The following is a 57,671-nucleotide window of genomic DNA, read 5'->3' on the forward strand; positions in this document are numbered from 1 at the left end:
TTCTCCAGCAACTAAATTGAATGTCTTGAATTGAGGTAATGCTAAGAAATTTTTGACAGTTAACACGAAGACACCTACTTTCATTATCTAAGAATGACTAGTTTAACTATACGGTACTTAGTTAAAGTATACAACTTTAAGCGATGATATTCAGATGATTTGCCTGTTTTTGAAAAGGCTTACTTAGTGTAAATTTAATCATGTAAAGAAGAGTTATTCAAGGAGGTGGAAAAGATGCGAACGTATAAAAGTCTTTCTATTGCTCAATACTTTCTATCAGAGCTTCAAAAAAAGCAATGGACCGGAACGATCCATAGTACATTTGCACGGACAATAAATATTATTGATGATTCTGGTACATTATATACGATTGCCACATCTGAATTGGATGATGCACCAAATACGATACGTGTCGCTGATTTTTTTTACGACCAGCTACAAATACCTTTGAATACACCTGTTTTTGTACAGCATGACCAGTTGATCATTGAGGATGTTGCTGCGATAGAGATAGACGAGGTAGAGAAGTGGAAATACCCAGAAATTTTCTTTCCTTCAAAAAAGGCTTACCAAGAGCTAGAGCGCCGTATTCAAAAGGTCGATCAGTGGTTAGGGCAAATCGATAGTAAGGGCGGCTATTTATTGAATCATACCCAAACTACAGCTTATGAAAAAATGATGCATACGATGCTTTGGAAAGAAACAGGTCATCTGCTTAACTATTTAAAAGAGAAACAGCTGTTTCAAGCAATGACGCAATTAAACCGAGTAATTGGGTTAGGACCAGGACTGACACCTTCAGGCGATGACTTTTTAGTTGGACTGGCACTTATTTTTACCACAACCGATTATCCGTATCATTCATTGAAACAATGGCTGATCAATTGTCGTCAAGAGTTGAAAAAGCGAACGAATGTCATTAGTTTTTCTACACTTGATTGGGCAATCAAAGGTGAGGCGCGCGAGCGCTTGGGTGTTTTCTTAAATGAATTATTTTATGGTGAGGATGAAACGTTGCTCAAAGAAAAAATGCTGCAAGTTTTAGCTATCGGCTCGACTTCTGGTGGAGATATCCTTTCAGGAATGTTGGCTGGAGTGGAGTTTACGTTGGAAAAACAGAGAGAGACGGGGGGATATTTTGCTGAGAATCACAACGAAAGAATTTGAGTTGATGATGAATAGTGCCAGGTTTTTGTGAGAAAGTATTGAATATTTGTGATGTCCAGCTGTACAAATCAATCCTTAGGAAAATAGATAAATCGTCAATGAGACAAAAAACGTCTCAAAGTCAATTTCCTAATTTTCTACAGGATTAAACGATTTGTTCCGCATCTATTGTTATCTAGCTACACAGGCTAGCCTTTCGGGAAAAAGATAAAAATAGAGTGAGGCAGAAAGCACCTCAATCGATTTTTCCTATTTTCCAGTCAAGGTTGAACGAGCCTGTTCCGCTTTTAATGTTATCCAGCTGCACAGGTCAGCCTTTCGGGAAAAAGATAAAAATGAATTGTGGCAAAAAGCACCACATTTCATTTTTCCTATTTTCTAGTCAAGGCTAAACGACCTGTTCTGCTTTTAAATTAAGGAGGAATTTTTATGTCAATCAGTATCAAGATTCAACCGAATACCTATATTGATTCTGTTTCGTTGATGGCTTTGTCTACTAGAGCGAATCAATTGACGGGTGTAGATCAGGCAATCATTGCAATGGCTACAGAGATGAATAAAGAAGTGATGAAAAATGTTGGTTTGTTTACAACGGAGATTGAACAGGCACAGACGAGTGATTTGGTGATTGCTGTTGAAGCAGATAATTCAATGGATTCAGAAGAGCTGTTCAAAGAAATCGAACAGTTGATGACAGAGAAAAAGGAAAAAGGTACTAGTCGATCTGCTGAGCAGTATACAACGATTGAGACAGCAAAAAAGGCGATACCTGAAGCTAATTTAGCCGTGATTTCAGTCAATGGTCAGTATGCAGCTAGAGAAGCTAGAAAAGCATTGGCGAATGATCTACACGTTATGATGTTTAGTGATAACGTAAGTGTGCAAGAAGAAATTCAATTGAAAGATTTAGCTCATGAAAAAGGCTTGCTGATGATGGGACCTGATTGTGGGACAGCGATCATCAATAATGTAGGACTCTGCTTTGCGAATAAAGTGCGTAAGGGCAGTATTGGTATCGTTGGGGCGTCCGGCACTGGAAGTCAGGAAATCAGCGTCCGCATCCACGAGTTTGGCGAAGGTGTTTCACAATTGATCGGAACCGGTGGACGAGATTTAAGTGAGGTAGTCGGTGGGCGAATGATGCTGGATGCGATCGATGCGTTAGAGGCAGATCCAGATACAAAGGTGATCGTATTGATTTCTAAGCCGCCTGCAAAAATAGTCGAAGAAAAAATTTTGGCACGAGTTAGACAATCAACAAAGCCAGTGGTCATTTGGTTTATTGGCAGTGAGCCACGTCCGAATGAAGAAGGGATTTATTTTGAGAAAATGTCTAAAGCTGCAGCATTAAGAGCGGTCACTCTTGCTGGGATCGATGAAAATAGTCTAGATGTTCATCCATTGAATTTCCCATTGATCGATGAGGTTCGGGCAAAATTAAATCCAGAGCAACGCTACATTCGCGGTTTATTTACTGGCGGAACCCTTTGTGATGAAGCCATGTTTACCGCAAAAGAACGATTTTCAGATGTTTACAGCAATATCGCAACGGATGATGAGCACCTGCTTCATTTTGGTGAACCTAGTCAGGCCCATACATTTATCGATTTTGGCGCAGATGAGTTTACAAACGGCAAGCCGCATCCAATGATCGATCCATCCAACCGAATCGCTCGTTTTGTCGAAGAAGCGGCCGATCCAGCAGTTGGGGTTATCTTGATGGACTTTGTTCTAGGATATGGCTCACATGCTGATCCAGTCGGTGTAATGGTGCCTTATATGAAAGAAGCAAAAGAAAAAGCAGCAGCAGAAGGCCGTCATTTAGAAATCATTGGTTATGTGCTGGGAACAGATTTAGATAAACAGGATATCAATGAACAAGTCGAAAAATTGACAGCAATTGGTGCAACATATGCCAGCAGCAGTCAAAATGCCGGATTGTTGGCAAGAGAATTTGTCGTGAAAGGGGCAGAATGACCATGAGTAAAATTACTGAGCTATTTCAAGAAGAGCCTGTGATCATTGATTTAGGGATCGAAGCATTTCAAGAGGAGTTGACTGAGCAGCACGTAGAGGCTAACTATCTAAATTGGGCACCTCCTGGTCAAGGAAAAGCCACTATCTTGGCGGCGCTAGAAAAAATCGAAACACCTGAAAATCTCGAAAAAATCAAAAGAGCCAATGAAGAAGCTGTGAATCGAATCATTTCTTCACAAATTTCATTGATAGGGTATGATCAAGCGATCAATGTTGTACCAGGAATGACGAAAAATACGATTTTACATGCTGGACCGCCCATTACTTGGGAAAAAATGAATGGTCCGATGAAAGGTGCGGTCAAAGGTGCGCTAGTCTTTGAAGGTTTAGCAAAAGATTTAGACGATGCCGAATGTGTGGCAGCTTCTGGTGAAATCATTTTTTCTCCTTGTCATGAGCACCAATGTGTAGGCTCGATGGCTGGCGTGACTTCTGCTTCTATGTACATGCATATTGTTGAAAATAAAACGTACGGAAATTTAGCGTTCACTAATTTAAGTGAACAAATGTCTAAAATTTTACGGATGGGTGCCAATGATGAAAGTGTGATCGAACGTCTGATTTGGATGAGAGATACATTTGGTCCGATCTTAAGAGATGCGATGAAGTTATGTAAGGAAGGAATCGATTTGAAATTGATGCTGGCACAAGCATTGCATATGGGCGATGAATGCCATAATCGTAATAATGCTGGAACAACATTGTTGATTCAAGCATTGACGCCTTATATTATTCAAACAGATCATACGATCGAAGAAATGAAGGAAGTGTTCGATTTTGTTGCCAGCAGTGATTATTTCTCAGGACCAACGTGGATGGCAATGTGTAAAGCTGCCTTGGATTCTGCTGTCGGTATTCCTTACAGCACAGTAGTAACGACGATGGCTCGAAATGGAACAGAATTTGGGATTCATATTAGTGGAATCGAAGGGAATCCATGGTTTGTAGGCCCTTCTCAAAAAGTGATCGGTCCGATGTTTGCCGGCTATAAACCAGAGGATGCTGGGTTGGATATTGGCGATAGTGCTATTACAGAAACTTATGGTATCGGCGGCTTTGCGATGGCGGCAGCTCCAGCGATCGTAGCCTTAGTTGGTGGAACGATCGAAGATGCATTACGTTTTTCTGTTGAGATGCAGGGAATCACAACCGCTGAAAATCCTAACATTACGATTCCAACACTTGATTTTATGGGCGTTCCTTCCGGCATCGACAGCCTAAAAGTGATCCAAACCAACACATTGCCGATCATCAATACAGCAATTGCTCATAAAGAAGCAGGAATCGGAATGATCGGTGCGGGTATCACACATCCGCCAATGGAAGCATTTGAAAAAGCGATCATCGCGTTTAGCGAACAACTATAAAACCGAAAGGAGTGAGCAAAATGGATGTAGTAAAAACAGACCGTTCTTTACTTGAAGCGATCTCCGCTGCTGAAATTGAACGTGTGCATGAATTGCTTCAAGCAGGAGCAGATGTCTCTATGACGGATGAAGCAGGACGATCACCTTTGATGATGGCTGTTCAGCAAAATAATCTAGCGCTAGTAAAGGAATTACTTCGTTTCCATGCGGATGTGAATCAAAAAGATCATACCAGCCTTTCGCCGTTCATTTGTGCAGCAGCGAATGGGTTTGATGACATTGTTTATGAATTGCTTCAAGCAGGAGCAGATTTACCATCAGTGAATCGTTTTGGCGGGACAGCCTTGCTTCCTTCTAGTGAAAAAGGTTATCTGAAAACCGTTCAGCTCTGTCTAGCAGCAGGAGTACCAGTCGATCATGTCAATCGATTGAGTTGGTCAGCGTTATTAGAAGCGACGATTTTAGGAGATGGTGGACGTTTATATCGCGATGTTATTCGAGAGTTAGTTCAGCATCAGGCAGATGTGAGCCAAACAGATGATTCAGGAAAAAATGCCCTTGACTACGCAAGGGAGTCAGGAAACGAGCAACTAATTGCGATTCTCGAAAAAAAAGAAGTCGAAGCACCGTTTTTCCAAAGAGTTCGCAGTCTTTTAAGAGAAGATGCCGTTATACAAGTTTTAGATTTACTTGAAAAACAAAATCAGACGAACTTAGATGTTCTCTACTATTTAGGGTACACTCATCAACGGTCAAAAGATTACCAGAAAGCGACCGAATATTATAAAAAAGGCTGGCAGCAAGAGGCGGAATTTGCTTTTTATCTAGCCAATACATTCCGTATGATGGGAGAAACAGAACAAGCATTAAAAGTATACGATCAAGCAATCAAAACGGATCAAGGATTCTTTTATCGCTACCACAAATCAAATTTTTTAAGAGAATTAGGACGTCATGAAGCAGCGGTCGAATTGATGGATGATTTATTAAAAGACTATCCAGATCGAGTGGATTTTTATTTTCACAAAGCAAACAGCTTGCGCAGTCTAAATCGCCATCAAGAAGCGATCGAAGCGATGGACAAAGCCATTCAGTTAAACCCAGATAACCCATTATTTTCAGAGCACAAAGCACAGTCACTTCAATTTCTAAAAAACTAAAGAAACGTATTGGAGGAAAAGACAATGGAATCAGTAGAGAAACAAACGATCGACACTGCACCTACCTATTCTGCAGAATTACTGCCAAAAACAGGAGCCGACAAAAACTGGGGCATTTTTAATTATGTCACATTATGGATGGGTGCCGTTCACAATATACTTTCTTATATGACAGTCGCGGGATTTTTCCTACTTGGATTAAATACGAAGCAAGTCTTAGCTGCCGTAATGTTATCTGCTGTGATCGTTTCCGTATTTTATGTGTTGAATGGTGTTGCCTCTGCTAAATATGGATTGCCGTTTCCTATGCTGCTGCGTTCTGTATTTGGCGTAAAAGGTGCGATCATCCCATCCTTATGTAGAGGCTTGATTGCGGGTGTTGTCTTCTTTGGCACGCAAAGTGTGGTAAGTGCCCAATCGCTGGATGTCTTGTTCAGTCGAATCATTCCTAATTATATGAATATTGGTGGCGGGATGACGATTTTAGGGATGCCGGCGCCAACGATGCTGAGCTATCTGATCATTTGGTGTGTAACTGTTGCTTTATTTTTAGGAGGAACAAAAGTTTTGGATAAATTTGGCAATTGGTCTTCACCAATCGTCTATGTCTTTATTGTTGGAGCAGCGATTTGGACGATTCAAATTGCCGGTGGTTTTGGTCCGATCTTAGCTTACACACCAGCTAACGCGACGAATAGTCCGATCGTATTTATTGCCTGTGTGAGTGCTTTAGTGTCAAATTGGGCTGGTCCGATCGTAAATATCGGTGACTTTACTCAAAAAGCAAAAACGCCAAAAGCGATGATCATCGGTTTACCATTAGGCTTTATCTTGTCTTATATATTATTTGCGATCACATGTGTGGGTCTGATCGCAGGAACGCAAATCGCATTTGGTGAACCGATTTTCAATATCGTAAATGCTTTTGATAAAATCAATAATACGTTTGCTGTTTTCGTTTTGATTCTAGCACTGAATATGGGCGCGTTAGCATTCGTTGTATTCGGGAATTTATTTCCAGCGGGGCTGCAGATGTCATCATTGTTTCCAAAAGTTTTGGATGTCAAAAAGGCTGGTGTATTGACTGCGATTATTGGTACAATGATCTTACCTTGGAAGTTGGTAGAAAATGCATCGACGTTATTCTATTTCTATAGTTTCATCGGCTCTATGTTTGGTCCAATTGCAGGAATCATGCTCGCCAGCTTTTATATTGAGCATAAACAAGTGATCGATCTAGAGAATATCTATGTAGAAGACGGCGATATGGGTGAGTTCAAATCAGGATATAATAAGAAAGCGATGATGACTTTAGGGATCAGTTTTGTCATAACGATGTCCGGCGCTTTTTTGCAATCGGTTCCATTTTTAAAGACAATCAATGACTTTGCTTTCTTCTCAGGATTGATCTTTTCATTTGTCGTCTATAGTGTGTTAAGTAAAGTCATGAAACAAACGAATTAGTATTGGAGGAGAAAATGATGGATTTTATGAAGCTGGCAGCAGAAGCTACTGTTTCAGGGATGGAAAAGAAATATGGTGGGCCGTTTGGTGCTACATTAGTTCGAAATGGAGAAGTGATCGTGTCAGTCAGTAATACGATGATGAAAGATACAGACCCATCTGCACACGCTGAAATGATTGCTGTGCGGGAAGCTTGTAAAAAGCTGGATACGATGGATTTATCTGATTGTGAAATCTACGCAACCTGTGAACCTTGCCCTATGTGTGTAGGTGCGATCATGTGGGCGGGAATCAAAACAGTCTACTATTCAAATACAAGAGAAGATGCTGCAAAACATGGTTTTTCAGATATGCATTTACGACATTATTTAGATGGATCAGATCAAACACCGCTTTCAATGATCCATACAGGCAGCTGTCCTGAATGTGATGAATTGTGGCAAACTTTTGATCAAATTTCTAAAAAATCAGAATAAATATGGTCATTTGAAAGAGCTGGTTGCTAAGAGACGATCGGCTCTTTTGTGTTGAATGAGAAAATAGGCAGATTTTTTCTATATTTAAAATGTAATCCTGTTATTAATGAAAAAAATACCCCTCTTTTTGTGTTAAACTATTGGTGACTAATAAAAAGGAGAAAATTATGGGGATCAATAGATGTAGTGAAAAATGTGCAGAGAGACGTTCCAGCAGATGTACTCCGAGCTATGCAAAAAGATGGATTGATAACGAATGCCCAATACAGAAAATTAATAAAACAATAAGAATAGGAGTAATAATATGATTGTTGGAGATGCAGAGAGATTTGCTTTCGAGTTTAATATTCAAGAAGATGGTTATGGAGAATTCGATCTCATTATAAATGATAAGAGGATTACTAGGTTTAGCCAAAATGAAACTATATATCCATTTAAGGGAAGTATCATTGAATTAGCAGAATGGTTTGAAGAAAGTAAAAGTATGTTCTTTGATACAACTCCTCCTCCGTTTCCGCTTCCGATAAAAGGCAATACCATTGCTGAAAAAGACAGATTTTATAGAGCTGCTGACTTCATTTTTACTTTAGAAGATGAAGAATTTGATGCATTAGAAAATATAGCTGATTGGTTATTTAAACATTCTTGGCAATCTGCTAGAGGTGGTGGCTTTTTACTTCCTGCTAACTTTTATAGTGAAGATGGCAAATGGTTAGAGATTTCGTGGGATGCTATGGACACATACTCTCAGTATGGAGCTGAGTTTGTATACAAAGAAGGCGTTGCGTATATTGAAAAAGATATATTTGAAGAAATAATCGACGAATTTATAACTGAAGTAAATAAATTCAAGTAAATAAAAGGTAATTTTTTAACAAATCGCCCCTCCTGCTTGTAGAATCAGGATAAGTTATTCTGCAGACAGGAAGGTTTTTGTTAGGTCCAACAGACTCTAAAGAGATCGAGGAGATTATCAGGAAAATAAAAGCAAAGAACCAGGAGATCAAGATTGGAGAAATATTTCCAACAAACATAGTCCCTTTACTAGTACGCACATCTGATCACGATATCGATGTTGAAGCAATGGCTTAGGGTTTTCATGGATTCAAAAAGTCTCAATTATTTTAGAAAAAATACAAGCGATAGCGAAAGTTGATTCTATAAAAAAATTTACTTATACTAAATACCCAAAGTATTTTCTGATAGCAGAACTGCCTATTCTAGTAGAATAACTGCGTTGAATCTGCTACAATAGTCTAGGAGTATAGTCGAGTCTCTAGTTTAATAGAGATAGTCAATCTTAACAAAAGAAGGAGAACTATAAAATGATAGCAGTAAGTGATCTTAAAGCAGGTATGACATTCGAACAAGACGGAAAATTGATCCGTGTAATGGAAGCTAGCCACCACAAACCAGGTAAAGGAAATACCGTTATGCGTATGAAGCTAAAAGATGTTCGTACAGGAGCAACGACAGATACAACGATGCGTCCAGATGATAAAGTCAAAAAAGCCTTTATCGAAAGTAAACCTGTACAATACCTATACAGCCAAGATGACACAGCGAACTTTATGGATTTAGAAACATATGAACAATATGAAATCCCAACAACTGTGATCGAAGATGAATTAAAATATCTTCTTGAAAACATGGAAGTAAAAATCCAATTCTACGGTACAGAAGTTATCGGTGTGACATTGCCAACAACTGTTGTTCTACGTGTGCAAGAAACACAACCATCGATCAAAGGTGCAACTGTTTCAGGTTCTGGTAAACCAGCCGTAATGGAAACAGGTTTAGTAGTCAACGTTCCTGATTTTATCGAAGCTGATGAATTATTAGAAATCAACACACAAGAAGGTACGTATTTGAAACGTGCGTCTAAATAAATTTGATTTTAGTGGATCAAAAACGATCATCCTCTAATTTGATTTTTTAAGCCTGGAAATAACGTAAGGTTATGTTTCAGGTTTTTTTTTATGTTCGTGATCTTGCCGAGAAGGTGAAATGATGTAAACATGCTATAATAAAAAAGGAAGTTTATTTGTAGAAAGGGAGAAACTTATGTTCTTTTTATTAACCTTGTGTTTGGTGTTATTATTCACCAAACTAGCTGGTCATTTTTGTAATCGAATCGGCATACCTTCTGTTATCGGTGAATTGTTGGTCGGTATTTTGATTGGACCAGCTATTTTAGGATGGATCAAACCGGATGAATTTATGCATTACTTTTCTGAGATAGGTGTCATTATTTTGATGTTTATTGCAGGCTTGGAAAGTGATTTGGAGCTTTTAAAAAAATATTGGCGGCCTGCTTTAGCTGTAGCGTTGATGGGTATTATTTTCCCAGCAGCAATGGGGTTTGGTGTAGGAGAGTTGTTTCAGTTTTCCGTTCAAAATGCGATTTTTCTAGGTGTACTTTTTAGTGCGACGTCTGTTAGTATTTCAGTTCAAGTGTTGAAGGATCTGAAAAAGATCGATACAGAAGAAGGTGCGACGATCCTTGGTGCAGCGGTGGTTGATGATATTGTCGTTGTTTTGATTTTAGGTATCATGTTGAGCTTGATGAATCGTTCAACACCTGATAGTAGCTTGCCGTTATGGGAAGTCTTACTATTGAAAGTATTCTTTTTCATCGTTATTTTCGCGGCAAGTAAATGGCTAGTTCCTTGGTTGTTGAATTTAAGTGAAAAATTAGTTGCGATCGAAGCCGTATCAGCAATTTCATTAGTTGTTTGTCTAGGGTTTGCCTATTTTGCTGAAATGCTTGATATGGGTGCGATCATCGGTGCATTTTTTGCGGGAGTTGCGATTGCCCAAACAGATTATCGTAAACGGGTAGACGAAAAGCTGGAAACGATTGGGTATGCGGTATTCATTCCGATGTTTTTTGTGTCGATCGGGTTGAATATGACGTTTGCCGGCATGTCTAAACATTTCTTATTTATCGTTATTTTGACCATTGCAGCTGTACTGTCAAAATTATTAGGTGGCGCTTTGGGTGCAAGAGTAACTGGCTTTAAAGGAATTTCGACATTGATCATTGGTTCGGGGATGGTTTCTAGAGGAGAGATGGCATTGATAATAGCCCAAGTTGGTTTAACATCGAGCTTTCTTTCGGAAGAGTATTATTCATCCGTGATCATTGTGGTGATTGCCACTACGATCATCGCTCCGTTGCTGTTAAAAGCAACGATCATGAAGCAAAATAAACAAATGATCGTTTAAAAAAATGAGATGAAGGCTGTTTAGATTTGAGCAATTGGGATGAAAATCGGCTAGTGCGCTGTTCATGTCGTGTGGTTGTTGCGATATTGACGGATCTGACTTTGACAGTATCTATCAAAAATTAGAGTCCGAACCAAAACTGTTTTAGTTTTGGTTCGGACTCTTTTCGTTTTAATGGACAGAGCCCATCAACTTTTTGATCGGATTTTTGCAAAGAATCAGGATGACTCCTGCAATCACAGCGACAATTCCGACGATCCCAAAATAAGCAGACTCGGTTTGTGGTGTATAAAAGCGTGCAATTTGTGCATTGATTGCCTGTGAGGCTGCATCAGCTAAAAGCCAAATAGCAACGGTTTGTGACTCGAAGGCTTTCGGCGCTAATTTTGTCGTGATCGATAGCCCTACAGGTGAAATACACATTTCTCCTACGATCATAATAAAGAAGCTGAAGAATAACCATAAGGGACTGACACGCCCTTCTGTTCCGTATAATAGCCCGGGAAGCATCAATAGTACAAATGAAAGACCCGCGAAGACTAAGCCTAATGAGAATTTTACTACGGTCGAAGGCTGTCTTTTTCCTAAACGTGTCCACAAAGCGACGAAAATAGGAGTCAAAACAACAACGAAAATAGGATTCAATGATTGGAACCAGCTTGGAGCGATCGAAAAACCAAATAATGTATCATGTGTTCGTTCGTTAGCGAATAAAGCTAAGATAGAAGAGCCTTGTTCTTCTAGTGACCAGAAAACGATCCCCGCTAAAAATAGTGGAATGTAGCCTAAAACACGTGGTTTTTCCTCATCAGTCACATCTTTTGATGTCAGCATTTTGATAAAGTAATATGCTGGAAGCAAAATACCGATGATACTAACGATATTGATGAAAAAAGCGATCGTTAAACGACCTAAGACAAAAGCGCCGCCGAAGATCAAAACAGCTACAACTACAGCAATCAGGAAAGAACGCATGAATTTTTTACGTTCATCAGCATCCATCGGATTTGTTGGTGCTAAGCCGATGTTCGATAAAGATTTTTTTCCTTGGAAGTGATATTGCAGCAAACCGAAGAACATCCCGAAAGCTGCTACAGAGAAACCAATATGATAATTATACGTTTGACCTAATGTTCCAACGACAAATGGTGCAATCAACGCACCGATATTGATGCCCATATAAAAAATAGAAAAACCAGCATCTCGTCTTGTGTCTGTTGTTGAGTAAAGATGACCGACCATACCGGAAACATTTGGTTTTAACATCCCCGTACCGATCACGATCAAAAGGATAGATAGAAATAATGCGGCAACCCCAAAAGGTGTCGCTAATACAATGTGACCGACCATAATAAATAATCCGCCGAAGAAAACTGTTTTTCTGGCTCCTAATACACGGTCAGAAATCCATCCGCCAACGATACTTGACATAAATACAAGTGAGCCATAAATCGACATGATCGCTAAGGCCATTTCTTTTGGTAAGCCGAGCCCGCCGTTTGCGACTGTATCATAAATATAGTAGAGTAAAATTGCCCGCATGCCATAATAACTAAATCTTTCCCACATCTCTGTAAAGAAAAGTGTCGATAGTCCTTTAGGTTGTCCTAGAAAAGATTTGTCTAGCTGCTGTTCATTCATAGAAAATAACCTCAATTCTTTTTAATATTCAGAAAATTTATGTAAGTTAGATTTTCTGAAAACTATCCATCCTGCATTGTAAACCGTTACTCTTTTAATTTTCATAGATTTTCATGATTAAGCTATAAAAAAAAAGTGTTTTTATATCATTTTATTTTCATAATATAGATTAAAAGATAGCGAATAAGTTAAATTAATGCAAAAGAAAGAACGTGATCAGTTGAAAGAAATGACAAAAAAACAACAAGAGTGGGCATCTTTAAAATATTTGATTCTATCAAAGTCACAAAATGATTATAATGCGATTCGAAAATTAGTGTCTGGAAAAGAGTGGAATGAAGAAAAAGAAGCCTTGTTTCAATCGTACCTTCAGCATGCACTGACGCTGCCTGATGATAAAGGAAGTAAATTGAATGCTTATCAGCACGTTTGGGGCTATTTTAAAAAACTGGCGACAGCTGAGGAACGAAAGACATACAGTAAATTGCTGGATGATTTTTCTTTAGAGAATGATCAGCTTTGGCTATTTTTGAAAGAGTTGATTCTAACCTATGATGAACCTTATTTACGGAACTCAAAACTATTTTTCCCGTAGAAAAAAGTGAGGATGAAATGTAATGTTACATATCCATCCTCACTTTTTTACTATTCTTTTGAAATATAAGTACTGATCGGTTTTTGATAATCCAACCAATCCTGTGCATCATTATTAAAATACTGAGCCAAGAGAAACCCTATAAAAGGTCCTGTTGTCAAACCGGAGGAACCTAAACCGCTGGCAACGACGGCAGTCGGATCATCTGGCAGACAATTGAAAAATGGCGCGAAATCTGAGGTGTAAGCTCTGGTACCAACACGATAAGAAGAAGCATGCTCTTCAAAAAAAGTTGGAGAAGATAAAAAGGGTACTGATTTTTGTTTTAGCTGAATGAAAGCTTCTTTTGTTGGTGTCAAATCAAAGCCAGCGGTATTTTCATGTGTTGCACCGATCAAGATTTTTCCATTTTCAAAAGGAATCAAGTCACTCTCACCATCCAACATAGCAACAGGCCAGTTTCCGCTATCTTTATACGGCGTTTCAAAGGACAGTAATTGTCCTTTCTGTGCTCGAATATCTGCTTTATAACCTAGTGGGGCTAATAAAGCAGATAAGCCGGGACCTGCGCAAATCGCAATTGCGTCAAAAGCTTCTGGCTGATCTGTTTTGTCAATCAACCAGTGCTCTTTCTTACGATCTATTTTGACTGAGCCGGTGTGTAAGGTAATGTTTTTGCGTGCTGCATGTTGCCGCATGATAGCTAAATAATTTGCTCCGTCCAATTTGCCGCCGCCTGAAATCGAAAGAGCGGGAAGCGCCTTTAACAAAGGCAATTTGGCAGTGACTTCTGCAGCGTCCAGTAATTGAATCTCACCGATTTCGGGAGCCTCTTGTTTGCGTTCTTCTGCTAATATCCTTAAGGGCTCCAATTCTCCGTCTTTACGTAGGATCAATGTTCCAGATTGTTGATAAACCGAGAGAGGTAAAGAAAAGTCTTGAATCAATTTAGGATAAAAGGCAGCACCGTTTTTTGCTAAATGATACCATTTTTTGTTGCGCCGTTTTGATAACCAGGGAGAAATGATCCCTGCACTGGCTCTCGTTGCTTGGCCTGTTGGATCATCAAAAAGTGTTACATCATACTTTGTTAAATCAAGGTAATTGGCAAGGGTCAAACCGATGATCCCGCCGCCCACAATAGCTAATTTTTTCATAATAGAACTCCTTCATAACATGAATAGGCTATCTACTATTTTTATCTAAATACAGCTAAAATGCAAGATAAGTGAAAGAGGTTATCTCTTTTTAAACGACGCTAACAAGTTTGCCATATGAAGCAAAAGGCTTGTATAATCCGATTTTATCGCCTCACGTCCGCCGTACAGCTCTTTTTCATAGAGTTCTGTTAATCGATAGAAGCTTCCATGGCATTGAGGATAATTATTTTCTAATCGTTCAGCGAAATGAATCAAGGCTTCATTTTCTGATCGAGGTACAAGCTGTTCTGCTTTTTTTAATAACTTCAGATAGGCGCCGGTAAATTGTTTTGGATAAACAGCAAGATAGATTCTGAAAGAAAGAACAAAAAAATACTTCCTCAAAAAATAACCTGTAATAAAAAGAATGATCAAGACGAGACCGACCAAGCTCTTCTTTAGTAGAGAGGGCGAGATGCCAGCATTTTTTTTATTTTTTTCTACTGCTGTAGCAGTTGTTGCGCTGTTTTCAGTAGTCCGATTTTCTTCATTACTACTTAAAGGTGTGGCGTCCGTTTCAACACTGCTAGATTCAACAGGAAGGGTTGAATTTTCTGTGAGTGTCGTTGAACGAACATTATTGGTAAATCCGGGAGTAGGTTCAAATGGGACCCAACCGTAGCCTTCAAAATAAACCTCCGGCCATGAATGCGCATCGCTGTTTCTGATCGTATAAACAGCTTTTTTTCCTGCAGTGTTTGTCGTCAATTCACCAGCACTAAACCCTTTTGCCCAGCGACTGGGAATATCGATCGAGCGAAGTAAAATAGTCATCGCACTGGAAAAATTATCGCAATAGCCGACTTTTGATTCAAAAAGAAAGGTATCCACATAATCCTTATCTTCTGGTGTATAGGAAGCATCCACTTTAGAGTAGCGATAACCGCCATTTGTTTTTAAGTAATCTTCGATTGCTTTCACTTTTCCATATAATGTTTCTTGATCTTCTGTTAAGGAAAGAGCCAATGTTTTTATTCGTTCCGGCAGCCTAACAGGCAGTTGTGTTGTTTGTAAATCCAGAGTATCGGAGAAAGCTGCTTGCTGTAAATGCTCGACTGAAAAATCTATTTCTTCCCAAGTTAAATGAATACTCGCTGGCTGCTCTGAGAGCACAAAACGATTTTTTTGTTCGATTTGCTCTGTTTGCCCGATTTCCTCGAAAGCGATTGAACTCTTGCCGTATGGGTAAGGGAGGTAGTCTTTGGCTGTATCGAACGATAAGGTGATCGTCTCAGGCTTATTGAAAGTACCTTGATACTCAGGATTTGAAGAGATGATCAATGGTTGTCCCGAGGGAGAAGGTGTTGTTTGGGCAAGATTGTTCCAGCCTTTACCCGTGTAATTATTTTTCGTCTCTACTCGCCAATAGTGCTTTGTCGATTGTTCTGCTGTAAAAAGTATTGTTCGATCATCAGACATTGGACCACCAAGCTGAGTATCATCATCGCTAAATCCCGTTGTTGAAGCAGCGTTCAATCCATATTGTTCGATCTTCTGATAAACTCCTTGCCGATTCAAAAAAGTTCGAATACCTGTTGTTTGCGTGAAAAGAATCGTTTTAGATTTTGGAAAAATGATCGGAAACGTATAAGCGCTGATAGCGGTCAGACCCAATAACAGACTACTCAGAAGGATAAAGGTTGTTCTTTTTTTTGATCGATCTTTAAAGGACTGCTTTGTGCTATAGTATAAAACGGCAGCGCTTGTTGTGATGATGACATGAATGCCTAAGTTTAATCGATTGAAAGCAGCCAGCATCAATAAATAGCCAGTCAATAGCAAATAACTTAGTACCCAGCGCTCATAATGAATGAGTAAAATCGCTAAAAGAACCAGCAAAAATAAAATCAATACCAATGCTACGATATCAGGTAAGTAATTGAATTCTCCTGACAACATTTTCAGATAGGTTTGATCAAAGCGTTCAAAAAAATGGAGTAACCATTTGAAACCGAACAGCTCGTCCAAAGGGAAATAACGATACAAGGTAAAGAAATAGCAAATAAAATACAAGGGTATTTTTATTAATAGCCTTTTGATGATCAAAGTAATCATACAAATCACTGCAATCATGCTGATCAGAAAAGGTGTCTGTGTTTGGTTTAGATGATAGACTTTCAAAAAAGGGAGCGCAGTTGTTGTAAGCATTAAAAAGCTTAAGAGCGCAAAAAGCCACTTTTCTTTGATTCTACTTTGCAATAAAATCGCCCCCTTTATTAATTGGAATGATCTGATCTTGCCAAATCAAGTGTAAGTTGTCACCCTCAAAAGTAACTAAAAAAGTTTCGTTAGTCCGATCCCAGTTTTTTAACTGCTGGTCTAAGCGAGTAGTTGATGTAGGACTAAAAACTACCAATTTTTTATTTTTAAAAGCAGGTAAATCAGGTTCTTCTGATAACGGCTCAATGGAGCTCATGAGATAAGCTTGTGGTGCTTCAGCAGGAGTATTTGCTAGAATTACTTGCTCAAAAGCTTGTTTATTGTTGAGTATCTGGATCAACGAATAATAGAGTGAAAGAATTTCTTCGAATTGCTGATGAGCGATGCCGTAAAATAAAAAGTAAGTGTCTACATCTAATTCATGTTCATATTCTTTGATGATCAGTTCGTTGCGCTTCCCCGTTTGCTTCCAGTCGATCGAATGCAGTGGATCACCTGTCTGATAAGGACGAAAATTTCGGATCATAAACGTTTGTGTACCAAAAGTCACAGCAAAATTAGGCTGGATCATGAGCAATTGCTCAGATAACTGTTCGGCGGCCTCTTTTTGAAACAACGGCTGAACGATCAAAGGCCCCGCTATATCGATGGTGATTTGTTTTGTGAAAAGCCCAAGCCAGTCAGAGCTGATCAAAATAAAAGACAATTGCTGATCAAAGCCTCTTTGCATAGGTGTCCAGCGAAAAGATAACTCCTTTTTTTGTCCAGAATAGAGATAGAATCGTTGTCGCTCAATGCGGCCTTTTAGAACCGGAAATAATTCTAGAAAGAAGAGTGGAACTAAGACTGGACGATAGCGAAAAAGTTCGCCTGTGATCGTGTTTTGTTCAGACATTGTAAAAACAGTCGTTCCTGTAAGACGAAGCTCGATTTTCTTTAAAGATGGAAGCAATGTTAGCAAATCAAACAAGAGTAAAAAAATCAAAAAGAAAAAAAGCCACCAACCCGTCGAATTATTGAAGGTCACTACATATAAAAAAATCGCAAATGAGAAAAGCAAAATGCTGATGATCTTTGTGAATTTCGTGAATCTGTTATGCTTCATTAGGATTTCCTAACTGGCACAGGAACACGACGGACAACTTGCATCAGTAATTCCTCCAAGTAATCCGCAGAAGGTGTCTGACCGCCTTTCAGCAGTATACGATGCCCAAATGTTGCTGGTAAAATTTGTTGTAGATCGTTAGGTGTAACATAGCTCCGTCCTTCTGTTAAAGCAAATGCTTTCGCCGCACGAATAAATGCCAATGCACCTCGCGGACTAACGCCAAGTGCGATCCCATCGTGGTTTCTGGTACTATGGACAAGCTGTAATGCGTATCGTGCGATTTGAGGATCGACATAAACGTCGTCGACTATTTTTTTTAATTGAGTGATATCAGCAGTATCCATGACTTGCTGAATCTGATCTAAATCATTTCCGGTGGGGTGCATCAATAACTTTAATTCGTCTGGAAATTCAGGATACCCCACATGGAGTTTAAATAAAAAACGATCTAATTGAGCTTCTGGTAATGGATAAGTTCCTTCGTATTCCAAAGGATTTTGTGTGGCCAACACAAAAAAATGCTCATCTAGAGTATGCGTATGATTATCGATCGTTACATGATTTTCAGACATCGCTTCTAATAGAGCGGCCTGTGTTTTCGGTGTAGTTCGATTGATTTCATCAGCCAATAAGACCGTAGTAAAAATAGGACCTTTATGAAACTCAAAGGTTTGAGACACTGTATTGTAAATAGAGACGCCTAAGATATCATTAGGCAATAGATCGGGTGTGAACTGGACTCTTTTAAAGTGTCCGTGAGTAGCTTTTGCCAACGTTTTGACCATCATTGTTTTGCCGACACCAGGAACGTCTTCTAGTAAAACATGACCGCCAGCTAAAAATGCTGTAACAGTCAATTGAAGAACATCTCGTTTGCCTAAGATGACTTTTTCCATTTCGTTGATCAGTAAGGTTATTTTTTTATGAGCGGATTCAAGCATGCCGTCTTTTTCCTCCTTTATTAAAAATCCATGAGGTATTCTTTGTAGTTATAATAGATTTCTTTTATTGTATAGTTAACGTTATGTCAGTTCAAGCCACCCTAAGAATTTCTTAAGAAAGCGTTTGTATCTTTTTTTGTGAGGGAAATGAGCAGATGTGTATAAATTCGGTGTGAATAGGTTCATACTGAAAGAGAACAGAATGGACTAAAGGGAGGAGACACAAGATGAAAGAGAATGATCTGATGAAAGCAGTGGGTTTTTTTGAGGGGCTTTCGATCGAGGCTGCGGATAGCTTTGTCGATAGTGAGATACCGATCCAGTCTCTTGAACCACATGATCTTCTAGTACAGGTTAAAGCAGTTTCTGTAAACCCAGTGGATACGAAATTACGGCAAAAGAGTAAAAAGACAGAGCAGCTAACTATATTAGGCTTCGATGCTATTGGAGAGGTTGTGGATATTGGTAGTGAAGTGACAGCATTTAAAGTTGGTGATCGAGTGTTTTATGCAGGCACGACGAAACGAGCAGGCAGCAATCAGGAATACCAACGTGTAGATGAGCGAATCGCAGCATCAGCACCAGCTTCATTGAGTGATGCCGCGGCTGCGGCTTTACCTTTGACTTCATTAACAGCCTATGAATTACTCTTTGAAAAATTTGGGCTGCTCCCAAAAGAAAATGGCAATCAAGGGAAAACGATTCTAGTGATCAATGGGGCAGGCGGTGTAGGATCGATTTTGACTCAGTTGGCAAAATGGTCTGGTATGACAGTCTATGCAACAGCAAGTCAGGCGAAATTTGATTGGTTAAAAGACCACGGAGTGGATCATCCTTTAAATTATCATGAGGATCTTAAAGTAGAGTTAAACAAGCTTGGAATCGAAACGATCGATTATGCAGCTGTCCTCTTTGATGTTAAGCCCTATTTTGAACTGTTGACAGAACTAATTACTCCATTTGGGCATCTCGGAACGATTGTTGAATTCGAAGGATCGGTAGATATCAAACAATTAAAAAATAAATCGATCAGCTTCGACTGGGAATACATGTTTGCAAAAACAGATAACGATTACCAGATTGAAAGTCAGGGAAAGATTCTAGCTAAGATCGCAGAGTTGATCGATCAAGGGAAGCTGACAACGACACTTTGGCAAAACTATGATACTGGGATCAACGCAGACAATCTAAGAAAAGCAACAGCTGAAGTGGAATCGGGGCATACTCAAGGAAAAATAGTGATCAGCGGAGCATTTAATGGGAATTAAAAGAAAATAAATGTAAGAGCACATAAAAAAGGAGAGCGTTTAATGAAGAAGCTCTATATTAAACAAAAAGTATTTAGTCTAGGCGGGCATTTTTCAGTAAAAGATGAGCATCAGGAAGATCGATATATGGTCGAAGGAAGTTTCCTTTCGATCCCTAAAGTGTTTACGATCAAGGATTTGAATAATCAGGTGATTGGCACGATTACCAAAAAGGTCTTTAGTTTCTTACCTAAATTTTTTATAGCAGTCGATGGAAAGGAAGAAATGGTGATTGAAAAGCAGCTGACGCTTTTCAAAGCAAAATATCGAATAGAGTCTGAAAGTTTGGCGATTCAAGGCGATTGGTGGGGGAAGCATTTTGAAATTTCACAAAATGGAGAGGTGGTCGCAGCGGTCAATGAAAAGTGGTTTACGTGGGGCGATACCTACGAAGTTGAAATTTATGAGCAGTCTCTTGAACATACGATTATTTTAGTTGTCATCGCAATCGATTTTGTTAAACAGGAAGAAGCAGCAAGTTCCAGCTCCTCCTGAAAAAAAGAAAAACACTGAAGGGAATCGTGATAAGAATCCCTTTCAGTGTTTTTGACTAAACAAACATTATTTTTCTTGTCGTACCTTTGTTAACATAGCTAGCGTACTAACAATAACCAGTAGCGTTAAACCTAACCATAACCAGCCAGAGTTGCTTTGTTCTCCTGTTGCCGGGAATTTTTTGCCAGTTATAGTATTGTTTAGGACGTTACTTGTTTTTTTGAATGTTACTGGATTCGTTCCCTCTTCATTTGACGATTTTGTTGGTGTTTTTTTAGTTGGACTGACGGGTTCCTTTGGCTCAGAAGGAGTCGTAGGAACAACGGGCTCAAGTTTGCCATCTTTTATTGTGTAAACATAAGTAACGACCTGATCTTCTTTAGTAAATAGCCCCGTTTCATTTCCTTTGACCTCTTTAAACACGTAGCCCTCAATTGCTATTTTTTCTGTAGAAAAGCTGTCGCCTACAGTTCCCGATAAGATAAAATCATCTTTTAGTGTCTGATTATCATTATCGACATAATGAACGATGACACGCCCAGTTTTTTCAATGATCGGATCAGGTATCTTTTTATAAATGAAAGTGACGACTTGTTCTTGATCAGAGAAAACACCTGATTTCTTCCCAATCGTATCGATCAACTCATATCCAGAAATTTCTTTGCTAGGAATATCAAAGGATTCACTAACTAAACCGTTCAAAGTTTCACTCGGCAACAATTCTTTTCCAGTGTCGTCTTGATAGTTGATAGTGACAGGCTTACCGTCTTCAACTACATTGAATTGGTGAAGATATGTTCCCGCAGAAATCGCATAAAAACTGTATCCATCTGGTTTTGCATAAGAGCCTGCAGGATTATTCAAACGAGCATTATATTCAAAACTATGAATCCCAGTAAATTCTTCTGTGCTTACCTCTGAAATCGTAATGCCCAGATCTGTAATTTGCAAACGAGATGCTGGTAGTTGCTCGCCGTTCAAATCAAAGTAAGTATTACTTGCAGAGTTTGATGTAGTAAATGGCGGAACAATACCATCGAAATTCGTCATTCGATTTGGCATCATTGAAAAAGGAATAAATAGTGTTTCATTTTCTGCATTATAATCTAATGTTGAACGACCGATCGTTGTCGGTGGATCATTTCTTCCTGTATTTTGACCGAAAGCAGCTAGGTCAGAAAGTACAGGGAAATCATTGATGACCGTAAAATCAGTGATACCACAAAACTGAACGGAAAGAGATGTTAAATTTGGTAGAGCTTTTAATGGTTCAATTGTTGTGATGGCCATATTTGAATCAAGATAAATTCGTTTTAAATTCGTCATTTGGGCGATTTTCGGTAAGACATCATTATCGATACTTGTACTTCCTAAAGAAAGGTTTGTAATACCTGGGCTATTACGCAAATCCGGAAAATTTGTGCTGTTTAAGCTAGTTGTTTGAAGTGTCACATAAGTTAATGCTGTCAATTGTTCTAGCGGACTAAAATCTGTGATCGCGTTATTAGTATTGATATAGATCGTTGCTAGATTAACAGCAGTTTCTAACCCAGAAAGACTACTGATTTGAGCAGAGCTTAAGGAAAGATAAGTCAATTTTTCCATATCTGTTTGTGTCAACTCACTGTCAGCTGGCAATCCCAGAGATTTTAGGATATCTTGTTTCAAAAATGGATCAGCAATCGTTATCGTGTCAGCACTAAATGCTGCCGCTTTAGGCATAAGTTCATCTGAAGAAATAGTTGACTCTACTGTGGAAGAGCTAGTTGTTTCCTCTGTAGCAGGTGTTGGCTCAACGGGTTCTTCAGTGCTTGAAGTTTCTGTAGAATCAATCGTGGTTTCACTAGTAGATTCGATCGTTTCTTCACTTTCCTGTGTTTGCATAGTTGTCTCTTGATCAGATTCAACGGTAAAATCTTCCGCAAAAACAACAGTCGGCGTTAGGAGAATCGGGGCTAGAAGTGAAAGTAGTAAAAAGCTGTGTATTACTTTTTGCTTATGTTTTGCTGATAAATTTGTTCTTTTCATATGTATTTCCTCCATGATTCATGATAAAGTGTGTGTGAACGGCAAAAATGCCATCAAATCATTTTATCATATTTATATAATTAAATTCATTTTTTATTTTAAAATTATATTATTTTTTTGTTTTAATGTAATTCAAGGTCGTTCTGATCCTTGTTTTATAAGTTTTTTAGGACATTAAAAAAAGATAAAATTATTGATTTAAAAAAATAAAATGGTGAGGATTTTTATTTAGAGTTTGTTATTTTTTTCAATAAGTATATTAGGAAAGAGGAGAACTATGTCACTAAAACAGAAGATTATTGCGGAAAGTCAGCGCTTAGGTATCGATAAAATCGGTTTTGCTTCTGCTGAGCCATTTTATGAGTTGGAAGATTCACTAAACGAACAGCGAGCTCTTGGATTTAATTCTGGCTTTGAGCATCAAGTAATAGAAGAACGAATCTACCCTGAGAAAACGTTCGAGAATCCTAAAACGATTATTTCAATTGCCTTAGCCTATCCCACAAAAATCAGCGGAAAGGTTCCTCGTGATGAGAAACGGGGGATGTTTGCCAGAGCTTCGTGGGGCATCGATTATCATGATGTATTGAAGGATCGTTTAGCTAAATTGATCGATTTTATTCAGTCTCAAGCTGAAGATCTGGAAGAAGCAGAAAATTGGCGTTTTGCTCCTCAGGTCGATACAGGGGAATTAGTTGATGTAGCTGTTGCACAAAGAGCCGGACTTGGTTTTATTGGGCGAAATGGATTATTGATCACAGAAGAATTTGGTTCTTTTGTTTATTTAGGCGAAATCGTGACGAATATTGATTTTGAAGTCGATGAGCCGGTCCCATTTGGTTGTGGTGATTGTACGCGCTGTGTCACAGCCTGTCCAACACAAGCTCTTTTAGGAAATGGCAGCATGAACGCTAAAAAATGTTTATCCTATCAGACCCAAACGAAGGATATGATGCCTGAAGAATATCGTAAGAAGATGCACAATGTCATTTACGGCTGTGATATTTGTCAGTTGGTTTGTCCTTATAATAGAGGGAAAGATTTCCATTTTCATGAAGAGATGGAGCCGGAAGTTGACATCGTTTATCCTAAGTTAAAACCTATGTTGAGTCTATCGAACAAAGAATTCAAAGAAACCTTTGGACACCTTTCTGGATCGTGGCGTGGGAAGAAGCCGCTACAGCGTAATGCATTGATCGCCTTAGCTAATTTAGGAGATCGTAGCGCTTTACCTGAAATTTTATTATGTGCAAAAGAAGATGTTCGGCCGATTATTCGAGGGACTGCTGCTTGGGCTATCGGAAAATTAGGGATTAAAGAAGCCGAAAAATGGCTGACCGCTCTACAGGAGTTGCTTGAAAAAGAGACAGACGATAGCGTCATCAGTGAAATAAACAAGGCAATCGAATACTTGAAGCGATAAACTGAACATAAGGAAGGAGAGTAAGATGAACTACCAAGAAACATATCAAGAGACACGAGCAAAATCCATTAGCAAAAAATTAACTCGTAGAAATTTCAATGTGTTGATTTGTCGTACTTTAACTGAGGCTAAAGAACAAGCGTTAAGCTTGATCGAAGGGGATAAAACAGTCGCTTTCGGAGGATCTCAAACCTTAGGACAAGTTGGGATCATCGATGCCCTTTACGAAAGAGAACAGCCAATCATCGATCGTGATTTAGCTGAAAATCTCGAAGAACGTCATCGATTGATGAAGCAGTCCCTTTTAGCGGACTATTATCTCACAAGCGTCAATGGAATCAGTGAAGATGGTGTATTAGTAAATATCGATAATATTGGTAATCGAGTGGCAGCATTGACTTATGGGCCTGACAAGGTGATTGCTTTTGTAGGGGTCAATAAGGTCTACGGCAGTTTAGAAACGACCATTGAAATGGTGAGAAAAAGAACAGCACCACTAAATTCATTTCGCTTAGAATTACAGACGACGCCTTGTGTCAAAACAGGAAATTGTGGAGATTGCTTAAAAGAAGAATGTATTTGTAATATCATTTCGTTGACTCGTCGTTCAGCACTCGCTGATCGTATTCATATTTTTTTGATTCTAGAAGAAGCAGGATTTTAAGAAAATAAAAGACTGGAATAAAAAGGCTAGCTCCAATGCATAAGAGCTAGCCTTTTATTCCAGTTTTTTTGAGTACTAAGTTTCTTGAAATTGGCTATTATATAAAGAAGCGTAAAGTGAAGGTTGTGCAAGTAATTCCATATGTGTTCCTTTCTCCACGATGTCGCCGTCTTTCATTACTAAGATCAAATCTGCATTTTCGATTGTGGACAAGCGATGTGCGATCACAAAACTAGTTCTATTGTTCGTTACTTCGTCCATCGCTTTTTGGATATGAGCTTCAGTTCGTGTATCTACACTGGAGGTTGCCTCATCTAAAATAACTACTGGCGGGTTCGCTAAAATGATTCTGGCAATCGTCAACAGTTGTTGCTGTCCTTGTGACAAAGAGCCATTTTCACTAGAAATAATTGAGTCGTATCCATTAGGCATAGTACGGATAAAATGATCACATTGAGCAATTTTAGCAGCTTCGATGATTTCTTCTCGAGCTGCATCCATTTTTCCATAGGCAATATTATCAGCGATGGTTCCTTCAAATAGCCAAGTATTTTGCAGAACCATCCCGAACATCCCACGTAAATTACTTCTTGAAAGGTCTGTGATATCCACACCATCAAATGTAATGCGGCCGCTATTCAACTCATAAAAACGCATCAGTAAATTCACTAAAGTTGTTTTGCCTGCCCCAGTCGGACCGACGATCGCGACCATTTGTTTTGGTTTGACAGCAAAATCAACTTGGTTCATCAAGATTTTTTCTTTCGTATAACCAAATTTTACCTGTTCAAAAGTGATCTTACCAAGAGGCTGCTCGATCCTTTTTGGCACTGGATTTTCGGGAACCTCTTCTTTTTCATCTAGAATCTCAAAGATTCGATCAACTGCGGCTAAGGCTGCCTGGATCGAATTGATCACATAAGAAGCGGTTGAAATTGGTTCGGATATTTGATTGATATACTGTAAGTAGGCTTGAAGCAAACCGATAGTGATCGTTCCTTGTAAGACTAAAAATGCTCCAAAAATCCCGCTGATGATGAAGGCCAGCTGGTTGATCAAGCGAATCGCAGGATAAATCGCAAAATTCATAAATTGAGCATTTAAAAACGCCTGATAGTGCTTTTGATTTGTCTCAAAAATGACCTGTTTAGCCTGATTTTGCTGGTTGAATGTTTTGGTCACTAAATTCCCTGATAAAAATTCTTCAGTTTTATTATTTAGGTTCCCTAGCTCCGCTTGACTTTTTTCCGCTAAAACTTTGTTTTTATTGGCAATTTTTCCGGTCAAGTAAGAACTGCCCGCAATCAGTACAACGACGATCAACGTCAATTTTACATCAATATAAAACAGCATGACTCCAGCAAAAACAATGGTTGAAATTGAGGTGAAAAACTGGTTGATCCCAGTCAGCAATACTTGTGAAAGCTGATTTAAGCTGGTCGTCGTTCTGCTTAAAATGTCACCAACCTGATGCTGATCAAAAAATGACATCGGTAAAGTCTTGAATTTCTTAGCGACTTCTTTTCTCACACGCAAGGTGATCTTTTCGCTTAAAGAAGCCATCACGCGTTCTTGGATAAAGGATGTGAGACTGCTGAAGAGCGAAAAGACGATCAAGATTAAAACAGGTACCAGCAATGCTTCTTTTACTTGAGCAAAGGTGATTTGACCGATTCCGTATGTGCTGATCAATTTGAGTAAATCATCGATTGCGATCCCCATGATGAAGGGCATCGCGATCACTAAAGCATTTCCGATCAAGCTGCAGATGATCAATCCAAAAAATATCGGGCGCTCTTTACTGATCAACTGAAAGAATCGTTTAAATGTTTGTTTATTTACTTTTTCCATAGTTTCCATAAAAAGGACTCCTTTCCTTTATAGTCCCTGTGAGTGGGCGAACTCTTGATAGGTTTGATTGTTTTTCAATAATTCTGTATGTGTTCCTTGACCAACGATTTTTCCTTCATCTAAAACGATGATCGTATCTGCCTGTTGGATCGTACTTAAGCGTTGCGCTACGATCAGTAATGTTTTATCTGACATTTCTTCTTTTAAGGCTTTTCTTAAGGCAGCATCCGTTTTGTAGTCCAGTGCTGAGAAGCTGTCGTCAAAAATATAAATATCAGCAGGTTTGATCAATGCCCGAGCAATGCACAAACGCTGCCGTTGTCCGCCGGAAAAGTTCGTCCCACCTTGAGCAACAAATGAATCATAGCCATCTTTTAGGCCTGAAACGTATTCGTAAAGTTGAGCTATTTTTGACGCATGATCCATTTCCTGAACGGTTGCATCAGGATATCCCATCGCTAAATTACTCTTGATCGTTCCGCTGAATAAGAAAGCCTTTTGAGGAACATAGCTGATTCTAGAGCGCAGTTCTTCTTGAGATAATGAGCGAATATCGATCCCATCGAATAAAATTTTTCCCTGCGTCACATCACTTAGCCTCAATAATAATTTAGCTACAGTACTTTTCCCAGAGCCGGTACCACCAACGATCGCCGTTGTTTTTCCTCTAGGGATAGTGAAATGGATATCTTCTAAAACAGGTTCATCTGCTTGCTCGTAGTTGAATGTCACATGTTCCACCTTGATCAGATCTGTACCTGTGTGTTCTTTTTCTTCGATGGTTTGTGGTTGCTTTGAATCACGAATCTCTTCTTTGGTGTTCAAAATTTCTTCAATTCTTTTGACAGATGCAAAAGAACGAGGCATCATGACTAAAACCATGGCAGCGATCATCAAGTAAGCAAGTGTTAATAAAGCATATTCGACGACAGCTGAGACCGTTCCGATTTGAAGTGTTCCAACTGCGACTAAATGTCCGCCGAACCAAAGGATCGAAGAAAAAACGACGCCCATCAATAAAAAGGCGATCGGCGTGATAAAAGAAAAAATCCGGTTGACTCGAATCATGCCCTCTGCATATTCTGAAAAACGTTTATTTGTCCGTTCTTCTTCATAGTCTTGATTATTGAACGCTCGAATCATGTTGATACCTGTAAAAAATTCCCGTAAAGTAACGATCACCTGATCCATCTTTGGCTGGATCGCTAGAGAAAGCGGAGTCCCTTTTTTCATCAATAAGTAGACGATCAAAGCGAATACTAAAATCGCAACTAAGGGCACAAGCGATAAAGTTTCTGAATAAGTGAATGTCATGTACAAAGAAAAGACAGCAATGATCGGTGCAGGTAAGATCAATTGTAAAAACAATACGATCATTTGCTGGATATTATCTATATCGTTTGTCATTCTTGTCAGTAAGGAGCCAGTTCCCACTTTGTCCGCATCTTTTATTGAAAAAGCCTGAACCTTATCAAAAAATAATGTTCGAATTTCAAAGCCGAACTTTGCTGCAACTTTAGCGGAAAGGTAACTCCCTAAAATAGCAGCCAATGCACCAAAAATAGCCATGACCAGCATTTGGATACCGATCGATTTGATGGTTTGTTCACTTCCACTGGCGATACCGACATCGATCAAACGAGCGACTAATAACGGTACACCTAATGTCCCGATGATTTGCAGACACAAGAAAAATACGGTCGCAGCAATCAATTTGACATTTTTCTTCATAAAAAATTGAATGATGTTCATTGTAATTTCCTCCTTTTCATCAATCCTAAACGATTCTACACCTTCAAGTTACTTGAATGTCAATGCTTTTTAGTTATAATTAAAAGAAAGAAGGTGAAGCAATGGATAAGGAAAAATTACTGACAGTTGGACAAGTCGCTGAAATCATGAAAATACCTAAATCAAAGATCCGTTATTGGGACGATATGAACCTTTTGACCTCCTCCAGAAATACAGAAAATGGGTATCGGATGTTTGATATGGAAGACTTATTGACGATCAGTGATATTGATTTTTACCGCAGATTAGATATCCCTATTAGCAAAATGACCAACCTTTATCGTAAATCGCCTGAGGAGTTATGGTCTATCTTGGATGAGACGCAACATCGAATAGCCTCTGAATTAGCTGAATTGGAGAAAAGGTATCAAGGAATCAAACGTAGAAAAAGTCAGTTAGTTCAATTGCTTGAATTAAAGGAAGAATTATTAAATGATGGCGAACTTGATGTAAAGCGGATCATTGCATTTGATTTAAAAGATCCAAATGAATTACAAACATATATCGAAAACCCTTCAAGCTTAGTTGTTTATATCGATCCACAACATGAAGCAGACATTATTTATGGTTTTGCTGCTGATGACGGTGAATTTATGGATGAACCGAAAATTTGGCAGAGCGAATCCAAACAAACAGAGACTTATAAACAGTTTTTATTGACCATCCGTTCTGAAGAGCCGACAGTCAATAATTTTTACCCGATCAAAGAAAAATTGATCGAACAAGGGTTTCAAACGGGCAGAGTGATCGGACGGTATATCATGACTGCAGAAGATGAAGAAGGTTTTTACACGGATCATTACAAAGCTTGGGTCGAAGTGATGTAAGTAGGCTAAGGCAGAAAAGTCGATAAAGAGAAGCCAAGGTGTTATGATGTAGCCAAATAAAAAAAGGGTGAAACGAAAATGGAAAAACTACAAACGATTCAAGAAGTAACCGCATTTATCAATGAAAACCATCTCGCATTTTTATACGTTTCACAAGATAATTGTTCGGTATGTCATGCACTTAGGCCTAAACTGAGTGAGCTTTTAAAGAACTATCCTGCAATTGAATTACGTGAAGTAGAAGCGGATAAAGTAAAGGAAATATCAGCTGAATATTTAGTTTTTTCAGCACCGGCGTTGCTCTTTTTTGTAGATGGCAAAGAATACTTGCGTGATGGCAGGTTTGTTCAGTTTAAAAAACTGGAAGCTGCATTAGAAAAAGTTTATTCATTTGAAGAGAGTTTACTTTAAGCGGAACCAACAAATAGAGTATTAGCGCTCAATTGATTTCAATAAACTGAGATCAAGAGGCGCTTTTTTTTATAAAAAAGGATAAAATGGAACAGAACATAGTTGAAAGAATGGAGAAACAGGGAATGAAAAAGACAATGGTTGCTCTAATCGCATGCATTTTAGTAATAGTAGGAGCAGTCATCTATTCAAATGCAGGACAAAAAGAGCAAGAAGAGACATTATACAACAAATCTGAAGTCGAATTTTGGGTGTTGAGTGATCCTCACTATTTAGATAAGAGCTTAACAGATTCTGGTTCAGCTTTTGAAAAAATCAAACAAACAGCTGCCGGTAAAGAGCTGGATTATCAAAAAGAAAGCTGGCAGGCATTTGTAGCAACTGCCATCCAGAAAAAGCCAGATATGATCATTATTACAGGGGATCTTACCTTAAATGGTGAAAAAATCAGCGCAGAAAAATTAGTCGATTTTCTAACGCAATTAAAAGCTGCAGGAATCGATGTGTATGTGATTCCGGGAAATCATGATATCAATGATGGCTGGGCTAGAAAATTTGTTGGAGAAAAGCAAGAAAGAACAAAATCGATCACAACGGCTGATTTTAAAGAAATCTTTGCCGATTTTGGCTATCAAAATGCGACAGATCATGATAAACAGTCACTTAGTTATTCTGTTGCGGTCAATCAAAATTATGATTTTCTTTTTCTAGATTCAAATATTTATCCAGAAGACACTGAACCGCAAACAAGACCAGCAACGGGTGGTACGATCAAAGGAACAACAATGGCATGGACTAAAGAACAATTGGAAAAATCAAAAAAAGCACAGAAAAAGACATTCGTTTTCATGCATCATAATATCTATGCTCATAATGAATTGCTGTCCAACGGTTTTGTGATCAACAATGCAGACGAATTTAAACAAGTATTAGCTGACTATCAGGTTCCTGTTGTGTTTTCAGGTCATATTCACGCACAAGATATCATGACAAAGACAATCAACGATCATGAATTAACAGAAATCGCCTCAAGTTCATTTTCGATCACCCCTCAAGGATATGGTGTTGTGAAGCTAAAGGGAGATCATTTAGACTATCAAAAAGCCAGCAATGATGTAGATGCTTGGGCAAAAGAAACGAAAAATAAGATCCCAGAAGTTCAGAATTACTCAGCGTATCTTGAAACGCTTTTTATGGAAGATGGTAAAAAATTGGGCTATAGTCAATTATTGAATGCCGGATTGACCGATGATCAAGAACTTGATACGGCCGCAGAATTTATTGGGCGTATGAATGTCCGCTTTTTCTCGGGCAATGATTTTTGTACAGATGAAGAAGCAGCAAAAATCAAAGAGGAACCAGGCTACCAAATCATCGAAAAGCACAGTATATTTCTAAAAGAATATATTGATTCGATCATACAAGATAAAAATCAAGAGGATAACCATTACACGAATACTAAATGAATCTATTATGAGAAGCTGAGATAAAAGTGTCTATTTCCTAATGGACAGCTTTTTTGTCCTCGTTTATTCAGGTTTAGAGTGCAAAAAAAAGCTGATTTTTAGCTTTATTTGCACTCTTTTAAGTATAGAAAATTAAAAAAGTCATGATAGCCTTTCCTTATCATACCTCGAGATTAACTATTATCAGTTTCTCCATTTTTGTACTATCATAGTAAGATAAAGCGTAAAAAGTAAGTGAACAAGAAAGGGAGCGGGAAAAATGCAATTAGTATCAGGAGAAAAAGGGTTTGAGCTAGTACATGAAAGTGGTAACTGGTTGATGAAAAAAGATCTTGGTTTTTCACCAGTTGAAATGTTGGTCGCATCGATCGGTGGATGCGGTGCGTATGTCTACGAAAAAATTTTAACAAACTCTACCATAGATTTTACGATCAAGTCAGTAGATATTTCCTATGAACGTGCGAAAGATAAACCTGCTAAGCCATTGAGCCAAGTAACGATCCTCTTCACGATCCAAGTACCAGAAGAAGCACAAGGAAAAGCTGAACGTGCGTTAAAATTAATTGGGAAAAACTGTCCTGTGATGCAGTCTCTAGATCCAGCAATCGAAGTTATAGAGAAAGTTCAATTCATTTAATCAAATAAACTTTTTTGAGAAAGAGAAAGTAGGAAGCAAATGAAAAAGTTTTTTATTATCAGTTCGATCATCACAGGAATCTTTTTGACAGGCTGCTCAGCGACCGATCAATCAGCAAATAATGAAAAAGAGAAAACGATCGTTCGTTTTACTGAACCAGCTGAGCTTTTGACTCTTGATACGACACAAGAAGAAGATTTCACTAGCTTCAATGCACAGAATCAGGTATTGGAAGGGCTGTATCAATTAAATGATAAAGATGAAGTGATTCCAGCAGTTGCTGAAAAGCTTCCAGAAATCAGTGAAGACAAACAAACCTATACGATCAAATTAAGAAAAGATGCGAAATGGTCAAATGGCGAGACAGTAACATCACAAGATTTTTTATATGCATGGAGACGCGCAGTGACACCCGAAACGGCACCATCCTATGCCAGTTTGTTTGTTTCAACGATCAAAAATGCTGATGACATTTATCAAGGGAAAGTAAAACCCGAAGAATTAGGTGTAGAAGCGCTAGATGACTATACATTAGTTATTCATCTGATCAAGCCGATACCATACTTTACTTCATTATTGACCTTTGAAACATTTTTCCCGATCAATCAAGTCTTTGCTGAAAAACAAGGGAGTAATTATGGAACATCTAGTCAAACGACATTATATAATGGACCATTTACTTTAGAAGGCTGGGAGCAAAATTCTGATACATGGCAGTACGTCAAAAATCCAGAGTACTGGGATAAAAAGAATGTTCAAGTCGATGAAATCCAGACAACAGTAGTAAAGTCAACCAGTACAGCAGTCAATTTATATCAAACAGATGAACTGGATCGTGTAGTTTTAGATGGGGAGTTTTCAAAGCAATATAAGAATGATCCTGACTTCCAGAATCAAAATGATACAAAAATGGGCTACCTTCGTTTTAATCAAGGAAAAGACAAGCCGCTTAACAATGCTCAGTTGAGAAAAGCCATCTCATTAGCGATCGATCGTAAAACATTTGTTGAGAATGTTTTAGGAGACGGCTCGATCGCAGCAACTGGATTTGTTCCGCAAAATTTTGTCCAAAATCCTACAACAGGTGAAGATTTCCGTGAAGAAAGCGGCATACAGCAAACATTTGATAAAGAAGCGGCACGGGAGGCGCTTGATCTTGCTAAAAAAGAGTTGAACCAGTCAGAATTTACGCTAGTTTATTTAGCGAAAGATACTGATATTGAGAAAAAAACGGCAGAATATTTAGCAGGCCAGGTCGCTGAAGTTTTACCTGAAGTCAAATTTGAAATTGCGACTTTGCCAAGCAATAATTTGCAGGAGCGCTATTTATCTGGTGATTATGATATCGCCTTTGGCCAGTGGATGCCAGATTTTAAAGATGCGATCACTTTTTTAGATATGTTTACATCAACGTCCGGTCTAAATCATGTGAATTATAAGAGTTCAGAATATGATCGATTGATTGAAGCCGCGGTAGCGACCGATGCTGCAGATGAGGAAAAGAGATGGTCTGATTTGTTAGAAGCGGAGCATGTCTTATTAGGAAAAGATTACGTCGTTGCACCAATTTATCAGCAGCAAACAGCTTTGTTACAAAAGAAAACGATCAGTGGTGTTGTAAAACATAGCTTTGGATCACCCTATAGTTTTAAATATATCCGCGTCAATAAAGCAGAATAATATACTAGAAAAAATATAGGAGAAAGCATGAAACATGTTTTCTCCTATTTTTTTATTTTTCTCTTGACATATGATTGATCGTTCATGTATTATATGTATATGATATATGAACGATTATTCATATGAAAAACTAAAGTGAATTTTTTCAGAAAATAATCAATTAAGGAGGCTGGTTACAATGGAAACAACTCATACACAAAAATGCTCAGGAGAACAAGGACACACACATGATCATGGACATGATCATAGCCATGGAAAATCACCCGTCATTTTATTCTTTACAGGTTTGGCATTATTCATCGTTGCTCTTTTTATAAATGAAGGTTCTTTGATCCAAAATATTCTTTTTATCAGTGCTACATTCCTATCTGGATACCACATTATTTTGGAAGGAATCGTTGAGACGATAGAACAGTCTAAAGCAAAAAGAAAATTTGCGCCGAATGTCCACATCTTGATGACTTTAGCAGCTTTTGGTGCAATAATCATCGGAAGTTATGAAGAAGCAGCACTGTTGATTTTGATTTTTGCAGCTGCTCATTTTCTTGAAGAATATGCTGAAGGACGTAGTAAAAGAGAGATCACTAATTTATTAAAAATGAATCCAACAGAAGCTCGCTTGATCCAAGCTGATGGCAGTGTCAAAACAGTGGACGTTTCCCAATTAAAAATCGGTGACAAGCTTCAAGTCTTGAATGGCGATCAAATCCCAACAGATGGCCGTATTTTAACTGGAGCTACCTCCATCGATGAATCATCGATCAATGGAGAAAGTATCCCTAGAGAAAAATCAGTCGGAGATGAAGTGTTCGGCAGCACGATCAATGGTAATGGAACTTTTACGATGGAAGTCACAAAAGACAGCAGTGACACAGTCTTTGCTAAAATCGTTCAATTAGTGAATCAATCTCAATCAAACCTATCTAAAACAGCAACAAAGATCCAGCAGCTGGAACCGTATTATGTGACGATCGTATTGATTTTAGTGCCACTTTTTATTGCAGCAGGACCATTTATTTTCAATTGGTCATGGAATGATAGCTTTTATCGCGGTATGGTTTTTCTAATTTCTGCTTCTCCATGTGCTTTGGCAGCAAGTGCAGTACCTGCAACTTTGTCAGGAATCTCAAACTTAGCTAAAAGAGGCGTTTTATTTAAAGGCGGTTCATACCTAGCTAACCTTGCAACGATCAAATCTGTCGCATTCGATAAAACTGGAACATTGACACAAGGAAAACCTGTTGTGACTGATTTCTACTTTTTAACTGAAACAAATGAACAAGACTATATCGATATCATCATTGCCATGGAAAAAACAGCCAATCATCCTTTAGCCAATGCAATACTAGCTAGATTTACTCCTGCTGAAAAAGTAGAGTTACAAGTTGAAAATGAACTTGGAAAAGGCTTAATTACTGTCTTTGACGGAGCAACTTATCAGCTTGGAAAGCCCGAGATCTTTGTGAATACGAACAAACAAATCACGGAACACAATGAACAATATGCAAAAGAAGGAAAAACGGTTGTCTATTTTGCGAAAAATCAAGAAGTCATCGGTTTGATTGCGATGATGGATGTCCCAAATGAACATGCTAAGCCAGTCATCAGTTATTTGAAAGCACAAGGCATCCATACCACAATGATTACAGGTGATGCAGAGTTGACAGGACAAGCAGTTGGGCGCCAAATCGGGATCAACGAAGTTGTGGGAAATGTCTTACCTGAAAATAAAGCAGCGATCGTTCAAGAGCAACAAGCACGCTACGGCAGTGTTGCGATGCTTGGAGATGGTGTGAATGATGCCCCTGCTTTAGTGACAGCAGATATTGGTGTTGCAATGGGAGATGGAACGGATATTGCAATCGATGTTGCTGATGCTGTATTGATGCAAAATGACTTAACAAAATTTAGTTATGCTCATGCCACAGCTAAACGCTTAGATCGTGTCGTTTGGCAGAATATTATCTTTTCTATGTTCATCGTCATTTTGTTGATCACATTGAATATACTTGGAAAAATGGATATCACGATCGGAGTGATCGCCCATGAAGGGAGCACGTTACTAGTAATACTGAATGGGTTACGTTTATTGATCCCGACAAAAATATAAAAGTTTTAGCTAAAAATTGAAATAGAAGTGTTTATCCATTTATAAAGAGACTGAATTGTAACTTTTTAAGTTATAATTCAGTCTTATTTTTTTGATGCCCTAATAACAAAATCGAGAAAAGCAAGATATGAGATAGAAAAGAGAAAGGTAGCTACAATAGAAGGTGATGGAAATAAATTAAGGATAGGGGTACTTTTTTATGGAACGGAATTTGATCAGTGTGTTAGAAGAAAATACAGAATTGAAATTGAAGTTGCTCGCTATCATGAGAGATGAAAATACGTGGATGATCGGTGATGAGTTGGCAGAAAAATTAGAGGTGCCTACCAAACGTGTTCATACACTTATAAGTAGTCTCTTGCAAGATCTAATAGATTTTAATTCAGATGCCATCCAACTTACGACGTTGAAAGGAAGGGGGAGTTATTTACAAATAGATGATCCGGAGCAATATGTGAAGCTTCGCCAATCCATTATAGAAAATTCTATTATTTTTCAAATTATTTTAGCGATCGCCATTAATAAAGAAGTGACCTTAGGCCAATTGTCTATGAATAATTTTGTGAGCGAATCTTCTATTAGGAACCGAATCAAAGCTGCAAATGAGTTAACAAAGTCAATCGGGGTAAAAATTGTAAGTCGTAAAAATCATTACCAATTCCAAGGAGAGGAAGCACAAATAAGGGTGATGCTCAATACAATCTTTTGGCGTCTTTATAGAGGAGCAGAATGGCCTTTTAGAAATGTGAATCAAAAGCATTTGTTTAAACTATTGGCAAATCTTAGCGATGCCATTGATTTACCGATAAAATCGCTTACGCTATATCAAGTGGGCTACCTGTTTGCGATCAATTATAGCCGAGCACGTCAAGGACACGAGATAACAATAAAGAAAAACTGGCAGCCTTATCTATTTTTATGTGAACAAGTTGATCAAGTGACAAATATTTATCAGCTATTTTTAGATAATTATGGTTTATCTAAATCAGAAACTGATTTCTTTTTGCTTGAAGTACTTTCTAGAAGTAAAATCTATACGCACTCAGATAAACGAAAAATACTTAACCTGGTTAATTTAAGAAACACTCCAGCTTATACTGCTTGTGAACAATTATTGAAAAAATATGAAGAAAAATTTGGCATGTTATCAAAGACAGAAGAACAGCTTTTTTTTGAATATACGTATCCTTGTCATATATATGCTGAATTGTTTTCAAATATTGTTTATGCTAGTTCAGGTTATCGAATGTACCGACAGACTGGGTATTATTTTCCGATTCTAAAAAGCAAAATGAAAGAGATTCTATTTGAATTATATGAAAAGACAGAATTAAAATTATTTTTGAATGAACAATATCTAATGGATAAATACATTCTGATTTTCTCGTTCTTCAAGCCGGCTGTATGCTTTGAAAAAGAATTTATTATTTATGTAGAAACAGATTTATCAGAAATGATGGAACAAAAGTTGATTAACCAAATTGAAGCTAATTTCAAAACGTTTTTCAATATAAAAATCTATACAACATTGAATAAATTGAAAAAAGACCGAAAAAAGTTCGATATCATTATTTCAACAAGCGTTTCTCCAACCTTCAGAGTTTTTACAGATCAAGCGCAGTATTTTTTGGTCCATCCGATATTAACGAGAAGAGATATTCGGATGATATCGGATTACTTGCATATGTCTCTGACGGATAAAATGAATGATTAGACTTCAACTGAAAAGAGTGGCTTGATAGATAACGAATGTAATTATTTTTTAATTATGGTTTTCTTTTAAAAAAAAGAGATTAATCCTAGCTAGAAGAATAGTTTTTATCATTTTTTTATCAAAAATGTTTAAAAAAGGGGGATGATATCTCCTTTTTTTAATCCCAAATTATTTTAATGATAGTATAAGATAATGATAGTAAAAGAAAAACACTTCTCGTTCTATGGAGGAACGGGAAATGTTATTGGTAAAAATTAAAATAATATATTTTTTCGAAGATTCTCTTTTTATTTATAATAGCAATCCTGGTTTTATAATCATAAATATCTCAAAAAAGATAAAATTTTGGTAGCAAAATCATTATAACTCATTTATAAAAGGAAAACTTATCAATTTTTTTGATTATATTTAAAAAAATTGAGAAAAAATTGTTTAATTTTAGCCGTCAATATAGCCGTCAATAATTTTATGTAGAGAGGAAGATCAGCTATGGCTAGAAAGGGAGAAAATATATATAAAAGAAAGGATGGACGATGGGAGGGTCGATACATCAAAGGTCGTCGAGCAGACGGGTCAATCTATTATGGTTACGTCTATGACAATAACTACAAAGAAGTTAAAAAGAAGTTGGTCATCAAGAAAGCCAGTATCTTTTCAAGCACCAATACCACAGAACGCTTTTATGGAACGGTCAACAATTGGCTGGATTACTGGTTGGAATCAGTAGCTGCCTTCAACGTAAAGCCTAGTACCTTTGATAGCTACAAGAGTAAAATCAACTGCCACATCCGACCGTTTCTTGGAGATATCTATTTAAGCGAACTTACCTCCAGTAAAATAGAAAGCTTCATTAATAGTACAAAAGAAAAAATCTCAATCAATTCACTACACGCTGTCTTCAGAGTGTTAAAAACAGCACTGAAATATGCTGAAAAGCTTAACTTTGTACAAAGATCATTATACGAGAATATCCAGTTGCCTAAAGGTAAAAAGCCGAAGATCGTGACTATTACAAGAACTGAACATAAACGCTTAGTAAAAGAAGCAAAAAAATCACCAGAGGGATTATCTATCCTTCTTTCATTAGAAACAGGGATGAGAATCGGAGAAATTTCAGGATTAAAATGGAAAGATATCGATTTTGAGAATCAAACAATTTCAGTTCACAGGACACTGCAGCGAGTGGGAAATTTTTCAGAAGGAAAATTTAGAACGCACATTATAGAAGAAAAGCCAAAATCAGAAACATCAGAACGAATTATTCCACTTTCCACAGCGCTAGTTAAACGTCTACAAAGAGCAAAAAAACAAAGTAAAAGCGCTTATGTAATATCAAAGGGAGAAAAATTTGTTGAGCCGCGTACGATTCGTTATCAATTTAATCGTTTACTGGAATCATTAAAATTGCCAAAATGTTCTTTCCACGCATTGCGACATTCATTCGCGACTCGTTGTTTAGAAAAAGGTGTAAATATAGCAGTTATCAGTTCCTTGATGGGACATGCTTCTACAAAAATGACATTGGATATTTACACAAATTCAAATCTGAATGAAGAACGTTTAGCAGTTGAATCGATCACCTGTGTATAGTCTGGAAATTTCAAATTCGCCGTCACAATCGCCGTCACTTAACCCAACAAGCCTTGCTGTATCAACCTTTTTCTGACAATCTCTTGTTCCTCCATAGAACGAGAATGGAAAATAAAATTAAGATAAGAAAAAAATGTAACTTTAGCTTGAGTTAAATTTTACAATAAAAAAGAAAAAACCACTATTTTATTGCTTGTTTTATTGAGGTTCAGAAAACAAAAGAGTTGTCAGGAACAAACATAAAGGCACTTCTTTTAAAATTATTGATTGAAATGTCGAAAATCAAGGAGGAAAAAAATGTTTAACATAGCACTAGTCAATCATAAAAAGATTGGTGATTCGCGATACATAGAGGCTTTGAAGGAAAAACAATGTGATGTGCATTATTTAGAGTCTGATGAACTAGATCAAAGAATAAATACTATGGACGCTGTGATCATCAAGGAGTCTTCTCTAGAAGAAATTGGCGAAACATGCGAGCTGATTATTAAAATTAGAAGCTTAACAGACCGTTTTATTTGGATTCTTTCAGAAGATTCTACAAAAATCAATCGAATTGTCTATTTACAATTAGGCTCTGATGGAACGTTTGATGATCAAGTCGATCCTGATGAATTTGGTATCTACGTAGGAACAACGTTGGAGAGAAGAACAAAGAAGGTTGAGCCTGTAAAAGAAGTAGAGCCACAAAAGGACAAAATCGAAGAATTGACACCTATTGAACTTGTTCCTAACAACTTTTCTGTCAATGTGGAAAAGAAAGGTGAAGTCAGCTTGACCAAATTGGAATTTCAGGCGATGGAGATTTTAGTTAGACGCCAAGGAGATGCTGTTTCTTATGAAGAAATGTATCAGGCTATCTGGGGGGATGAAAAAGGTGATCGCAAGTATCGCATTTCTAATCTAGTCTTCCATCTTAGAAAAAAACTTGGGGACGATCCATTTAAACCTAAGTATATTCGGACAGTCCGCTCAAGAGGTTACATGTTGTCTATGTAAGGGATCCTCTCAATTAAATCAGTTTTCTCTTTTTTGATCAAATAGCTAGCGTAGCATTAGGTCAGAAAATTGAAATATATTGTGTGTTTCTTAGCACAACGATTTTTGAGGAAAGGAGGAAAATAATGAAAATAAAACACAAAGGTTTCTATGTTGGATTACTTGTACTGCTTGTTACTGTTGTAGGGTATGTGTCCTTTAAAGGTGTAAGTCCATTGCGTGCAGCATCTGACAATTATTCATTAGAGCATGGGGATATTTCCAGTGATAACGAAAAACTACTTCCTGTCAAATTAACGATCAATAATCCGAAGGACGAGGAGCTGACATTCAAGGCGACTGATTTAGATACCATTTCTTATGAGGATCTCGTAGAAGGTCAAACAGAAAACGATTTATCTGCTATTGAGTTAGTGAAGTTTTCAGAGGATTCTTTCACGATCAAAACAAAAGCATCGAAAGAACCGCTGATTGTTCAATTCTTTGTCCGAACATTTGCAGGAAATAAAGCAAAAACTGGACAAATTTCACTAGCAAATGAATCCGGTGAAGTAGCGAAACTTTCATTAGATTTACCAAGTATTCCAGAAGAAAAAGTTGTCGAGCAAAACTATGTTGCTCCGAGGGCGCTCTCATCATTGGATGTCTCAACATTTGCAGCACCAGTGAATGAAAAAGTTGTTACACTTTGGTCTGAATTTCTTTCAGCGTTAACTGATCCTACTGTTGATAAGATTACGTTAGCAGCCGACCTAACTGCGTCAAGTAGCGCTTCTATGGTGGCTCGTCCGTCATTAGAAATTGATGGACAAGGGCATGAAATCAATTTTGGAACTACAACAAGCTACTCTATCACGATGCCTCAAGCGAGTGCAGGAGGTAGTACGCTTACTGTTAAGGATTTGAAGTATACAGGGAACAATACAACTTCCATCTTTGATGCCAGTGCAGCAAATAGTAATAATTGGATGATCAACTTTGAAAATATTACGACACTAACTGGCGCGTCTAGAGCTTTACTCACAGCCGCAAATAGTGTTGTAACAATCAGAGGAACGAATGTGCTTAACATTACTCGTTCTAGCGTAATGATCACTGCTAAAGAAGTTTATATTCAAGGGACAGAAACTGAGCGAGCTTCTGTTACAGTCAATGATGGCTCCCATTTTGTTAGCTCATCTATTGCTAATGGTAAATTCTTGATCGAAAATGCTGATATTACAGTTGAGAAAGTCTCTAGCTTATTTAATGTTACTGGGGCAACTTCACAGTTTAGCATTAAAAATTCAAAAATTGTTACTACAAGTATAGGCAACCTTATTTATGGAGCTTCAATTGATATAACGGTTAATGATAGTATCTTCGATATTCCGAGTATTACTAACTTTATCTATGGAACTCTGGTCAATACCACAATCAGTAATAGTAAAGTAAATATTCCAACAAATATTTCTGGGAATTTTTATCGTAATAATGCAGCGAACTCTTCATTAGTTATCAATGAGAAGTCGGATATCAATTTGACTAGTACAACGACCAGCGACATTATCGATGCATCTGGTGTCATGAGTTTCATCGTAGATGACTCCACATTTAATGCAAATAGTGTCGGACAAGTATTTAGTAATTCAGCTGCTGGCACAGATATGATTGTCCAAAACAAAGCTCAATTTACTGCATATAGTCGTTCAAACAACGTTTTAAAAGCAACAGCACAAGTAGATATCACTGTAAAAGATGAAGGAACGAAGCTTGATGTATCTGGTAACTCAACACAGACGGCAGAAAGTGGTGGGATTATCTCCATCGATGCAGCTAACTCAACGCTTAATGTAGAAAATAAAGCATATTTCAAAATCCATTCTTTAGAGCCAGGAAGTGCAACTCCTGCAGTTATGATTCAGAGTGATGGAGGGAGCTTTAACGCTAGCGGTCAATCCATTCTGGATATGATATCAGAAGGACAAAGTAACCCATATGCTGCTACTGTTCGCTTTAGACTTCGAGGAAATATGGCATTCAACGTCTCAGGAGAGTCTCAAATCAATCTTAAGAAAACTACTGGGGGAGCTCCGGGAATTCGCATGTTTGGTGCTAATAATCGGATTTTGGTATCAGAAAATTCAGATTTTACAGTTCACAACAAGGGAACTGGGTCACCACAAGCACCAGGAGCTGATAACAGAGGACAAGGGATTATCTTTTATGAATCAAGTGCATCTGGACCGCATAGTTTTACTTTAACGGATCCTGGAAGTCGTGTGAAAATTTTAGCTGATAATGGTGCTGGAATCGATACATGGCGTCCGAATACAGTATCTGCAACTGAAGGAACCTATTTTGAAGTGATTGGAAATACTTCGAGTGGAGCAATTTTCAATACTTATGGTAGTAGAGATTTAACTTTTGTTCTTGATAAACCGATGTACTATGATTTTAAAAATAATGGTCCCGGAAAAGCACTGATGTCCCCTGGATCGTCCTCTACATTCCAGTCAATCCATTCCGACGTATCTTTATGGGTACCTAAAACTGGACAAGCAAACAATGGGAATGACGGAAATCCATTTAGATCATGGACATTGGTAGATTATAGTTTGAAAGGTTCAAATATGCTTTTCGACACATCAAGTGACCCTACGTTCAATACTGGAACAGACTCATTTGGTACCCAAGGTATCAATCGCTTCTCACGGATGTCAGGAAACAATGCGAATCCAATCGTGGATGAAATCCGCACGCCGACGAACGCAGACAAATTTATTTTTGGGCATGTAAGTATCCCAGAAGGTAAGGATGGGTTCCGTGATGCTTGGACAGATGAAGTACATGTTGAATTAGAAGTACAACTTCCTAATGAAACGACTAAGCATAAAATTTATGGAACAACCGTTCAAGATGGCGATACGGGTAAATACAGTATTCATGGTGAAGAAGCGCGAGCAGGTATCTTTAGGGCGGATATGTCTTCATTACTTCCCGCTGGCGAAACATTTATTCCAACTGGAACTAAGGTGAACGTGGTTCGGGCTTGGCGTGGTTCAAGTGATGTACCAGCTCCTGATGATACCACTGTACACATTGGTACACCTGCCGATGTCGTTCATGGAGATTTATGGTTTACAGATACAGTGACTAGTTTAGATGTTACACCGCCAACTCAAGCAGTTGTTTCATCTGCTGTCAACAATGCAGCGAAACAAATCAAAGGAACCAGCGATGAAGATGGAGCAAAGGTTTTTGTAAAAGTCAATGGTGAATGGTTGAAAGATTCAGCTGGAAATGCAGTGACAACTACTGTAGCCGGCGGTAACTGGACAATTGATTTACCAAGCTATATCGATAAAACAGCCCAAGTGGAAGTTTATCTAAAAGACACAACAGAAATTACACCATTACCATCTTTTGTACTTCCGCGTACCTATACAGTGGAGCCGGATGGCGTTGCTGGCAACTTGAATGAAGTTGCGACAACTTATGATAGTTATACAGGGTATCATGATGCTGTTAAAGGAACAACTGATGATCGTTTTGATCCAGCAACCTTGGATACAGTAGCTGATGTTATCCCTGATGCACCTAAATTGGTCAAAGGGGTAGAATCTAGCGGTGGAAGTACAACTTCTGTCGGTGATATTCTGACGTATTCATTGCTGGTATCAAATACAAAAGCAGATTCTTACGATTGGACTAATGTCGAAATATCTGATGTCTTGGCTGAAGGATTAACATTTGATCCTACTAAACACAAAGTAATGATCGATAATGTCGAAGTAGGTACTGATAAGTATAACTACAATGAAACAACACGTACATTAACGATTAAAGTAGGGGATCTAAGTAAACCAAAACCAAAATCAGAAACAGATCCAACCTTGATTCCGAAAGAAGTAAGAGTGACATTCCAAGTAACTGTCGAACAAAGTGCTGTGGATAAAGATCTAAAAAATACAGCAACAGCTGTTGGTTATTCACCACAAGAAGATCCATTTATTGTTGGACCTAATGATCCAAACGCAACACTTGTTCCAATTGATGTTACATCAAATGAAGTAGGTTTGCCTGGTGGGCCAGCTTTTGGTATCTTGTCCTTTGTCTCAGCACCAACAGCATTAGACTTTGGGATTAAAACTGAAAGTCTTAATGGAAATACTGTTGCCGTTAATCCAGATGTTGTAGGGGATCAATTAGTGGTTTCTGATAACCGTGGAAACTTACAAAAATGGACAATGACAGCAACGCTGCTTTCACCGTTATCAAATGGTGATGCTATTTTCCCAGATGCACTTCACTATGTAAACGGTGAATCAGATGAAGTCATCACTGGCTTGGCAAAACCAATCTTTGTTCATACAAATGCAGATGTTGGCGAATACAATATCAGTGAAGAAGAATGGGTGAAAAAGAACAACGGGTTCAAAATTGAATTAGCACCTGGTGCAGTCAACAAACTTGGTAAATATCAAGCGACGATTCAGTTCTCATTGGAAGATACACCATAAAATGGAGGAATAACAATTGATGAAAAATTTAAAATCTTTGGTCTTGTTCTCCATTGCATGTGTATCACTTTTCACAATTCATCCAATCAGTGTACAAGCTGAAGGGGAAGGCAATGGTGGTGGGATTCAGACAAACGGAGAAATCGGGTTCTATGAAGAAACAAAACCAACAACAGAGCCGACGACCGAACCGAAAACTTCTGATTCAACACCTAAGATCACAAAACCAGTCGGCAAGTATCCTTCAACTGGCGAGTTAGTAAAGAAAAGTTTATCGATTAGTGGTGCAGCTTTAGTCATTATTGCAGCAATTGCCTTTTTCTGGAAGCGGAAAAAAGACAACGATGAACAGAAAGAAGGGAGTTAAGGAATGAAAAAGAATAGAATCTATTCAACCTTGCTACTTCTTTCGATCGGACTCACAGCTGGACTACTACCAGATTACTCGTATGCGGTAGAAGATAATACAGAAGGAAATGCAGCGATTGAATTAACCGAAATTCCAGATGAAGAAGGGATTCGTGATCCAGAAAATCCCGGAACGATCGTCGATCCTGGGCCTAGTCCAAGTACAGAAGGTCGTCTGCGAATCGACTTTGTTCCACAACTGAATTTTGGAAAGTATGCAATCACAAACAAAGATATGACATACCCAGTGAATGCACAGTTGTTTAAAGACGGCACGAAACCTAGAGGAAACTTTGTTCAAGTTTCTGATTATAGAGGCGGTCAACAAGGCTGGACATTGCAGGTACGTCAAGAATCACAATTTAGAAATGAAACAGCAAAAAATCCGGAACTTAACGGTGCGGTGATTTCTTTCGATAAATCATGGGTCAACTCGACGCGTGATCAAAGCGAAGCACCGATCGTCTCTAAAGAGATCATTCGACTAAGCAATATCGGAGAAACCTATAATTTAGCAGAGGCTAAACAAGGCACCGGTTTTGGAACTTGGAGCATTTCATTCGGCGCATCCGCTGATAATAAAAACAGCATTGCGTCAACGTTAAGTCCACGTTTATTAAAGGACGAACCTGTACTGGATGCAGCATTTGGTAATCAGCAAGTGTATGAAAACAGTGCAGTCACATTAAGCATACCGGGAGCGACTAAACGTGATCCGGTACCCTATTCAACGGTGTTAACTTGGATTATAGCCGAGTTACCATAGATGTAACACAAACAAAACCTAGGAGGAAACACACATGAAATTAACACACAAATTATGCGGAGCTGCTTTATTAGCAGTAGTAGGCGTAGCAGTAGCTGCTCCAAGTGCAACACAAGCCTTAGAAGGAACTAGAAACGGAACTGCAGACATCGAGTTCACAAAAAATACTTCTGAAGATACAACAATGACTGACCCAACTGGTTCTCGTAAACCTGATACTGGTACTGACATCGATCCAACTCACGTTGACGAATTTGGGATCATTGCTGTAACTCCATTGGACTTCAAAGCTCACGCTGCAGTAGTAGGCGCGCAACAATATGAAGCTGCACCTCACGTAGCAAACAAAGGAAATGATGACGAGTACAACGTAGAAAACTATGTAGCGATCAAAGATGTTCGTTCTACTGTTGATCACACATACAAATTATCAGCAGCATTAACTAAACAATTTACTGCAACTGTTGATGGAACAGATGTAACTTTAGCTGGAGCAACATTAACATACAAAAATATCGATGTAGCAGCTACACTTAACCCAGAATTACAACCAGCTGACGATAAAAAAATATTTGGTGATGGAACTGGCGTACAAACAATTTCTGAAACAAGCGGTTCATTACCAGTTTACACAAACACTGATCCTAATGGTGGTAAAGGTCGTTATGAAGTAACATTTGGTGACGATGAAAAAGGTACAGACGGCAACTCTGTAGTAATCGACATCCCAGCATCTGTTGACGTTCGTACTGCAGCATATAATGCTACAGTAACTTGGACATTATCAGACACATTATAAAAAACAGTTTGAACAACTGTGATTAAATATGTAGAAACAGGCTCACCGGCGTAAAGCCGGTGACTTGTTTTAACATCAAGAGGAAGGGATTTACAACATTCATGAAAAAGAAACTAATCACTTACTTAGCACTACTCACATACATAGTTTTCGGTCTTGGATTCTCTGTTAATGTTTTTGCCGATGAAAACAATAAGACCGCTGATCAACAAGCAGCAGATCTTGGTTTAGGTTTTACCTATAAAGTTGTGAAACCTGAGAATCAGCGCACTAGTGTCGGTTACTTCGACTTACGAATGAATGCTGGACAAAAGCAGACTGTGGAAATTGAATTGGCAAATGGCTCTGATGAGGAAATCACGATCGGTGTCTCACTAAATGGTGCAAAGACAAACGGAAATGGTGTTATCGAATATGGTCCATCAGCGATCGAAAAAGATAAATCTTTAAAATATGATTTTGTAGATATCGTTAAAGGACCTAAAGAAGTTGTTATCCCACCAAAAACAATGGTTCCTTTAAAGTTGGATATAACGATGCCGGCATCTGATTTTAATGGTTTTATTTCAGGTGGTATTCAATTGAAACAACAGGTAAAAGAAGATAAGGAAGCAAAGAAAAAAACAGGGATCACAAATGAATATGCTTACTTAGTAGGAATGCTTTTAAGCGAAAATGATAACGTTGTTGAACCCAATCTTGAATTGAATAAAGTATATGCTGGTCTAGCAAATTATCGAAATGCTGTATTTGTCAATTTTTCTAATGTTCAACCTGCCTACCTTGAAAACATGACTGTTGATGTGCAAGTCATGAAAAAAGGGTCAGAAGAAGTTTTGTACGACACTAAAAAAGCAGGTATGCGTATGGGACCTAATAACTTGATCGATTTTCCCGTTGAAATGAACGGAGATCGTATGGAAGCAGGCGATTATAAAGCCCACATTTTAGTAACAGCGGATGACAAAAAATGGGAATGGACAGAAGATTTTACTATTACTGATGAAGAAGCAGATAAATTTAATGGACAGGATGTTTCATTAACACAAGAACGCGGGATCGATTGGAAATTGATTGCGATGATCGTGGGTGGAATCATTGCTGTTGTTGTAATTATCTTTATTATTGTTCGTTCTATTCAAACAAAGAAAATGAAAAATAAGAAGAAAAAAGGAAATAGAAAGAAAACAACTGCAAGATAAAGTAACGAAAGGGGATAGAAACCTATGAGCATATTGGATATGTCATTTATCGGCCTATTATCCAGCGCTATCCTCTTTTTCATTTTTGGTGTGGCGTTGTTTTTCTTTAGAATTTCTACCAATAAACAGTGGAAAAGAATAAAAGTACGCCGAGTTAAAAATAAAAAGAAGCGGAAAAAACTTCAGCGCATACGTAAACAATTAGAACAAAAAAAGAAGCGTCAGTTGATTTGGGCGATCACTTGTTTTGGTCTGTTTCTTATGACAGCTGGTGGTGCAGGATATTCCAGATATTATCAATTAACAAATTTAACAGCTGAAGATGCTGAAGCTGTGGCGAAAACCTACTATTTAGTAGATGAAATGAAAAAGCAAATTACTGCTGTAGGGAATGGAGCAAGCCCAGAAAAAACAGTTAAAAACTTGCGTGATCTAAGTGCTCAATTGGCGAGTGCCAGTGTCAAGCCGGCTTCTCAAGGAATGTCAGTTGAAGGGCAAAAGTTACTCAATCGCCATTTATCATTAACACGTCAGTTGGCAGTGAACATCAGTAATCAAAATCAGGATGCATTGGCAAACGCTACGATCAGAGAAACTTATTTAAAAGACATAGCAAAAGTGACCGAGAGTGAACAAAAGGTTTTCAAACACTTCAAAGTAAATGAATCAGCTTTACAGCAGAAAAAATAATTGTTGAGGGGTGAGAGTATGACTAGTCCAAAAAAGGCTACGAAACAGCCGAGAAAAAAGCTCTCTTCCTCTCAATCTAAAGTGAAGAAAAAAGAAGAATACATAAAAAGAAACAGAGAAGAGAAGAACACAACAAAGCGTAATAAACGAAAAAAAAGCAATAATACTATTGCAACGAAAAAGAAGCAGCAACATAAAGGAAAAGCAAAAAAAGTAGTAAAACCTTTGCCAAAAAAACAGCAACAGAGAAAAAAGAAAAATAATCAAAAACGACGTAAAAAAAAGCAACTAAAGCTATTGTTAAAACAACTTGCTCTGACTATTGCTATCAGTGCTGCATTATTTTCTATGATTATTTACTTCACTATTCGCACGCCTAAAATGGAAGGCTATGCAATGACTACGGCACTGACTAATAATGACCGTGTTTTAGTCAGCAAAATGAGCGAATTAAAACGTTTCAAAATGGTTTATTTCAAACATCCACAAACGAAAGAAAAAACGATTAGAAGAATTATCGGAATGCCCGGAGAAGAACTATATTATAAGAATGATCAACTATTTATCAATAATAAACTAACGCCAGAACGTTTTCTCGAAAAATCTGCAGCTGAAGCAAAGCAGTCTGGTTTTTTACTGACTCAAGATTTTAGTTTAAAGCAAGTGACAAATGAAGAGCGCATTCCAGAAGGAAAGTATTTCGTGATGGGAGATAACCGTCAATTTTCTTCTGACAGCCGTGATTATGGACTGATCGATGAGAAAGATATTATTGGAGTTGTTGAGCTAAGAGTTTTCCCATTAAATGCAGCCGCCCATTTTTGATCGATGTAGATAGCAGTTTCAAGAAATAATAAAGGAAAGAGCCAAAAGATGACAAAAAAAAATATAGATAACCTACCCATGCTCAAAAAAAAGAGAGGCAAAAAAAAATCGAATGAAACACAACAAATAGTTGAAAAATATCAAAAGCTAATGCGTACATTCACAATCGTGAAGAGGATACTTATGGTTTGTGTAGTCCTTGGCTGTGTTCTCTTTTTTGTTTTTGTAAGGACACACAGAGTAGACGGAGTATCTATGGCTCCTACTTTTGCGAATAACGATCGAATCTTTGTGAGGAAAACCAAAAAACCTTCTCGATTAGATATCGTAACTTTTTCACCAAAAGAAAAGCCGAATGACTCTTATGTAAAAAGGGTTGTCGGTATGCCGGGAGATGCAATCTGGCTGGAAGAAAACAAACTGTTTATTAACCATCAAATGAAAGAGGGAGTAAAATCGCCAGACAGTAACACTGACAAAAGAGCGATAGATTTACCAGATGGTACGATCAAAATCAACGTCTCAGTTGAAGTAATGAAGCAATTATCTGGTTTAACAAAAATCCCTAAAAATAAGTATTTTTTACTTGGAGATAATCGTAATCATTCGACAGACAGCCGAATGATGGGACTGATAGAGAGTGATCAGATCGAAGGTGTCGTTTCATTTAGATATTATCCATTGAATAAATTTGGGTATGTTCGATAAAATAAACAATTTAAGTGAGGTAAATATGAAGAACAAAGTAACGAGATGGATACGGGAAAACGGCATATACCTTTTGCTAAGTATTATAATTCCAATCGCCTTGATGGCTTTAAGCTATTTTCTGATTGGTATTTATCCTGGCAGTGAACGTACAGTCATGGCGAGTGATAGTTTCAGTCAGTATTCGAACTTCCATGCGAGTTTTAATAATGTTTTACATGGAAAACAAAATATATTTTATACATGGTATGGCTCTTTAGGGTTAAATTATTGGGCTTTTTCGGCCTATTATCTAAATGGGATTTTTACGCCGCTTGTTTTCTTTTTTGATAATCAGGCAATGCCGGAAGCATTGTATTTTATTACTTTGATCAAGTTTGGTGCAATGGGTGCTGCTTTTTGGTTTTTTTCGACTCAAACCTTCAAATTTTCTAAATGGCTGCATGTATCGTTTAGTACCGCTTACGCCTTGATGGCTTACGCAACAGCATATTCAGAAGTGATCATGTGGCTGGATGCATTTGTCTACTTACCGCTGATCATTTTAGGTATCAATAGAATCATGGATAAAGGAAAACCGGTTCTGTTATTCATTAGTTACTTGTTACTGTTTCTTTCTAATTTTTATATGGCCTTTATGATCGGTGTTTTTAGCTTCATGTATTATTGTGTTCGTTTAATGACCGATTTTCAACGATATAAAAAAAGTATCATCAATTATTTGGTTACTTCGTTTTTAGCCGGAGGAGCTTCGATGGTCACGATCTTACCAACAGTATTGGATTTGAAAAATAATGGAGAGAGCTTGAGTGATTTTAATCGCTTTTGGCAACCAGATACTGGAGCTTGGGATTTAGTGACTAAATCAATGGCGGGTATTTATGATACGAGCAAGTTTGGCAGTGCTCCTTTCGTTTATATTGGTTTATTGCCTCTGATTTTTTGTTTGTACTATTTTGTTGATAAGAAAATTCCATTACGCAATAAGCTTTTATACGGAAGCTTGTTTGTTCTCTTGATTGCTAGTGTTTACATTTCAAATCTAAACCTATTTTGGCATGGATTTCACGCGCCTAACATGTTTTTATATAGATTTAGTTTCCTTTTTTCTTTTTTAGTTATTCTGCTTGCTGGATATAGCATTGAACAGATCGAAAAGTCTGATGTAGAAAAAATCATCAATATCATTCTTTTACTATTAGCAGTGTTTCTAGCAACTTATTTTTTTGCGAATAGACAACGATATGATTATATTCAGCCAGTCTCGTTTATTATTACGATTCTCTTGCTCGTTTCCTACTTGATTTTATTACTTGTCTACAAGGGAAATAAACTAAGAAAAGTATTGCCTATTATACTTGCAGTAGTCATGGTGGCAGAAGCAGGTTTCAATACCAAAGTTATGTTTGAGGGCATCAAAGAAGATTGGGGATACGCAGGACGAAGCGTTTATGATGGTCATTATGAAGACATCAAAACATTGGTGGAAAAGACGAAGCGTGAAAATGATGATTTTTACCGAATGGAAAATATGGATCCTATTTCGCGAAATGACAGCTTTAATTATGGATATAGCGGTGTCACGATGTTTTCTTCAATTAGAAATCGCCATTCCTCCAGTTATCTTAATAATCTTGGATTTCGTTCCACAGGAAGTAACTTGAACATTGCCTATGTCAATAATACTTTGATCATGGATTCGCTCTTGGGGATCAAATACAATCTTTCTAAACAAGAAGATATTAATAAATATGGGTTTGAAAAAATTGCTACTAAAGGAAAATATAATTTATATGAGAATAAAAATACGCTTCCATTAGGAGTACTTACAGACAAAGAGATTTATGAACCAAATGCTGTAAACAATCAGACTGAACTGATCAAACATCTTTCAGGTATGGAAGAGGACTTATTTAGTTTTGGGAATGTTAAAGAAGACAAGTTAGAAAACCTTACTTTGGAATCAAATGATGGCAGTTTGACTTATGGCAAAGAAAATATTGCACAGCTTTCATCCATCACTTGGACGGTTGAAATACCTGCTAAAACACAAGCTTATTTAAGCTTAGTAGCGGCAGACCAAAGCATGATGGCTAAAACAGATATTACTCTTGAAGTGAATGGTACTTCAAGGAAAAACAGTATGATTGAATCTGGACAATACTATAATCTTGGATACTATCAAGAGGCAGAGACTATAAAAGTTAAAGCTAGCTTCGATACCTCCCAAGCCCAAATCAGTCTCTATCAACCTGATGTTGCGCTGCTAAATGTTGACCGTTTTGAAACTTCGCTAGACAAAATCAAAAAGAATGGAGTAGATTTTGATGTTAGTGGTCGTAAAGCAAGTGCGAGTGTCGATTTAAAAGAAGACCAAGTGATTTGGACAACTATTCCATATGATAAAGGTTGGAAAGCATATATTGATGGAAAAAAAGTTGAGATTCCAACATTCAAAGAAGCGTTTTTGACATTACCGGTTTCAAAAGGGAAGCACACAGTGGAATTTGTCTTTTTACCTCAAGGCTTTACTGTTGGTATTAGCTTGTTTGCGTTTAGTATAGTTGCATTTTTACTATATTTATTCTGGTTGAAAAGACAAGCAGTGAAAGGGGAATAAAAATATGAAACGAAAAATCATGATGCTTCTTGGGTTACTGCTTGTCTTCACAGGCTGTACAACTAAATTATCAGAGGAGAAACAAACATTTTCAGATCGGGGAATTACTTATTCACTTCAATTGCCATCATCATGGGAAAAAGAATCAGAATCTCAAGATAAATATGGACAAAATGCAGTTTTTGCCGCAAAGGATAAAAAAAGCAATTCTGTGATGTTTATCAGTACAACAAGAAAAGATGCATTAGATTTGAAGGACTTTGGAGCTAAGACTCGTAAACAGGTGGCTAAGACCTATGGCTATGATGATCCTGAAGATGTCTATATGAAAGAGTTTAAGCTAAATGATCATCCAGCGTACAAATACACTGTATTCACAAGATTCAAGGACAAAGATGTCTGGGCGCACATTTATTACGTTGAAACTAAAAATGGTTTTGTTCAGTTAGTATATTATTCAGCAGATGACAGTAATTATGAAGCGCGTTCAAAAATTATCGATCAGTCAACAAGATCATTGCAGGAAATAAAAATAGATGAAACGCATGAAGAGCAAGAGAAGGAAGAAAGCTCCGAGCCAATCTCAGAGAGTGACAGTGTAACGGTTAAAAATGATAAAGTAGCATTTGAAATCAAAGGCTTTAGAAAAGTAGCGGATCAAAATGAAGAAACACTATTAGTTATTCGCTATGAAATGACAAACTTAGCTGAAGAAAAGATCTCTGCCGATTCATTAAAAGAGGTTGTTGCAGTAAAACAAAAAGAACAACTGCTAACAGAGACCATATTGCCTGAAAACGAAAGAAATTCAGCGTTGGGGTTATTAGAACAGCATCAAAAAGATCAGTTAGAGAAAGAAGAATCTGTAGAAACTGTACTAGTCTATAAATTAAAACAAACAACTGGAGACGTGATTTTGACGTTCAATACAGAGGATTTCCCTAACCAAGACCCAGTTATTTTAGATCTCGATTTATTAAAATAACTGAATATTTAAAATAGGAGGAAAAAAGGAAAGTGAATAAGAAAATAACATTCCTGATTTTAGCCTGTGTCTTCTTGATCGTTGGATGTAGTAAAAAAGAAACAACTACTTTGAATAAATCAGATCGAGCAGTTGTTTGGCAAAAAACACAGGAAAAAAGTTTTGGAAAATTCGAGTATCTTGATATAAGCGAAAAAGAAGCACAAGAACGAATGAAAGAAAAGTTTGCAGTAACGCTTCCAGAATTTTATACATCAGCATTGCCGATTCTAGAAGAAACCTTGCAAACGACAGAAAATAGTAAAGAAAAACCAGTTTATTCTGTAGTAGCTAAAGGGAATACGTTGACAATGCATGGTACGTATTCATACAAGAATAAGCAAGATGGAAAATACTATTCATATGCAACTGTTGAAATAATTTATGAGTTTGATCCTGAAAAAAAATTGGTATGGTTGAGTTCGCAAGATATCATGATTTTCAATTATCCTGGCGAAGGCAAGGTTTATCTTAATGAACCTAAAGAAGCTCTTGAAAAATTGGCAGCATTGACCAAGTTAGAGGATCTTAAAGAAAAAATCGATACCTTCAATAAGAATATAGACAAACCGACAGAGGAAATAGCTGGTAAAAAAGTAAAAGTCGAAAATTCCTTGAAACAAGCAAAAGAAGATAACACTGTGGCTAGAAATATCGGGATGGATTTTGACAGCAATGGAACCTTAAGTGTGATTCGAGTTTTTGTGAAGGATTATACTGAAAAGTAGTCTGTAAATATGATTTTTTTGTGAAAAAACAAAGTAGAAATATTGTTTTACGATTCCTCATATTTCTGTCAGATTTCAAATTAATAACAAATAAAAATGTTCCTTTTTTATATGCATGAGATGTGTTAAAAAAAGTAGCGCTCAAAAGGAATGGTTTCTTTATTATCTGAGAGACCATTCCTTTTTTCGATCATCCTTTTGTTTAAGAGTGAAAACGTTGATAAATAAAACGTTTTTGATGTGCTGAGAGTTGTTCAGACAATTGCAAATAGACAAAATGATTGTCTTTTTTGATAATCTCTGATAATTTGATTTATTTTTTTTGTGAGTATTTAGCTGAATGTTAAAATGATAAAAAAACAACAATTTAGACTGTTATTATATTTCATTTTTTTCAATGGTATTATTTGTGAAAAATAGTAATGGAAAAATAAGAATAAAGCCTCAATTCGGTTTGTTTGTTTGGGAGTTATCTGATAAAATAGAGAAAGGTAGGTAGAATTTTTATGGGTAAAATAGCGAATAGCCTAATTATTTATAAGAGGAGAATAGACATGAAATATTCAAGTATTATGTTTAGTTAGTAGAGCTATGAGGAGAATAAGTGAAGAGCGCACATATGATTTGAATCAAAAGTGAATTTGGTTATTTTTATAAAATTGAAAACTACCGTACTGTCGTTATATTACATATATAGACAACCACATAATTTACTTAGACGTTTGACTTTAGAAAATAAAAATAATCAAAAGAATAGTCCCAATTTTTAGGAGGAAGTGAGCATATGCTAAAGATTTTTGGTAAAGGTAAAAAAAGAAAAAAATATGAAGATTACGATGAATATGATGACGAAGATTACGATGATGAAGATTATGATGATGATGACTATGATGATGACGAAGATTACGATGATGATGACTACGATGACGACGAAGATTATGACGATGATGATGACGACTACGATGATGATGAAGATTATGATGATGACGACTACGATGACGACGAAGATTATGACGATGATGACGACGACTACGATGATGATGAAGATTATGACGATGATGACTACGATGACGATGAAGATTATGATGATGACGAAGATGAACCACGTTCATTATTCTCTTTAAAGAAGAAAAAAGCAGCACCAGTGGCATCAGCGCCTAGAAAAGCTAAGCCAACGAAAAAAAGACCACCTGTTAATGAAGTGATCGACGATGAAGAGTTGGAAGAGCTTCAAGAAGAAAATCTGCAGCTTCAAAATGAGCTTCGTGAATTGAAAGCTGAGTTGCGTAAGAGTAAGAGAGAAAATACGCAATTACAAAGTGAAGTTGAATCTGCTCAGCAAGTAAATGAGTCATTAGAAAATGAATTATCAATGGTTCAAGCTGTGCCGAAAGATTACGATGCGCGTATGGCTGAATTGGAGCAAGTAAAAAGTAAATACAACAGCTTGTTACGTGAAAGCAACCGCCAAATTGATGAGAATGACCTAAATCGTAAAAAGGCAGAGCGTTTTGCAAATAAAGTTCGTCAGTATGAGCAAGAATTATTAGCGAAACAAGAAGAAATCGATAAGCTTTCAGAAGATCGGATCGTGATCATGGCTTCTGATACACCAACTGATTCAGCTACCTATGAAGAGCTAGCGAAAGTTCGTCAGGAACTGGAAGCGACGAAACGTCAATTAGCTCAAAAAACGATCGATGTTGATAACCAACTATCGAAAGAAGACATTGGCGAAGTGTTACTTGAAGCGAAAAAACAAGCCAAAGAAATTATTAATCAGGCAAATCAAAGAGCACAAATGATCAATGAAGAAACTAAGCGAAAAGCTGGAGTTCTAAAACGTTTGGAACGTGCAGAGCAAGAATACCAAAACTACTACAAACGTATTAAAGATGTGAAGGAAGAATCTGAGCAAGCCTTCAATCAAATCATCAATTTAGTAAAAGAAGATCCATACCAATAAGAAAAGAGAGGACACAAAATGAAAAAAAGAAATCTAAACAGTAAAAAAATGCGCGTGTTAAGTGTTGGGTTGCTTACTTCAACTGCTGTCCTTTCTGTTAATGATGTTCAACCAATTGTTGCTAAAGAATCAGAAGATCATGTAACTGCAGGATCGGAAGAACAAGAAGACGTAGCAATTTTATCTTCAACGAGTGAATATGAACCAACAGAAAGTACAGTAGAAGGAATCGCAACAAGTTCTTCTACGCAAGAAAGCAGCAGTGAGTCAACGGACGAAACTGTAGAAGAAAGTACAACAGATGAGTCGAGTTCAACACAAGAGACAACGGATTCTACAAGTACAACAGATTCATCGACAAGTGATTCAACTTCGAGTAGCGATAGCTCAACATCAAGTACAGGTTCGACTTCAAGTACTAGTTCAAGCACAGGTACAACAAGCTCAACTACAACTCCGTCGAAACCAAAGCCAAAACCAAAACCGCAGCCAAGTAAACCAAAACCGGCTCCGAAACCAAGTACGCCAGCACCAACACCTGTGCAGCCGCAGCAGCCGATCCAAGGACCGCAGCAGCCAATTACTACGCCGCCAACGAATAATGTTTCAATAGGCAGTACAACGTCAGGTGCAAGTCCAGCTGGATCAGATCAGGTATTCCATATTAGTCCTAATTTGACAACTAAGAGTTTTGTCGAAGTGATCGGTGAGGATGCTCGTCAGATTGCTGGTGAAAACAATGTGTATGCCTCAGTCATGATCGCACAGGCCATTTTGGAAAGTGCATCTGGGAACAGTGCATTGGCTTCAGCTCCGAATTATAACTTATTTGGGATCAAAGGTAGTTATAAAGGGCAAAGTGCAAACTTTCTGACAAGTGAAGATGACGGTTCTGGTAGTATGTTTACGATTCGTTCAGACTTCAGAAAGTACCCATCGTACAAAGAATCATTAGAAGATTACGTGAAGCTTATCAGGGGCGGCACTGATTTTAATAACTCTTTTTATAGTGGTACTTGGAAAACGAATACGAAATCGTATAAAGACGCAACCAAATTTCTGACAGGTCGTTATGCAACAGATACAAGCTATAATGCAAAACTAAATGGTTTGATCGATGCGTATAATCTGACCCAATACGATACATTAAAAGATAACAAGAAAACGAAAAAAGCGAAGAAGATTTCATTAAATACTTCTTTTGATAAATTGGAAAAACAAAATGATAAAGCTGATCAAAATATCGAGTACATAACGCATATCGTAGAAAAAGGAGAGTCTCTGAAGTCAATCAGTGAACTTTACAATATTTCTACCTTAGCGATCCTTGATAAAAATCAATTGGATCGACGTATGTTGTTTATCGGCCAAAAGTTAAGTATTCCAAAACAAGAAGAAAAAACAACTGTTGTAGTCAAAGAGGATGCTGTAGACCGTTCATTAGATATGGTACAAAAGTTATCTACTGCTTTTGCAGGTAAAGAGACGACACGATCATCAGAGAAACAAGTAGCCAAATCAACGAAAACAACGACTACTAAAGAGACAACAACAAAAGAAACTGCTAAAAAAGAAAAAAATACAACAAAAGAAACAACAGATACTTCAGCGAAAAAAGATGCGAAAGATTATCAAGTAAGTGCAACACGTAAGAAGACGAAAGAAACCTATGAAGTGAAAAAAGGAGACACATTAGCAAGTATCTCTAAAAAAACAGGTGTTTCTGTCTGGTCATTAAAAGAGTGGAATGACCTAGATCAATACTTCTTGACGGAAGGACAACAACTTATTTTGACCCCTATCTATGATCTTCAATCGTAAAAATTAAGAAAGGAGAATGGCTCAATGAATGATTTTTTTGATGTTTTTTTCCATCAACAGGCAATCCCATTCACTA

46 protein-coding genes (2 of these 46 running past the window's edge) are annotated in these 57,671 nt (G+C 37.6%); 37 read left to right on the forward strand and 9 right to left on the reverse strand.

Annotation, left to right across the window (positions count from 1 at the left end):
* Positions 1-66 carry the start of a PucR family transcriptional regulator gene (locus H3T55_RS04025; protein WP_225533444.1) on the reverse strand. Its footprint begins 1,611 nt before the window's first position, so only the first 66 of its 1,677 coding nucleotides appear in the window; its start codon is at positions 64-66; its stop codon lies beyond the left edge, outside the window.
* A 168-nt stretch (positions 67-234) separates the two neighbouring features.
* Between H3T55_RS04025 and H3T55_RS04030 the strand changes: the two genes are divergently transcribed.
* From H3T55_RS04030 to H3T55_RS04070, 9 genes are all read left to right on the forward strand, one after another.
* Positions 235-1,167, forward strand: coding sequence for a DUF2877 domain-containing protein (locus tag H3T55_RS04030; protein WP_225533445.1), 933 nt, complete (start codon positions 235-237; stop codon positions 1,165-1,167).
* Positions 1,168-1,596: 429 nt separating this feature from the next.
* Positions 1,597-3,144 carry an acyl-CoA synthetase FdrA gene (gene fdrA, locus H3T55_RS04035; protein WP_225533446.1) on the forward strand — a complete coding sequence of 516 codons (1,548 nt, stop codon included), beginning with the start codon at positions 1,597-1,599 and terminating at the stop codon, positions 3,142-3,144.
* A 2-nt stretch (positions 3,145-3,146) separates the two neighbouring features.
* On the forward strand, positions 3,147-4,571 hold the full coding sequence (locus H3T55_RS04040) for a DUF1116 domain-containing protein (protein ID WP_225533447.1): 1,425 nt from the start codon (positions 3,147-3,149) through the stop codon (positions 4,569-4,571).
* 20 nt (positions 4,572-4,591) lie between these two features.
* On the forward strand, positions 4,592-5,731 hold the full coding sequence (locus H3T55_RS04045) for an ankyrin repeat domain-containing protein (RefSeq protein WP_225533448.1): 1,140 nt from the start codon (positions 4,592-4,594) through the stop codon (positions 5,729-5,731).
* Positions 5,732-5,755: 24 nt separating this feature from the next.
* Positions 5,756-7,195 (forward strand): cytosine permease, encoded by a 1,440-nt coding sequence (locus H3T55_RS04050; protein ID WP_225533449.1) that lies wholly within the window; start codon positions 5,756-5,758, stop codon positions 7,193-7,195.
* Between the two features lie 17 nt (positions 7,196-7,212).
* Positions 7,213-7,671, forward strand: coding sequence for a nucleoside deaminase (locus H3T55_RS04055; RefSeq protein ID WP_225533450.1), 459 nt, complete (start codon positions 7,213-7,215; stop codon positions 7,669-7,671).
* 304 nt (positions 7,672-7,975) lie between these two features.
* Positions 7,976-8,527, forward strand: coding sequence for a hypothetical protein (locus tag H3T55_RS04060; protein ID WP_225533451.1), 552 nt, complete (start codon positions 7,976-7,978; stop codon positions 8,525-8,527).
* 469 nt (positions 8,528-8,996) lie between these two features.
* Positions 8,997-9,560: an elongation factor P gene (efp, locus tag H3T55_RS04065; protein ID WP_225533452.1), complete on the forward strand. Its 564-nt coding sequence runs from the start codon at positions 8,997-8,999 to the stop codon at positions 9,558-9,560.
* 175 nt (positions 9,561-9,735) lie between these two features.
* Positions 9,736-10,899 carry a cation:proton antiporter gene (locus H3T55_RS04070; RefSeq protein ID WP_225533453.1) on the forward strand — a complete coding sequence of 388 codons (1,164 nt, stop codon included), beginning with the start codon at positions 9,736-9,738 and terminating at the stop codon, positions 10,897-10,899.
* A gap of 171 nt (positions 10,900-11,070) precedes the next feature.
* Here the strand turns inward: H3T55_RS04070 and H3T55_RS04075 are convergent, their stop codons facing one another.
* Positions 11,071-12,540, reverse strand: coding sequence for a peptide MFS transporter (locus H3T55_RS04075; protein WP_225533454.1), 1,470 nt, complete (start codon positions 12,538-12,540; stop codon positions 11,071-11,073).
* A gap of 196 nt (positions 12,541-12,736) precedes the next feature.
* On the opposite strand from H3T55_RS04075, the gene H3T55_RS04080 reads away from it, so the two are divergent.
* A complete protein-coding gene (locus H3T55_RS04080) occupies positions 12,737-13,135 on the forward strand; it encodes a YbgA family protein (protein WP_225533455.1) in 399 nt (132 codons plus the stop codon).
* 50 nt (positions 13,136-13,185) lie between these two features.
* On the opposite strand, the gene H3T55_RS04085 is transcribed toward H3T55_RS04080, so the two are convergent.
* The 4 genes from H3T55_RS04085 to H3T55_RS04100 form a co-directional block, all read right to left on the reverse strand.
* Positions 13,186-14,292: an NAD(P)/FAD-dependent oxidoreductase gene (locus H3T55_RS04085; protein WP_225533456.1), complete on the reverse strand. Its 1,107-nt coding sequence runs from the start codon at positions 14,290-14,292 to the stop codon at positions 13,186-13,188.
* Positions 14,293-14,373: 81 nt separating this feature from the next.
* Complete coding sequence (locus H3T55_RS04090; protein WP_225533457.1) at positions 14,374-16,533, reverse strand: DUF4129 domain-containing transglutaminase family protein; 2,160 nt, start codon at positions 16,531-16,533, stop codon at positions 14,374-14,376.
* On the reverse strand, positions 16,523-17,599 hold the full coding sequence (locus H3T55_RS04095) for a DUF58 domain-containing protein (RefSeq protein WP_225533458.1): 1,077 nt from the start codon (positions 17,597-17,599) through the stop codon (positions 16,523-16,525). The genes H3T55_RS04090 and H3T55_RS04095 overlap by 11 nt, the downstream gene beginning before the upstream one ends.
* Positions 17,599-18,543 carry an AAA family ATPase gene (locus H3T55_RS04100; protein ID WP_225533459.1) on the reverse strand — a complete coding sequence of 315 codons (945 nt, stop codon included), beginning with the start codon at positions 18,541-18,543 and terminating at the stop codon, positions 17,599-17,601. The genes H3T55_RS04095 and H3T55_RS04100 overlap by 1 nt, the downstream gene beginning before the upstream one ends.
* Before the next feature lie 227 nt (positions 18,544-18,770).
* Between H3T55_RS04100 and H3T55_RS04105 the strand changes: the two genes are divergently transcribed.
* Positions 18,771-19,811 carry a zinc-binding alcohol dehydrogenase family protein gene (locus tag H3T55_RS04105; RefSeq protein WP_225533460.1) on the forward strand — a complete coding sequence of 347 codons (1,041 nt, stop codon included), beginning with the start codon at positions 18,771-18,773 and terminating at the stop codon, positions 19,809-19,811.
* Between the two features lie 42 nt (positions 19,812-19,853).
* The gene (locus H3T55_RS04110) at positions 19,854-20,345 is read left to right on the forward strand and encodes an LURP-one-related/scramblase family protein (RefSeq protein ID WP_087640773.1); all 492 of its coding nucleotides are present in this window, start codon (positions 19,854-19,856) and stop codon (positions 20,343-20,345) included.
* Positions 20,346-20,411: 66 nt separating this feature from the next.
* Here the strand turns inward: H3T55_RS04110 and H3T55_RS04115 are convergent, their stop codons facing one another.
* Positions 20,412-22,373: a MucBP domain-containing protein gene (locus tag H3T55_RS04115; protein ID WP_225533461.1), complete on the reverse strand. Its 1,962-nt coding sequence runs from the start codon at positions 22,371-22,373 to the stop codon at positions 20,412-20,414.
* A 277-nt stretch (positions 22,374-22,650) separates the two neighbouring features.
* Here H3T55_RS04115 and queG point away from each other — a divergent pair, with 277 nt between their 5' ends.
* Complete coding sequence (gene queG / locus H3T55_RS04120; RefSeq protein WP_225533462.1) at positions 22,651-23,796, forward strand: tRNA epoxyqueuosine(34) reductase QueG; 1,146 nt, start codon at positions 22,651-22,653, stop codon at positions 23,794-23,796.
* 25 nt (positions 23,797-23,821) lie between these two features.
* Positions 23,822-24,460 carry a lactate utilization protein gene (locus tag H3T55_RS04125; RefSeq protein WP_225533463.1) on the forward strand — a complete coding sequence of 213 codons (639 nt, stop codon included), beginning with the start codon at positions 23,822-23,824 and terminating at the stop codon, positions 24,458-24,460.
* Between the two features lie 75 nt (positions 24,461-24,535).
* Here the strand turns inward: H3T55_RS04125 and H3T55_RS04130 are convergent, their stop codons facing one another.
* Both H3T55_RS04130 and H3T55_RS04135 read right to left on the reverse strand, forming a co-directional pair.
* Positions 24,536-26,311 carry an ABC transporter ATP-binding protein gene (locus H3T55_RS04130; protein ID WP_412523561.1) on the reverse strand — a complete coding sequence of 592 codons (1,776 nt, stop codon included), beginning with the start codon at positions 26,309-26,311 and terminating at the stop codon, positions 24,536-24,538.
* Between the two features lie 27 nt (positions 26,312-26,338).
* Positions 26,339-28,063, reverse strand: a complete 1,725-nt coding sequence (locus tag H3T55_RS04135) for an ABC transporter ATP-binding protein (RefSeq protein ID WP_225533465.1) — start codon at positions 28,061-28,063, stop codon at positions 26,339-26,341.
* A 101-nt stretch (positions 28,064-28,164) separates the two neighbouring features.
* Here H3T55_RS04135 and H3T55_RS04140 point away from each other — a divergent pair, with 101 nt between their 5' ends.
* From H3T55_RS04140 to H3T55_RS04250, 23 genes are all read left to right on the forward strand, one after another.
* Positions 28,165-28,929 carry a MerR family transcriptional regulator gene (locus H3T55_RS04140; RefSeq protein ID WP_225533466.1) on the forward strand — a complete coding sequence of 255 codons (765 nt, stop codon included), beginning with the start codon at positions 28,165-28,167 and terminating at the stop codon, positions 28,927-28,929.
* 78 nt (positions 28,930-29,007) lie between these two features.
* Positions 29,008-29,340: a thioredoxin family protein gene (locus H3T55_RS04145; RefSeq protein ID WP_225533467.1), complete on the forward strand. Its 333-nt coding sequence runs from the start codon at positions 29,008-29,010 to the stop codon at positions 29,338-29,340.
* Positions 29,341-29,465: 125 nt separating this feature from the next.
* Positions 29,466-30,806 (forward strand): metallophosphoesterase, encoded by a 1,341-nt coding sequence (locus tag H3T55_RS04150; RefSeq protein WP_225533468.1) that lies wholly within the window; start codon positions 29,466-29,468, stop codon positions 30,804-30,806.
* 259 nt (positions 30,807-31,065) lie between these two features.
* Positions 31,066-31,443 (forward strand): OsmC family protein, encoded by a 378-nt coding sequence (locus H3T55_RS04155; RefSeq protein ID WP_225533469.1) that lies wholly within the window; start codon positions 31,066-31,068, stop codon positions 31,441-31,443.
* A 39-nt stretch (positions 31,444-31,482) separates the two neighbouring features.
* Positions 31,483-33,123, forward strand: coding sequence for a peptide ABC transporter substrate-binding protein (locus tag H3T55_RS04160; RefSeq protein ID WP_225533470.1), 1,641 nt, complete (start codon positions 31,483-31,485; stop codon positions 33,121-33,123).
* Between the two features lie 178 nt (positions 33,124-33,301).
* Entirely contained in the window at positions 33,302-35,233 is a 1,932-nt protein-coding gene (locus tag H3T55_RS04165; RefSeq protein WP_225533471.1) for a heavy metal translocating P-type ATPase, read from the forward strand.
* Positions 35,234-35,432: 199 nt separating this feature from the next.
* Positions 35,433-36,947 (forward strand): helix-turn-helix domain-containing protein, encoded by a 1,515-nt coding sequence (locus tag H3T55_RS04170; RefSeq protein ID WP_225533472.1) that lies wholly within the window; start codon positions 35,433-35,435, stop codon positions 36,945-36,947.
* A 489-nt stretch (positions 36,948-37,436) separates the two neighbouring features.
* Complete coding sequence (locus tag H3T55_RS04175; protein WP_225533473.1) at positions 37,437-38,537, forward strand: tyrosine-type recombinase/integrase; 1,101 nt, start codon at positions 37,437-37,439, stop codon at positions 38,535-38,537.
* A 297-nt stretch (positions 38,538-38,834) separates the two neighbouring features.
* Positions 38,835-39,536 (forward strand): winged helix-turn-helix domain-containing protein, encoded by a 702-nt coding sequence (locus H3T55_RS04180; RefSeq protein WP_225533474.1) that lies wholly within the window; start codon positions 38,835-38,837, stop codon positions 39,534-39,536.
* Positions 39,537-39,661: 125 nt separating this feature from the next.
* Positions 39,662-44,038 carry an isopeptide-forming domain-containing fimbrial protein gene (locus tag H3T55_RS04185; RefSeq protein WP_225533475.1) on the forward strand — a complete coding sequence of 1,459 codons (4,377 nt, stop codon included), beginning with the start codon at positions 39,662-39,664 and terminating at the stop codon, positions 44,036-44,038.
* A 19-nt stretch (positions 44,039-44,057) separates the two neighbouring features.
* Positions 44,058-44,405 carry an LPXTG cell wall anchor domain-containing protein gene (locus H3T55_RS04190; RefSeq protein ID WP_225533476.1) on the forward strand — a complete coding sequence of 116 codons (348 nt, stop codon included), beginning with the start codon at positions 44,058-44,060 and terminating at the stop codon, positions 44,403-44,405.
* 3 nt (positions 44,406-44,408) lie between these two features.
* Entirely contained in the window at positions 44,409-45,212 is an 804-nt protein-coding gene (locus H3T55_RS04195; RefSeq protein WP_225533477.1) for a WxL domain-containing protein, read from the forward strand.
* A gap of 34 nt (positions 45,213-45,246) precedes the next feature.
* Positions 45,247-46,011, forward strand: a complete 765-nt coding sequence (locus tag H3T55_RS04200) for a WxL domain-containing protein (RefSeq protein ID WP_225533478.1) — start codon at positions 45,247-45,249, stop codon at positions 46,009-46,011.
* A gap of 101 nt (positions 46,012-46,112) precedes the next feature.
* Entirely contained in the window at positions 46,113-47,213 is a 1,101-nt protein-coding gene (locus tag H3T55_RS04205; RefSeq protein ID WP_225533479.1) for a DUF916 and DUF3324 domain-containing protein, read from the forward strand.
* Between the two features lie 24 nt (positions 47,214-47,237).
* On the forward strand, positions 47,238-47,903 hold the full coding sequence (locus tag H3T55_RS04210; protein WP_225533480.1) for a hypothetical protein: 666 nt from the start codon (positions 47,238-47,240) through the stop codon (positions 47,901-47,903).
* A gap of 18 nt (positions 47,904-47,921) precedes the next feature.
* Positions 47,922-48,728, forward strand: a complete 807-nt coding sequence (gene lepB, locus H3T55_RS04215) for a signal peptidase I (RefSeq protein ID WP_225533481.1) — start codon at positions 47,922-47,924, stop codon at positions 48,726-48,728.
* Between the two features lie 183 nt (positions 48,729-48,911).
* Positions 48,912-49,436, forward strand: coding sequence for a signal peptidase I (lepB, locus tag H3T55_RS04220; protein ID WP_412523558.1), 525 nt, complete (start codon positions 48,912-48,914; stop codon positions 49,434-49,436).
* 25 nt (positions 49,437-49,461) lie between these two features.
* A complete protein-coding gene (locus H3T55_RS04225; RefSeq protein ID WP_225533482.1) occupies positions 49,462-52,056 on the forward strand; it encodes a YfhO family protein in 2,595 nt (864 codons plus the stop codon).
* Positions 52,057-52,060: 4 nt separating this feature from the next.
* Positions 52,061-53,041 (forward strand): DUF5067 domain-containing protein, encoded by a 981-nt coding sequence (locus H3T55_RS04230; RefSeq protein ID WP_225533483.1) that lies wholly within the window; start codon positions 52,061-52,063, stop codon positions 53,039-53,041.
* A 32-nt stretch (positions 53,042-53,073) separates the two neighbouring features.
* Positions 53,074-53,808 carry a hypothetical protein gene (locus H3T55_RS04235; protein WP_225533484.1) on the forward strand — a complete coding sequence of 245 codons (735 nt, stop codon included), beginning with the start codon at positions 53,074-53,076 and terminating at the stop codon, positions 53,806-53,808.
* Between the two features lie 784 nt (positions 53,809-54,592).
* Positions 54,593-55,774: a hypothetical protein gene (locus tag H3T55_RS04240; RefSeq protein WP_225533485.1), complete on the forward strand. Its 1,182-nt coding sequence runs from the start codon at positions 54,593-54,595 to the stop codon at positions 55,772-55,774.
* A gap of 18 nt (positions 55,775-55,792) precedes the next feature.
* Entirely contained in the window at positions 55,793-57,595 is a 1,803-nt protein-coding gene (locus H3T55_RS04245) for a glucosaminidase domain-containing protein (protein ID WP_225533486.1), read from the forward strand.
* A 24-nt stretch (positions 57,596-57,619) separates the two neighbouring features.
* On the forward strand, positions 57,620-57,671 hold the beginning of the coding sequence (locus H3T55_RS04250) for a hypothetical protein (RefSeq protein ID WP_225533487.1). It continues 1,190 nt past the right edge of the window; only the first 52 of its 1,242 coding nucleotides appear in the window; it begins with the start codon at positions 57,620-57,622; its stop codon lies beyond the right edge, outside the window.

The organism is Enterococcus sp. S22(2020) (assembly GCF_020295385.1).
In the GTDB taxonomy this organism is placed as follows: domain Bacteria; phylum Bacillota; class Bacilli; order Lactobacillales; family Enterococcaceae; genus Enterococcus_L; species Enterococcus_L dunnyi.

What these genes read in the sequence shown, in the direction of transcription:
- H3T55_RS04175 (WP_225533473.1), top strand. Translation starts at nt 37,437, where the DNA reads ATGGCTAGAAAGGGAGAAAATATATATAAAAGAAAGGATGGACGATGG.
- H3T55_RS04190 (WP_225533476.1), top strand. Translation starts at nt 44,058, where the DNA reads ATGAAAAATTTAAAATCTTTGGTCTTGTTCTCCATTGCATGTGTATCA.
- H3T55_RS04140 (WP_225533466.1), top strand. Translation starts at nt 28,165, where the DNA reads ATGGATAAGGAAAAATTACTGACAGTTGGACAAGTCGCTGAAATCATG.
- H3T55_RS04210 (WP_225533480.1), top strand. Translation starts at nt 47,238, where the DNA reads ATGAGCATATTGGATATGTCATTTATCGGCCTATTATCCAGCGCTATC.
- H3T55_RS04240 (WP_225533485.1), top strand. Translation starts at nt 54,593, where the DNA reads ATGCTAAAGATTTTTGGTAAAGGTAAAAAAAGAAAAAAATATGAAGAT.
- H3T55_RS04050 (WP_225533449.1), top strand. Translation starts at nt 5,756, where the DNA reads ATGGAATCAGTAGAGAAACAAACGATCGACACTGCACCTACCTATTCT.
- H3T55_RS04085 (WP_225533456.1), bottom strand. Translation starts at nt 14,292, where the DNA reads ATGAAAAAATTAGCTATTGTGGGCGGCGGGATCATCGGTTTGACCCTT.
- H3T55_RS04130 (WP_412523561.1), bottom strand. Translation starts at nt 26,311, where the DNA reads ATGGAAAAAGTAAATAAACAAACATTTAAACGATTCTTTCAGTTGATC.
- H3T55_RS04170 (WP_225533472.1), top strand. Translation starts at nt 35,433, where the DNA reads ATGGAACGGAATTTGATCAGTGTGTTAGAAGAAAATACAGAATTGAAA.
- H3T55_RS04160 (WP_225533470.1), top strand. Translation starts at nt 31,483, where the DNA reads ATGAAAAAGTTTTTTATTATCAGTTCGATCATCACAGGAATCTTTTTG.
- H3T55_RS04115 (WP_225533461.1), bottom strand. Translation starts at nt 22,373, where the DNA reads ATGAAAAGAACAAATTTATCAGCAAAACATAAGCAAAAAGTAATACAC.
- H3T55_RS04070 (WP_225533453.1), top strand. Translation starts at nt 9,736, where the DNA reads ATGTTCTTTTTATTAACCTTGTGTTTGGTGTTATTATTCACCAAACTA.
- H3T55_RS04110 (WP_087640773.1), top strand. Translation starts at nt 19,854, where the DNA reads ATGAAGAAGCTCTATATTAAACAAAAAGTATTTAGTCTAGGCGGGCAT.
- H3T55_RS04080 (WP_225533455.1), top strand. Translation starts at nt 12,737, where the DNA reads ATGCAAAAGAAAGAACGTGATCAGTTGAAAGAAATGACAAAAAAACAA.
- H3T55_RS04040 (WP_225533447.1), top strand. Translation starts at nt 3,147, where the DNA reads ATGAGTAAAATTACTGAGCTATTTCAAGAAGAGCCTGTGATCATTGAT.
- fdrA (WP_225533446.1), top strand. Translation starts at nt 1,597, where the DNA reads ATGTCAATCAGTATCAAGATTCAACCGAATACCTATATTGATTCTGTT.
- H3T55_RS04200 (WP_225533478.1), top strand. Translation starts at nt 45,247, where the DNA reads ATGAAATTAACACACAAATTATGCGGAGCTGCTTTATTAGCAGTAGTA.
- H3T55_RS04230 (WP_225533483.1), top strand. Translation starts at nt 52,061, where the DNA reads ATGAAACGAAAAATCATGATGCTTCTTGGGTTACTGCTTGTCTTCACA.
- lepB (WP_412523558.1), top strand. Translation starts at nt 48,912, where the DNA reads ATGGTTTGTGTAGTCCTTGGCTGTGTTCTCTTTTTTGTTTTTGTAAGG.
- H3T55_RS04045 (WP_225533448.1), top strand. Translation starts at nt 4,592, where the DNA reads ATGGATGTAGTAAAAACAGACCGTTCTTTACTTGAAGCGATCTCCGCT.
- H3T55_RS04185 (WP_225533475.1), top strand. Translation starts at nt 39,662, where the DNA reads ATGAAAATAAAACACAAAGGTTTCTATGTTGGATTACTTGTACTGCTT.
- H3T55_RS04195 (WP_225533477.1), top strand. Translation starts at nt 44,409, where the DNA reads ATGAAAAAGAATAGAATCTATTCAACCTTGCTACTTCTTTCGATCGGA.
- H3T55_RS04145 (WP_225533467.1), top strand. Translation starts at nt 29,008, where the DNA reads ATGGAAAAACTACAAACGATTCAAGAAGTAACCGCATTTATCAATGAA.
- efp (WP_225533452.1), top strand. Translation starts at nt 8,997, where the DNA reads ATGATAGCAGTAAGTGATCTTAAAGCAGGTATGACATTCGAACAAGAC.
- H3T55_RS04030 (WP_225533445.1), top strand. Translation starts at nt 235, where the DNA reads ATGCGAACGTATAAAAGTCTTTCTATTGCTCAATACTTTCTATCAGAG.
- H3T55_RS04105 (WP_225533460.1), top strand. Translation starts at nt 18,771, where the DNA reads ATGAAAGAGAATGATCTGATGAAAGCAGTGGGTTTTTTTGAGGGGCTT.
- H3T55_RS04125 (WP_225533463.1), top strand. Translation starts at nt 23,822, where the DNA reads ATGAACTACCAAGAAACATATCAAGAGACACGAGCAAAATCCATTAGC.
- H3T55_RS04055 (WP_225533450.1), top strand. Translation starts at nt 7,213, where the DNA reads ATGGATTTTATGAAGCTGGCAGCAGAAGCTACTGTTTCAGGGATGGAA.
- lepB (WP_225533481.1), top strand. Translation starts at nt 47,922, where the DNA reads ATGACTAGTCCAAAAAAGGCTACGAAACAGCCGAGAAAAAAGCTCTCT.
- H3T55_RS04245 (WP_225533486.1), top strand. Translation starts at nt 55,793, where the DNA reads ATGAAAAAAAGAAATCTAAACAGTAAAAAAATGCGCGTGTTAAGTGTT.
- H3T55_RS04225 (WP_225533482.1), top strand. Translation starts at nt 49,462, where the DNA reads ATGAAGAACAAAGTAACGAGATGGATACGGGAAAACGGCATATACCTT.
- H3T55_RS04075 (WP_225533454.1), bottom strand. Translation starts at nt 12,540, where the DNA reads ATGAATGAACAGCAGCTAGACAAATCTTTTCTAGGACAACCTAAAGGA.
- H3T55_RS04205 (WP_225533479.1), top strand. Translation starts at nt 46,113, where the DNA reads ATGAAAAAGAAACTAATCACTTACTTAGCACTACTCACATACATAGTT.
- H3T55_RS04165 (WP_225533471.1), top strand. Translation starts at nt 33,302, where the DNA reads ATGGAAACAACTCATACACAAAAATGCTCAGGAGAACAAGGACACACA.
- H3T55_RS04155 (WP_225533469.1), top strand. Translation starts at nt 31,066, where the DNA reads ATGCAATTAGTATCAGGAGAAAAAGGGTTTGAGCTAGTACATGAAAGT.
- H3T55_RS04060 (WP_225533451.1), top strand. Translation starts at nt 7,976, where the DNA reads ATGATTGTTGGAGATGCAGAGAGATTTGCTTTCGAGTTTAATATTCAA.
- H3T55_RS04100 (WP_225533459.1), bottom strand. Translation starts at nt 18,543, where the DNA reads ATGCTTGAATCCGCTCATAAAAAAATAACCTTACTGATCAACGAAATG.
- queG (WP_225533462.1), top strand. Translation starts at nt 22,651, where the DNA reads ATGTCACTAAAACAGAAGATTATTGCGGAAAGTCAGCGCTTAGGTATC.
- H3T55_RS04180 (WP_225533474.1), top strand. Translation starts at nt 38,835, where the DNA reads ATGTTTAACATAGCACTAGTCAATCATAAAAAGATTGGTGATTCGCGA.
- H3T55_RS04150 (WP_225533468.1), top strand. Translation starts at nt 29,466, where the DNA reads ATGAAAAAGACAATGGTTGCTCTAATCGCATGCATTTTAGTAATAGTA.
- H3T55_RS04095 (WP_225533458.1), bottom strand. Translation starts at nt 17,599, where the DNA reads ATGAAGCATAACAGATTCACGAAATTCACAAAGATCATCAGCATTTTG.
- H3T55_RS04135 (WP_225533465.1), bottom strand. Translation starts at nt 28,063, where the DNA reads ATGAACATCATTCAATTTTTTATGAAGAAAAATGTCAAATTGATTGCT.